This is a genomic window from Salinivibrio sp. SS2, from assembly GCF_001722075.1.
In the GTDB taxonomy this organism is placed as follows: domain Bacteria; phylum Pseudomonadota; class Gammaproteobacteria; order Enterobacterales; family Vibrionaceae; genus Salinivibrio; species Salinivibrio proteolyticus.
The window spans coordinates 1-57,671 of sequence record NZ_MEBP01000096.1; the positions used below are offsets into that span (position 1 = coordinate 1).

At 43.6% G+C, this 57,671-nt stretch carries 49 protein-coding genes and 1 pseudogene (1 of these 50 running past the window's edge); 42 read left to right on the forward strand and 8 right to left on the reverse strand.

The window, feature by feature from the left end; genetic code table 11:
* A pseudogene (locus BGK46_RS17455) lies at nt 1-111 on the reverse strand (IS5/IS1182 family transposase); the annotation flags it as partial.
* 155 nt (nt 112-266) lie between these two features.
* On the opposite strand from BGK46_RS17455, the gene BGK46_RS11530 reads away from it, so the two are divergent.
* The 28 genes from BGK46_RS11530 (at nt 267) to pssE (ending at nt 32,619) form a co-directional block, all read left to right on the forward strand.
* Nucleotides 267-2,189 carry a S8 family serine peptidase gene (locus BGK46_RS11530; protein WP_069589430.1) on the forward strand — a complete coding sequence of 641 codons (1,923 nt, stop codon included), beginning with the start codon at nt 267-269 and terminating at the stop codon, nt 2,187-2,189.
* A gap of 40 nt (nt 2,190-2,229) precedes the next feature.
* Nucleotides 2,230-2,733 (forward strand): hypothetical protein, encoded by a 504-nt coding sequence (locus BGK46_RS11535; protein ID WP_069589432.1) that lies wholly within the window; start codon nt 2,230-2,232, stop codon nt 2,731-2,733.
* Between the two features lie 235 nt (nt 2,734-2,968).
* Nucleotides 2,969-4,432 (forward strand): hypothetical protein, encoded by a 1,464-nt coding sequence (locus BGK46_RS11540; RefSeq protein WP_069589434.1) that lies wholly within the window; start codon nt 2,969-2,971, stop codon nt 4,430-4,432.
* Between the two features lie 154 nt (nt 4,433-4,586).
* Nucleotides 4,587-5,753 carry a nucleotide sugar dehydrogenase gene (locus BGK46_RS11545; protein ID WP_069589435.1) on the forward strand — a complete coding sequence of 389 codons (1,167 nt, stop codon included), beginning with the start codon at nt 4,587-4,589 and terminating at the stop codon, nt 5,751-5,753.
* A 230-nt stretch (nt 5,754-5,983) separates the two neighbouring features.
* Entirely contained in the window at nt 5,984-6,916 is a 933-nt protein-coding gene (locus BGK46_RS11550) for an alpha/beta hydrolase (protein WP_069589437.1), read from the forward strand.
* 110 nt (nt 6,917-7,026) lie between these two features.
* Nucleotides 7,027-8,379, forward strand: a complete 1,353-nt coding sequence (locus BGK46_RS11555; protein WP_084781425.1) for an MBL fold metallo-hydrolase RNA specificity domain-containing protein — start codon at nt 7,027-7,029, stop codon at nt 8,377-8,379.
* 269 nt (nt 8,380-8,648) lie between these two features.
* A complete protein-coding gene (locus BGK46_RS11560) occupies nt 8,649-9,431 on the forward strand; it encodes a glycosyltransferase family 25 protein (protein WP_254659688.1) in 783 nt (260 codons plus the stop codon).
* 20 nt (nt 9,432-9,451) lie between these two features.
* Complete coding sequence (locus tag BGK46_RS11565; protein WP_069589438.1) at nt 9,452-10,756, forward strand: O-antigen ligase family protein; 1,305 nt, start codon at nt 9,452-9,454, stop codon at nt 10,754-10,756.
* Nucleotides 10,757-11,455 (forward strand): glycosyltransferase family 32 protein, encoded by a 699-nt coding sequence (locus BGK46_RS11570; RefSeq protein WP_069589439.1) that lies wholly within the window; start codon nt 10,757-10,759, stop codon nt 11,453-11,455.
* Between the two features lie 685 nt (nt 11,456-12,140).
* A complete protein-coding gene (locus BGK46_RS11575) occupies nt 12,141-13,442 on the forward strand; it encodes a capsule assembly Wzi family protein (RefSeq protein ID WP_175418655.1) in 1,302 nt (433 codons plus the stop codon).
* A gap of 140 nt (nt 13,443-13,582) precedes the next feature.
* Complete coding sequence (locus BGK46_RS11580; protein WP_139130771.1) at nt 13,583-16,297, forward strand: SLBB domain-containing protein; 2,715 nt, start codon at nt 13,583-13,585, stop codon at nt 16,295-16,297.
* A 72-nt stretch (nt 16,298-16,369) separates the two neighbouring features.
* Nucleotides 16,370-16,768 (forward strand): four helix bundle protein, encoded by a 399-nt coding sequence (locus BGK46_RS11585; protein ID WP_069589443.1) that lies wholly within the window; start codon nt 16,370-16,372, stop codon nt 16,766-16,768.
* A 128-nt stretch (nt 16,769-16,896) separates the two neighbouring features.
* Nucleotides 16,897-17,856: a Wzz/FepE/Etk N-terminal domain-containing protein gene (locus BGK46_RS11590; protein WP_069589445.1), complete on the forward strand. Its 960-nt coding sequence runs from the start codon at nt 16,897-16,899 to the stop codon at nt 17,854-17,856.
* Nucleotides 17,857-17,926: 70 nt separating this feature from the next.
* Nucleotides 17,927-19,222, forward strand: coding sequence for a flippase (locus BGK46_RS11595; RefSeq protein ID WP_069589446.1), 1,296 nt, complete (start codon nt 17,927-17,929; stop codon nt 19,220-19,222).
* Entirely contained in the window at nt 19,215-20,231 is a 1,017-nt protein-coding gene (locus BGK46_RS11600; RefSeq protein WP_069589447.1) for a polysaccharide biosynthesis protein, read from the forward strand. Before BGK46_RS11595 ends, BGK46_RS11600 begins: the two co-directional genes overlap by 8 nt.
* Before the next feature lie 44 nt (nt 20,232-20,275).
* Nucleotides 20,276-21,319, forward strand: a complete 1,044-nt coding sequence (locus BGK46_RS11605; protein WP_217492738.1) for a DegT/DnrJ/EryC1/StrS family aminotransferase — start codon at nt 20,276-20,278, stop codon at nt 21,317-21,319.
* Between the two features lie 3 nt (nt 21,320-21,322).
* Nucleotides 21,323-22,411, forward strand: a complete 1,089-nt coding sequence (locus tag BGK46_RS11610) for a DegT/DnrJ/EryC1/StrS family aminotransferase (RefSeq protein WP_069589451.1) — start codon at nt 21,323-21,325, stop codon at nt 22,409-22,411.
* A 59-nt stretch (nt 22,412-22,470) separates the two neighbouring features.
* Entirely contained in the window at nt 22,471-23,664 is a 1,194-nt protein-coding gene (locus BGK46_RS11615) for a glycosyltransferase family 2 protein (RefSeq protein WP_069589453.1), read from the forward strand.
* Nucleotides 23,665-23,711: 47 nt separating this feature from the next.
* On the forward strand, nt 23,712-24,611 hold the full coding sequence (locus BGK46_RS11620) for a hypothetical protein (protein WP_069589455.1): 900 nt from the start codon (nt 23,712-23,714) through the stop codon (nt 24,609-24,611).
* A 63-nt stretch (nt 24,612-24,674) separates the two neighbouring features.
* Nucleotides 24,675-24,920, forward strand: coding sequence for a hypothetical protein (locus tag BGK46_RS11625; RefSeq protein WP_069589457.1), 246 nt, complete (start codon nt 24,675-24,677; stop codon nt 24,918-24,920).
* Nucleotides 24,913-26,256, forward strand: coding sequence for an AMP-binding protein (locus tag BGK46_RS11630; RefSeq protein WP_254659689.1), 1,344 nt, complete (start codon nt 24,913-24,915; stop codon nt 26,254-26,256). Before BGK46_RS11625 ends, BGK46_RS11630 begins: the two co-directional genes overlap by 8 nt.
* The gene (locus BGK46_RS11635; protein ID WP_069589460.1) at nt 26,253-26,975 is read left to right on the forward strand and encodes an SDR family NAD(P)-dependent oxidoreductase; all 723 of its coding nucleotides are present in this window, start codon (nt 26,253-26,255) and stop codon (nt 26,973-26,975) included. Before BGK46_RS11630 ends, BGK46_RS11635 begins: the two co-directional genes overlap by 4 nt.
* A 140-nt stretch (nt 26,976-27,115) precedes the next feature.
* Nucleotides 27,116-28,051, forward strand: coding sequence for an ATP-grasp fold amidoligase family protein (locus BGK46_RS11640; protein WP_175418656.1), 936 nt, complete (start codon nt 27,116-27,118; stop codon nt 28,049-28,051).
* A gap of 508 nt (nt 28,052-28,559) precedes the next feature.
* A complete protein-coding gene (locus BGK46_RS17625) occupies nt 28,560-29,831 on the forward strand; it encodes an O-antigen ligase family protein (RefSeq protein WP_069589461.1) in 1,272 nt (423 codons plus the stop codon).
* Nucleotides 29,764-30,618: a glycosyltransferase family 2 protein gene (locus BGK46_RS11650; protein ID WP_254659691.1), complete on the forward strand. Its 855-nt coding sequence runs from the start codon at nt 29,764-29,766 to the stop codon at nt 30,616-30,618. The genes BGK46_RS17625 and BGK46_RS11650 overlap by 68 nt, the downstream gene beginning before the upstream one ends.
* Complete coding sequence (locus BGK46_RS11655) at nt 30,615-31,703, forward strand: glycosyltransferase family 4 protein (RefSeq protein WP_069589464.1); 1,089 nt, start codon at nt 30,615-30,617, stop codon at nt 31,701-31,703. Before BGK46_RS11650 ends, BGK46_RS11655 begins: the two co-directional genes overlap by 4 nt.
* A complete protein-coding gene (pssD, locus tag BGK46_RS11660) occupies nt 31,696-32,166 on the forward strand; it encodes a PssD/Cps14F family polysaccharide biosynthesis glycosyltransferase (protein WP_069589466.1) in 471 nt (156 codons plus the stop codon). The genes BGK46_RS11655 and pssD overlap by 8 nt, the downstream gene beginning before the upstream one ends.
* Nucleotides 32,167-32,619, forward strand: coding sequence for a PssE/Cps14G family polysaccharide biosynthesis glycosyltransferase (gene pssE, locus BGK46_RS11665; RefSeq protein ID WP_069589468.1), 453 nt, complete (start codon nt 32,167-32,169; stop codon nt 32,617-32,619). It abuts the gene before it with no gap.
* Between the two features lie 15 nt (nt 32,620-32,634).
* Here pssE and wecA read toward each other — a convergent pair whose 3' ends face one another.
* The 7 genes from wecA to BGK46_RS11700 form a co-directional block, all read right to left on the reverse strand.
* A complete protein-coding gene (wecA, locus tag BGK46_RS11670; RefSeq protein ID WP_069589470.1) occupies nt 32,635-33,741 on the reverse strand; it encodes a UDP-N-acetylglucosamine--undecaprenyl-phosphate N-acetylglucosaminephosphotransferase in 1,107 nt (368 codons plus the stop codon).
* Between the two features lie 55 nt (nt 33,742-33,796).
* Nucleotides 33,797-35,980 carry a YjbH domain-containing protein gene (locus tag BGK46_RS11675; protein ID WP_069589472.1) on the reverse strand — a complete coding sequence of 728 codons (2,184 nt, stop codon included), beginning with the start codon at nt 35,978-35,980 and terminating at the stop codon, nt 33,797-33,799.
* A complete protein-coding gene (locus BGK46_RS11680) occupies nt 35,980-36,723 on the reverse strand; it encodes a capsule biosynthesis GfcC family protein (protein WP_069589474.1) in 744 nt (247 codons plus the stop codon). The genes BGK46_RS11675 and BGK46_RS11680 overlap by 1 nt, the downstream gene beginning before the upstream one ends.
* The gene (locus BGK46_RS11685; protein WP_158074977.1) at nt 36,713-37,336 is read right to left on the reverse strand and encodes a YjbF family lipoprotein; all 624 of its coding nucleotides are present in this window, start codon (nt 37,334-37,336) and stop codon (nt 36,713-36,715) included. The genes BGK46_RS11680 and BGK46_RS11685 overlap by 11 nt, the downstream gene beginning before the upstream one ends.
* 148 nt (nt 37,337-37,484) lie before the next feature.
* Nucleotides 37,485-37,799 (reverse strand): hypothetical protein, encoded by a 315-nt coding sequence (locus BGK46_RS11690; protein ID WP_069589478.1) that lies wholly within the window; start codon nt 37,797-37,799, stop codon nt 37,485-37,487.
* Between the two features lie 266 nt (nt 37,800-38,065).
* Nucleotides 38,066-39,079: a UDP-glucose 4-epimerase GalE gene (gene galE / locus BGK46_RS11695; RefSeq protein WP_069589480.1), complete on the reverse strand. Its 1,014-nt coding sequence runs from the start codon at nt 39,077-39,079 to the stop codon at nt 38,066-38,068.
* A gap of 158 nt (nt 39,080-39,237) precedes the next feature.
* Nucleotides 39,238-40,362, reverse strand: coding sequence for an O-antigen ligase family protein (locus BGK46_RS11700; RefSeq protein ID WP_175418657.1), 1,125 nt, complete (start codon nt 40,360-40,362; stop codon nt 39,238-39,240).
* A 382-nt stretch (nt 40,363-40,744) separates the two neighbouring features.
* On the opposite strand from BGK46_RS11700, the gene rbsK reads away from it, so the two are divergent.
* The 14 genes from rbsK to BGK46_RS11770 all read left to right on the forward strand — a co-directional run.
* Entirely contained in the window at nt 40,745-41,674 is a 930-nt protein-coding gene (rbsK, locus tag BGK46_RS11705) for a ribokinase (protein WP_069589485.1), read from the forward strand.
* 185 nt (nt 41,675-41,859) lie between these two features.
* The gene (gene rfbB, locus BGK46_RS11710; protein WP_069589487.1) at nt 41,860-42,930 is read left to right on the forward strand and encodes a dTDP-glucose 4,6-dehydratase; all 1,071 of its coding nucleotides are present in this window, start codon (nt 41,860-41,862) and stop codon (nt 42,928-42,930) included.
* A 76-nt stretch (nt 42,931-43,006) separates the two neighbouring features.
* The gene (rfbA, locus tag BGK46_RS11715; protein ID WP_069589489.1) at nt 43,007-43,915 is read left to right on the forward strand and encodes a glucose-1-phosphate thymidylyltransferase RfbA; all 909 of its coding nucleotides are present in this window, start codon (nt 43,007-43,009) and stop codon (nt 43,913-43,915) included.
* Nucleotides 43,893-44,792 (forward strand): dTDP-4-dehydrorhamnose reductase, encoded by a 900-nt coding sequence (rfbD, locus tag BGK46_RS11720; RefSeq protein WP_069589491.1) that lies wholly within the window; start codon nt 43,893-43,895, stop codon nt 44,790-44,792. Before rfbA ends, rfbD begins: the two co-directional genes overlap by 23 nt.
* Complete coding sequence (rfbC, locus tag BGK46_RS11725; protein ID WP_069589493.1) at nt 44,779-45,336, forward strand: dTDP-4-dehydrorhamnose 3,5-epimerase; 558 nt, start codon at nt 44,779-44,781, stop codon at nt 45,334-45,336. The genes rfbD and rfbC overlap by 14 nt, the downstream gene beginning before the upstream one ends.
* Nucleotides 45,337-46,194: 858 nt before the next feature.
* Entirely contained in the window at nt 46,195-46,560 is a 366-nt protein-coding gene (locus tag BGK46_RS11730; RefSeq protein ID WP_069589494.1) for a hypothetical protein, read from the forward strand.
* A 127-nt stretch (nt 46,561-46,687) separates the two neighbouring features.
* Nucleotides 46,688-48,379: a polysaccharide biosynthesis/export family protein gene (locus tag BGK46_RS11735; RefSeq protein WP_084781431.1), complete on the forward strand. Its 1,692-nt coding sequence runs from the start codon at nt 46,688-46,690 to the stop codon at nt 48,377-48,379.
* A complete protein-coding gene (locus tag BGK46_RS11740) occupies nt 48,379-49,170 on the forward strand; it encodes an ABC transporter permease (RefSeq protein ID WP_069589498.1) in 792 nt (263 codons plus the stop codon). Before BGK46_RS11735 ends, BGK46_RS11740 begins: the two co-directional genes overlap by 1 nt.
* On the forward strand, nt 49,167-49,829 hold the full coding sequence (locus BGK46_RS11745; RefSeq protein ID WP_069589500.1) for an ABC transporter ATP-binding protein: 663 nt from the start codon (nt 49,167-49,169) through the stop codon (nt 49,827-49,829). Before BGK46_RS11740 ends, BGK46_RS11745 begins: the two co-directional genes overlap by 4 nt.
* A complete protein-coding gene (locus tag BGK46_RS11750; protein ID WP_069589502.1) occupies nt 49,826-50,911 on the forward strand; it encodes a chain-length determining protein in 1,086 nt (361 codons plus the stop codon). Before BGK46_RS11745 ends, BGK46_RS11750 begins: the two co-directional genes overlap by 4 nt.
* A 9-nt stretch (nt 50,912-50,920) precedes the next feature.
* Entirely contained in the window at nt 50,921-52,726 is a 1,806-nt protein-coding gene (locus BGK46_RS11755) for a hypothetical protein (protein WP_069589504.1), read from the forward strand.
* Entirely contained in the window at nt 52,723-53,973 is a 1,251-nt protein-coding gene (locus BGK46_RS11760) for a glycosyltransferase family 4 protein (protein WP_069589506.1), read from the forward strand. Before BGK46_RS11755 ends, BGK46_RS11760 begins: the two co-directional genes overlap by 4 nt.
* A 42-nt stretch (nt 53,974-54,015) precedes the next feature.
* A complete protein-coding gene (locus BGK46_RS11765; RefSeq protein WP_069589508.1) occupies nt 54,016-55,806 on the forward strand; it encodes a hypothetical protein in 1,791 nt (596 codons plus the stop codon).
* Between the two features lie 108 nt (nt 55,807-55,914).
* Nucleotides 55,915-57,671: the 5' portion of a glycosyltransferase family 2 protein gene (locus BGK46_RS11770; protein WP_069589510.1), read on the forward strand. 304 nt of this gene lie beyond the right edge of the window; only the first 1,757 of its 2,061 coding nucleotides appear in the window; its start codon is at nt 55,915-55,917; the stop codon falls past the right edge of the window.

The window sequence follows — 57,671 nt, forward strand, 5'->3', positions numbered from 1 at the left end:
TGCCAAGTAGTTGATAGCGGCGTCATCAACCCAAAAGGTAATCGAACCACGATTAATCAGTGCTTGATTGTATTGCTTCCAATTGCTGATTTTATACTTGGCTTTGCTCATCATCTGAGACCGGTTTTGAGGCGTTGATGATCTGATCGCCGCTAGAGTGATAAGTTCAATGATTTAGGAAACAACGCCCCCAAAACCGAACAATCTCTTATGAGCTGACGACGGCAGATCAAATATTACGTGGGTCGGTCACTATTAGCGGTGACTTGAAGTCCGATCCGTTATTTTCCGAACAGTGGCATCTCAATAACACCGGTCAGACCGGTTACGCCATGCAAGCGCAAACGTATCAAGCTTGGATAGATTTACGTACGGCGCAAGGAATGAGTGAAGAGGAAGCGCGTCGCCGTTATCAATACGACCCGAGCATTCTTGTCTCTGGTGAAGACATGAACGTGTTAGCGGCGCATCAAAAAAACATTACCGGCCAACAGGTAACGACTGTTGTGGTGGATTCGGGAATGGCGGTTGCCCATGAGGATCTGGTTGATAATGTATTGCCGAATCGTTCGATTAACTTTTTGGATGACTCTAGTGACCCAACAGCGACCGGTACCGGTGGCGACCATGGCACATCCGTCGCCGGTTTAATTGCGGCAAAAGGCTGGAACGGCTTAGGTGGACGCGGGGTCGCGCCAGACGCCAATCTGATTGGTATGAATTATCTTGAGGAACAGTCCAGCGCAAGCGAAGCGGCAAGCTATGGCATGACAGGTTCAGGGATTAGTGAAAGCGAAAACATCGCCGCGTTCAACCGCAGTTATGGTATTTCAGCGCCAGCGTTTATTCCGACAGAGACGATGGATGAAACCATGTACCGTTACCCCACACAATACCTTCGCCAAGGCTTGGGGGCGTTGAATATTAAATCGGCAGGGAATGCCTTTGAGTCGACGCAAAGCTGGGCTGAAGGCAATCGACTTTGCGACGCTGCTCAAAACGGTATTGTATCTGGACAATCACGTGTTCTTAGTTGCTATGACAGCAACTGGGATCCCGCTAATGCTAGCTTTTACACTGTGACGGTGGGGGCGACGACCACGGCAGGTAAAAAATCGAGCTACTCGACGGCAGGTTCCAGTCTTTGGGTTGCTGCGCCAGGCGGTGAATACGGTACGACAGAGCCCGCCATGGTGACAACTGATCAAATGTCGTGTCAGCGTGGTTATGCCAGTCAAGCGGCGGTCGATGAATTTGAACAATCGAACGGGGCCTTTTTGGCATCGCTTGGCGTTGAGGATTTTCATGCCCGAGTTTGGCCTTTTAATACACCGGGGACCGACCTTAATCGTGACGTGAATCCATCATGTAATTACACCAATACCTTCAATGGTACCTCTTCTGCTGCGCCGAATGTGACTGGTGTGGTTGCGTTGTTAGTGCAGGCCAATCCGCAGCTTACGTGGCGACAAATCCGTTATATTCTCGCGGCAACGTCTGACAAGATTGATGTCAACGATAAGCCTATCTCACTGTTGGTAGGGGGAGAAGACAGTCAGCGTACCGTCCCCGTCCATTTGGGATGGGTCGATAACGCAGCAGGGTTCTCGTTTAATAATAAGTACGGTTTCGGGCGTGTGAATGCCGGAAAAGCGATTGAGATGGCGACCCAGAACCCGATCAAATTACCGCCATTAGTAGAAAGTGAGTGGATTGATGTGTCCCCATCCGTGCCGCTCAGCATCCCTGATGCGGATGCAAAAGGAACCAGCTTACGCTTTACGCTTGATGAAAGCCGTCTCAATAAAAATCTGACCATTGAAGGACTGCAATTTGGCTTTAATATTGAAAATGCCGATTTAACCGCCGTTAGCAACGGCGACCTGACTGGAAGCACAGCCGCGTCAGATATCGCCATTAAAGTGACGTCTCCGTCGGGTACCGAAGCAATCCTCGCTACGTCGCGCACGTCTTTAGGTGCCTATCAAGGGTTAGGTAACAGTGACCATCCAGGATATGCGTATCATATTAGTGGACCTATGTTGGCCAATGCCTTTTTAGGCGAAACCGTATATGGCCAATGGACGGTTGATATTGTCGATACAAATCGCGCCGATTTTGGTGAGATATACAATAATCGCGTACCCAGCCAATTGACTGCAGCGCAAATTCGCGTCTATGGCCACTGATCCCATTGACAGCAACCAGATTGATAGAAAGGAGTTCATCATGAAAACAGCCGTAATGATTGTTATCACTGCAATGGGAATAAGTGGTGCTGCAAACGCAAGTGACATGGGTAGCATTCAGCAACCGGCGCAATCTTCGATTGTGCAACCTATCGAGCGTAAAGCGACCACCGCGGAGCAAGCCATTGCCGAGAAGCTCGGAGAGAATGCCACCTTATCCGATTTACCTGAACTGCAAAGTTACAAAGGGGTAAACCTAAATAACCAACCTCTGCAAGCGGGGAGTACGGTTTATAACGAAGTGACTCGCAGTGTAGGAAAAGTGACAGGTAATATCACCGTTTTGCTGAGCCATGGTTCCATTTATGACTTGGCAGAAACCCTCAAGCTTAACGTCACCTACTTTGATGAGCGTGCGAAGTTAGGGCAGCTCAGTGCTGCGGGCCAGCATGATATCCTCGCCACCTTGGATAAAGTTCGCCAGTCTCCACAAGTTGCCTCGGCGCGCCTTGATATTGCAGAGAGCCGTAATCGTCCTCAGTGATCGGTGTCAATACATTGATAAGAGTAATGCTTTTTCTTCAATGTTCGCCAAAAACCGCCCTAGTGGCGGTTTTTGGCTGTTAGCTTGTGGTAAAACACCACGCCAGATATATCGCTATGACTTGAGTTGATGACAATCGAATAAGTTTGGCGTATTTTTTGCAGTATTTTTCATAATGCATTCAAAGGCAAATGTTTGCCGTCAGATTGGCACCAAGACCCAAAGAGTATCGATTATGTTTAATAAGCAACTTTTAGCAATTCTTATCCCTTTAACCCTTACTGGCTGTGGTGGTGGTAGTGACGACGGTGGCGGTCCACCTCCACCAGCTCCTAAGTATACCTTTGAATTTGCGGCTATTTATGCAAAATCGTCTCCTGATAGTAATTGTGCTGTCTACGGTGAAAAACAAGATGGAAAACAAATTCTCGCAACGAAAGATCGGGTAATAAGTGGCATTAATACGACTGGAACGATTCTCATTCATGACGATCTAGGTAATGTGGTAAATACTTATGATGTCGAAGCGAACAAGCTAACGATCAATCAATCATTGGTTCCAGCAAGGGGTTACGTAACCTTTGTGCTTGCCAAGGGAGCTGAGGTTACAGCCGTTTCCTATCAAAAAAGCGCATTAAGTCAGACTTTACTGTTTGGTTACCCTGTCGACAGCGTCAGCAATGATGATCGATGCATAACCTCAGGCGCAACCGAGCCAAATGAACGCGAGTATACAAACGTCAGGGTTGATGTTTCGAATGGCTCGAACGCGTACAGCGTTGGTATCACAACACAAGATAAGAGAACGCTGTCGTCAAACTTTGGCGCTAAAACAATCAGTCGATCATTTAGTAGCGCATTAGGCGTAGGATATGCAGAAAAAGCTGCTGGTGATCCCTCCAATACTGATATCACTGATATCAATACACCCCGTGAAATTACAGATTACAAGTTTTTTAATCTGTCTGATGACGCTACAGTCGAACTTGAACCTTTATCAGATAGTAATAGTTGGATATCGCCTGCCAATACCTACAACTTAACTTCCGCCGCTCTCTATGTCGACTACCAGCAAACGCCCTATATTTGGCAAAACTTGCCGTACGGTGCAAATGAAACTATCGACTACCGCTACGATCCAGCCAACAATAATCTGTCGTACTTCTTAACCGCAGAAGGAAGCGTGGACGCTTCAAGTGACCAATGGCAACTGTCAACCGCACAGCAATTGTCTGGAACACAACTTAGTGCTGGATTAGATGGTGCCAGTCTGGTAGGTAATATCACCGTTCCCTCACAGACAAATGTAAATATTGATGGTAGCGGAAATTTAACCGCCTATGGCAACGATGCTGACGGCCAAGTGGGGATTCAACGTATTGCTTATCAAGCTACAAATAGTTCAACAACAGTCACACACGTTATCTATGCTGAAGCGAATCACCAGCAAGTTGTCCCCGAGCTACCCGAAAACATTATTACTGGCTCGCTTAATCATTATGATATCAGTGTGATGTACACAGAAAGCGATCAAGCTCTAGCGGCGTTGATGGCAGAACACACCAATCCAAGTATTACTGATAGTAGCGACCTTAGTGTGGACCAATTACCGGTGCTCTTTACTACCTATGAGCGAGAGCAATTGGCACGGCAAAAGAAAATTATCGATCATTATCAAATATCAACGAGTAATCCTTAGGGCCTAGAGCCTTTCTTGCTCTTTCCCGTAATCCATAATCTATTCCCTAGGACCTAGGACCTAGGACCTAGGACCTGGGACCTAGGCCATAGGTCCTTTCCCCTAAAACCCCTACGTGATACCATTTTTTCAGGAATGACTTAAGGAAAGTTCGATGAAAATTGCCGTTGCAGGAACAGGTTACGTCGGGTTGTCGAATGCTATGCTACTGGCGCAACACAACCAAGTGGTTGCCCTTGATATTGTAGAAGAGAAGGTCAACCTGTTGAATAACAAGCAGTCGCCGATCGTAGACGCGGAGATCGAGCGTTTTCTGAAAGAAAAACCGCTCGATTTTGTCGCGACGCTAGATAAAAAACAGGCCTATCAAGACGCTGATTTTGTTGTGATCGCAACACCCACTGATTACGACCCCGAAACCAACTACTTTAACACCAGTTCAGTTGAGGCGGTTATTCAGGATGTGATGGCGATTAACCCGAATGCGTTCATGGTGATCAAATCCACTGTCCCGGTCGGCTACACTGCAAGCATTAAAGCAAAATTTGGTTGCGATAATATCCTCTTTTCGCCGGAGTTCTTACGTGAAGGCAAAGCGCTATACGACAATCTATATCCTTCACGTATCATTGTCGGTGAAGACTCAGATCGTGCGCGCACTTTTGCCAGCCTGCTGCAGCAAGGGGCGATCAAAACAGATATCCCGGTACTATTCACGCACTCCACCGAGGCGGAAGCGGTCAAGCTCTTTTCCAATACCTACTTAGCGATGCGCGTTGCGTACTTTAATGAGTTAGATAGTTATGCGGAGACACATGGTTTAGACGCGCGTCAGATCATCGAAGGTGTCGGGCTTGACCCACGCATTGGCGATCATTACAACAACCCCTCGTTTGGCTACGGCGGTTACTGTCTGCCAAAAGACACCCGACAACTGCTGGCTAACTACCAAGATGTGCCCAACAATATTATTCAAGCGATTGTCGATGCGAACACGACTCGCAAAGACTTTATTGCCAATGCGATCATCAAGCGCGAGCCCAAAGTTGTAGGAGTATACCGCTTGGTGATGAAAGCAGGGTCAGATAACTTCCGCGCTTCAGCCATTCAAGGAATTATGAAGCGCATTAAAGCGAAAGGGATTGAAGTTATCGTTTATGAACCTGTACTTGAAGAGCAAAGCTTTTTTAACTCCGAAGTGATCACTGATCTGGACAGCTTTAAACAGCGCGCGGATGTGATTGTTGCCAACCGGATGGTCGATGAAATTCGAGACGTAGCAAGCAAAGTCTATACGCGCGATCTGTTTGGCGAGGATTGAGGGAAACGCAAAGAAGTTCCTAGGATCCTAGGCCCTAGGGACTTTATCTACCTGAGCTGGCACTTAACGCTGTTAAGTATTCCGTAATCTTTCCCTAGGACCTAGGACCTAGGACCCTAGGATCTTCCTCTCTTTCCGTCTTCTCCCTCGCAAAACTCTCTTAACACCATACAACTTAACCATCGACCTTACGTATCCTCACTGCACATTCATAATCCGTCGATGATGCTATGTTATTTATCACCAGCCGTATTCCTGAACAGGGACCGAAAAGTGAGGCCAGCCGTTGGTTGAGTTTTGATCATCAAAACACCGATATATCGAAATGGGTGTATTTTTGCCAGCGCGCGGGACAGGGTGAATATCAAGAGCTGACAGCGGCGCCGTTTATGGCGAGATTAAAAGCCTTACCCATCCAAACCCAGATCCTCTTTTTACTTCATGGCTATAACAATCACATGGAGCGTCATGTTTTTCCGATGGCCCACACGCTTCAGGTTCAATTTGACAGAATTGCACCCAACGCCATTATGGTCGTACCGATCATCTGGCCCTGTGATGACGATGGTCGGCTCGGCATGATTGATGATTACTGGGACGATCAACTGGCGGCCACGGCGTCTGGTCTGGCTTTCAGTCGCTTACTGGCGATGTTTGATGAATGGCGTCGCGCTCCAGAACAACAAGCGAGCCCCTGCAAGCGACGTATGAATATACTGGCGCATTCTATGGGAAACCGAACCTTAATCAGTACCTTTCACCATTGGCATCAACACGCGGGGCTGGATACCATGCCACAATGGTTCCGACATATTTTTATGGTGGCGGCGGATGTTGATAATCAAGCCTTAGAACCTCAGCAGCCGGGCAGATCTGTGCTGGATGCGGCTAAACAAGTCCACATTTATTATGCTGCAGATGATTTAGCCATGGCTGCCTCCAAAGTGGTCAATATGCGTCATCGCACCATCACTCGGCGCCTAGGGATGACAGGGCCAGAAAACCTTGATGTGTTGCCTGCTCACAAGGTGACGGTAACCGACTGCGATGCCTTTAACGACCAATTCGACCCAAGCTGGGGACACACTTACTTTCTTACCGACGACAATGGCCACCCAAGCCCATTGATAGAACAAATGATGAATAAGATGATAAAAGATTGAATACGGGAAGGAGCAGACCGCACGCGCAGTGTTTCTTTTGCTCTTTCCGTAATCCGTACTCTTTTCCCTAGGCTCTAGGAGCCTAGGATCTTCCGCCCAAGGACATCACTATGCCCAATACTTCCATCGATAACGATATGCTCACCGTCACCCACCATGGCGGTTATCATACAGTGACGGGCTCATGCCATCAGCTAGATATTAAACCGAGTGGTTTACGCTTGCTGATTGATTGCGGCCAATACCAAGGTGACGAAGCGCGAGAGGCGAGAGGGCACCTCAATGGCAAGGGTATCGATGCGCTTATTCTTACCCATGCGCATATTGACCACTGCGGCTTGCTGCCTTGGTTACTGGCGGCAGGGTTTTCTGGACCCATTTACTGCACCGAAGCGACGGCGGCACTGGTGCCGCTGTTGATTGATGATACATTAAAACTGCAATTGAACATGCGCCATGGCGATCGCCAGCGGATACTAGAGCGTATTAGCCAGTTGATGGTTTACCTACCTTATAATACTTGGCACCGACTAAAACCAAAGCAAAAAGGGCAGTCAGCGACCTATTTGCGCCTTCAACCCGCCGGGCACATTTTGGGTTCAGCGTATGTGGAGTTAAAACTGCCTGATGAGCGGCGCGTGGTGTTCTCAGGAGATTTAGGCCCAAGCAATACACCGCTATTACCCGATCCTAAACCGCCTGCGCGCGCAGACATTCTCTATCTCGAATCCACTTATGGAGATAAAACACATCAATCCGTCGCGACGCGTTCACAGCGGCTCGAGGCAATTATTCAGCATTCATTGCAAGATGGAGGCGCGATACTGATCCCCGCGTTCAGTGTCGGCCGTACCCAAGAATTGCTCTTTGATATCGAACAGCTGATTTATCAAAAGCAGCTAGATAATGCGATTCCTATCATTCTCGACTCCCCCATGGCCCAACACGTCACGCGCCAATATCGCCACTTCAAAAAATTGTGGAGTAAAGAAGCCAACGCTAAACTGAATCAACACCGCCATCCGTTAGCGTTTGACCAATGCATTACCATTGATGCACACAGCCAACACCAAGCGCTAGTGAATCGCCTCAAACAGACCGGAGAACCCGCTATTGTGGTGGCCGCTTCTGGTATGTGCCAAGGCGGGCGGATCATGAACTATTTGAATGCATTACTCCCTGACCCGCGCACGGACGTTATTCTGGCCGGCTACCAAGCCCAACACACCGTAGGGCGTGAGCTTCAACAAGGAAAAAAGCAAGTTTGGATAGACAACGAAGCGATACACGTTCAAGCCCAAATTCATACCCTATCGGGCTACTCAGCCCATGCTGACCAAGCCGACTTAGTCAACTTTGTGCACGGCATTCAGCCTCCCCCCGATCAAATCCACCTGATTCATGGTGAGCCAGACAGTCAGGGCGCACTGGGCGTAATGTTGAAAAGAGAGTGCAGTCGCTGATTCTTGTAGGTCGTCTAGAGTCTCAAGAGTTGATAAGACTTCGGCGTCATGCCTGTTGTAGTGACTAAGCACGCTACGTTAGATACTTTTGGTTGCCAGCTATACAGAATTGGCTATTCTACGAGATATTATCTACTGTTAATCACACAGATAAACACGAAATCACGGACATTTCGATGAGCCAAAGTGGTAGTTATGTTATTCTCCCTGTTTTTTAGAGCAGCTATGTAGGGACGCGTTTAGCTGACGAGTTATGTGAGAGCAAATAAATGTGTCTGAATAAAGAACCTGATCAAGCAATACAGGTTTTTGTGATTAGTTTGCAAGAGTCAACTGAGCGTAGAGAGAGAATAAAAAAGCAACTAGATCAACGAGGAATAGCGTTCCAGTTTTTTGATGCGATTAATTCTCATTACCATGTGTGTGTCTTAGAACAGTTTGAAAATGCACAAAAAACAAAGAGAATTAAAGGTTATCGACTAAAGACACCTGAACTAGCATGTTTCGCAAGTCATCGTCAGTTGTGGAAGAAATGCGTTGATAATAAAAAACCTATTGTGATTCTCGAAGATAATGTCGATCTAAATGACTTTTCGATATTGGATTTTATTAAAATATGTGAACAGGTAAGAAATTATCCTTATATTAAACTTGCAGCGACACGAAAGAAAAAATTTCTGAAAATAAAAAAAGTATGTGCTAATTACCATTTAGGACAATACATAGGAAATACATGTGGAACCACAGCTTATATCGTTGGCCCTATTGCCGCTCAAGCATTCTTAGACGGTTCAAAACAGTTTATTGAGCCTGTAGACGACTATATGGAAAAAAGCTGGAAGCATAGTGTGAAAACCTACAGTATATCGCCTAGCCTTTTTGAGCGTGCAAAAATAACGTCCACAATAAGTTCTGCATCGAGTCGAAAGCTAAAAGAAAATATCGGTCTTATGAGTTGGATATATATTGAGTCATACAGAGTTTTTGAGTTTTTCTTACGGCTTTTCCATTTTTTGGATTGGTCTAAAATAATAAAGAATAAAATAGTGTAGAAGTTAATTTTGGAGCAGATATGCTAAGGTTTACAAATAGAGGTAGCTGGCAGTTAAAAATGCTTGTAGATAATCATGCATTTGTGTTATCTATGTTCTTCTGCTGTTTGGGGTACGCTATTTTTAAAACATCGTATCGCTGGATTGGTGATATTTTCCAGTCAATAGTGATCCTTGGTGTTCTGCTCTCACTCTATAGTTATCGACAAACAAGAATAAAAGAGCCACTTGTTTTTTTGATGGCTTTATCTATCTTAGTACCTATTCTTAGCTGGCTGAATGCATTATTTAAATACCCTGATGTGGCGAGCGCTAGCCCAGATCTAGGTGCTATTTTAAATTTTTACTTTTTTCTTTTTCTTACCTATTGGATTAAGCGTGATAAAGTGTTTATTTATGGCTTTATGTTCGCATTCTGCCTTGGTGTATTATTAACGATATATTCCCATTCACCAAACGTAATTGATGAGTTTTTGCGTGGTATGAATGGGGAGCGTATTGATTTTTCTTACGTTAACGCAAATCATCCTGCGGCACTTTTGGGTGCCGCTATTATTGTGGCGATGACTCTCTATATAGGGAAATCAGATAAAATCTTATATCCTCGTGGATTGTATAATACAACATTAGTCGGGTTTATTTGTGTCGCTTTACTCGCACTCGTATTCACCCAATCTCGACAATCTTGGCTTGCACTCGTTGTCAGTTCAGGGCTCATGATGTGGATTGTGGTGTACCGCAAGTACGCACTGAACCCGTGGAGAACCCTACTAGAAGTACTAGGGGTTACTGTACTTTCTGCTCTCCTGGTTGCTCATGTACCAATGATTCATGAGCGATTAATGACTGAAAAAAATGTGATACAGTCGATATTGTCATTAGATTTGGAGAGGATACCGTTCTCTAGTATAGGGACCCGTATTCATCTTTGGGCTGAATCATTAAAGTGGATTGCAGAAAACCCCTTGCTAGGAGTAGGTCAGAATGGTCGTGCCTTCGTTATTTCGATGTCTGAAGGGATGCCAGAACATATTGTCAATCACTTTACTCACTTACATAATGGCTATATCGACACATTGGTAAATTACGGAGTCGTAGGGCTCAGCGTTTTTATTTTTAGCATATGGTCGTTACTCCATAGAGGGGTGGATAAAACGCAAAAAACACAGTGTGCCTGCTTAACCATAGGCTTTATTGTTTTTTTTCTTATTATTAATATGTTTGAGTCATTCCTAACATTCAAATCAGGCGAGTTTATTTTTAACTCGGTAGCGGCAATGGTTTTAGCTATGATTTATAATGAAAATGAGAGAGATTGTATTTGAATGATTAAGAAAATACATGCTATTTGGCTGGGAAATAAAATGTCACCGTTTTCGCTTGCTTGTATAGATGATTGGCGAAAGCAAGGCTATGATGTAAATGTTTGGACAGAAAAAGACTCACAAATCATCTCATGGATAAATAATTGTGAGTTTGCAAAGGCGTGTTTTGACCGAAAACTGTATGCATTTGTGACTGATTATCTTCGACTAAAGGTCCTCGCTGAATATGGTGGATTGTATTTAGACACTGATGTCACTATACGACGTGATCCATTCAGCTTATTTAATCAGTGTGAGTTTGGGGTTGGCTATGAAGATAGTCAAAATATCGGAACCGCAGTTATCTATGCGTTACCTCACTCTACTATACTTAAAGAGCTCATTGAATTTTATGAAAATGAAATTATGCGCTCTCCCTTTTTTATGGGTCCCAAAATTATGACCGAAATGGTCAGTCGACATCAAAGCAGCCTAGGTTCTGAGCATCCAGTGAAGGTCTTTGAAAAAGATATATTCTATTTTTATGATGGAGACGGTGTGTTACCCGCCTTCCCAGAAACGGCATACTTGGTGCATTGGTTTCAGCATAGTTGGAAAGATCCTAGAAAAGAGGTGTTTCTCAAGTCTAAACATCTAGGATTTTGGGGAAGGATATATGTTTACCAAAAATATCTATTTCGCTTTAAATTAAAAAAGTAAATCACAGGCGGTTTAATTCGAACAATACACAGCGCTTCGTATCTAAGAAGCTGATCATCGATAATGGAAAGTCGAAGCGCTCTGTTTGGCGAGTTCTACTATAATCTGTACCAGCTAAGCCCTCTATCAGCTATGTCCTTTACCAGCGGACATAGACGCAATAAATCGCAAAAAGACTGTAGGCTGATAGCCGGCTCTGTTGGGTGGACCATTATCCTTTTCTGGTAGTTAAAGCTGCGAGTTCCTCTCTTCTCCTTCATTTCGTGATCTATCCCTTCTTTTCAATAGATAACACGCTAAAAAACACACAGATAGCGCGTAGCACGTTATCTTTAAAGCAGTTTTTCGAAAACGGCGGTCTTTATCTGGTGACCAAAATGTGTAAACTGCAAATGCTATAGTCTCATATCGTTGCTCTGCCTAAGTAGCTGTGATCAGCTGCCTAGCAACCTTCGGTGCCACCCGTAATGTGTGGACTGCAGAGTGTAATTCAGTGCAAAACTTGCAACTGCGCACAGAGGAGCGAAACCTTCGGGCGGTAGCGTGTCTAAATAGTGCGTGTTTAGGTTTTTTTCGTTTATTTTTCAGCCTTTTAAAGGATTTGTTTTTGCGTTTTTATATAAAACCATTGGAAGGTTTAAAAAAGATGCATCGCGTCATGTTCATGTATCATGTTGGGCGGATAATGGCGGTGTTATGGCTGGTGGTTGGTACACAAGTAAAGGCATCGCCTTGGTTGGAGTCAGGCGATCCTTTTCTGCGTGCCGATCTCACTGTGTTATCTGATGCGGGAGAGCTCAACGCACCTATCAATCACTATCCTTTACGTTGGTCGAGCTTTTACGATGACACGGATCCTCGGCACCAACAAACTATTGGAAATCGAACAGTAAATGACGCGCGTTATCAAATGATAAACACCGCCCGCAGTCACGTTCGTTACCAAGCTCAAGCAGCAAAATTAAATCGTGCACCGATAGCATTTGACGCCTACTGGGCCAACGACCCAGCAGTATCACTCGACTATGGTGATGTGCCGCGTCATGAGTGGTCGGTCGGAGCAGCATATCAATACATGAGTAATCGATTTGCGTTTAAGGTCGCGAATCAATATCGACGCGACGCTAAGGGTGACGATGAATATACATGGCAAGGCACATATTTAGCACTCAATGATGGGAGATGGCTATTTACGCTAGGTCAGATTGAGCGTTGGTGGGGACAAGGCTGGCAGCATAATCTTATTTGGGGAAATCGGTCAGAAGCCGCCCCGAGCGCATCTCTGAGCTATTTAGGTGACGAAAAACCTTTAATCGGTTATTGGTCGTTTGAAGCTGTCTATCAATTGCCAGAGAAAACGGGATACGATAGCCACTGGGCGATGCGTTTGGTGAGTCAACCCTTCCGCGCGTTTCAACATGGATTAAGTTATCAAAAGTGGCAAGATCCAAATGGCTCGCGTCAAACGAGTGAGCAGTGGGCGTGGGATGCCAAACTGGCTCTTCCTGTATTTAATCTTCCATTAGCGCACGCCTTATACACGGAAGTCGCGAGTGATTATCAAGGCCAAGAGCGAGCAGCCAGCATTGTCGGTTGGAGTGGACAAACCACGATTGCGCGACAAAGTATACGCGTGGTGCTTGAACAACAAATGACCCATCATGGTTTCGAATCGTCGTTAGATAACACGCCAGCCGTTGATCAATCTCTCTCATCTGACCAATTAGGAGGTAACAGCACAACTTATGGACTGAACGAAAGCCGTTCGATCGCCGTGTATGCTCAACTCAGCAACGATCATGCCATCAAGTTGATGAGTGCTGAGCGCGAACAAGGTAATCATTCTTGGCGAGATTTAGAAGCCAGCTACCGGCTGCCAATAGCAACGGCGATGCTCACTCTAGGTGCTAGCCAAACGGACGATGGTGCACCGCACGTAGCAGATTCAAATGTACGTGTTTGGCTTAATTACCAAATGCGATTTTAACTGTTGCCTTTATTGACATTAAAAGTACGGAACACGCTCATATGTTAATGCTCTTATCATCTCTAGGACGGCTTCTTAGCGCCTCCTTTGCCAGTCATTCCACGCGATATCTACCGCCACTTTTCATGGGTTTATGGCTAATGGCCTCTGCTGCTCATGCGGCAACACCTACGGCCAGCCAGATACAACAGCTAAAACAGTTACCCCGCGCGCAACAAGAACAGCTGGCACGAAAATATGGCGTGGACCTTGAGCGTTTAACAGCGAATACTGCGAATAAGAATCTACAAACACCCCCCTCCACGACGCCTTTACCTGAACGTATTGGCGGTTCGCAAGCTCTTTTAGAAAGTGCTCCGCAGGAAAAAACACCTTCAAATACGCTGGAACCCTTTGGCTACGCATTCTTTGATGGACAGCCAACGCCTATGGTTGCGGTGCATGATCTGCCGTTGCCGAATGACTATCGAGTCGGGCCCGGCGATGTACTCGATATTCAAGTGTTTGGTAAAGAGAATCAAGTTTATCAATTAACGGTAAAACGTGACGGATATATCCATTTTCCCGAATACGGGCCGATGCAAGTTGCTGATGAGACGTTTGGTCGGGTACGAGAGCAAATTCGTACTATGTTTGCCGAGCGGGTTATCGGGGTAGATGTAACGGTAGATATTAGTGCGATGCGCACGATGCAAATCTATCTAGCGGGTGATGTAAAGCAGCCCGGTGCCTTTACTGTGAGCGGGTTGACCACTATTACGCAAGCATTGATCGCGAGCGGTGGCGTAAAAACGACGGGCTCACTACGCAATATCCAGCTAAAACGCGATGGCAAAGTAATTAACACCTTCGACTTATATTCGCTCTTGCTCAATGGCGATGCGAGTAATGATGTTCGTCTCCTCAAAGGCGATACCTTGTTTGTGCCTGCTCGAGGACCTCAAGTTAAGGTTGATGGAGAAATATTGCGTCCGGCGTTATACGAGTTAAAAGATAATACGACACTACTCGACGTGATGACCATGGCGGGAGGAGCGCTACCTGAAGGCTATTTATCAAGTATCAGTGTCAAGCGAGTGACGGAGTCTGGTGTTCGGCCTTTTAGCGTGGATATGAGTACAACTAAAGGCCAGAACTTTGCTGTAAAAAACGGTGATAGTGTTCACGTTGCAAAGAGCAACAATGCACTTGATAACGCCGTTGTGCTCCGTGGTGAGGTTGTTCGCCAAGGCGCTTATCATTTTGAGTCTGGTATGGCGATAGCGGATTTGATTCAAAATACACGTGATCTAAAGCCAACTGCTGACCTTAATTACGCACTAGTCGTACGTGAGGTTGACGCGGAACGTAATATCAACGTCTTACAGTTTAACCTGGGTAAAGCGATTAATCAGCCAAACTCCTCCGAAAACATACGCTTACATAAGGGCGATCAGATCTTTGTGTTCAATAATGGCATTGATAGTCAATTTTGGGACGAAACAGACATTGATGAATACGAAAAAAAGGATGCCCAGGATACGTTATTGAGGCAACGGTTTTCACAAGAATCCCACAATACGAATGCCTCTTTGTTAGGGGGTTATACGACGAATACCGTCACTCAGCGTGACGACACCAATGCCCAACAAATGGGGTATTCACAAAATATCGAAAATCAGTCTCCCCGTGTATTTATCGACCCTGCAACGGGGGCTGAGGTACGATTACAAAACGTTCAAAATCAAACTCAACTTGTTAAGGCGCTGACCCAAAATGACGAAGACGGTCAGCCGTCGCGTCGGGAGAAAGAGCTAGAACCTATTATTGAGCGCTTGAAGGATCAAGCAAATATTGAATCAAACGCAGCTATTGTGGAGGTAAGCGGTGCCGTCAAATATCCGGGTCTCTACCCGCTGCCGGTCGATGCTACGTTCCAACAATTACTTGATGCAGCCGGAGGGCTGACGGAAGCTGCCTATTTAGGCCAAGCTGAAATTACACGTCGCCAAGTTATCGATGGTCGGCTCACGGTGCGTCATTATCCAATCGACGTTAAGAAAGCTATTCGAGGTGAAGGGCAACAGTTAACCATTCATCGCCAAGATCGAATTAATATTAAAACGAAGCCCAACTGGCACAAAGATAACGTCATTGAACTTCAGGGCGAAGTCCGTTTCCCTGGCGTTTATGCGTTTGAGCGCGGTGAGACTCTTCAAGATGTGATTGAGCGAGCAGGGGGACTAACCGAGTTTGCCTACCCGAAAGGCGCAGTGTTCAGCCGTGAACGTCTCAAACGCCAAGAAGAAGAGCGGCTCAAAATGCTTAATCGGCAGCTTAAACAAGAAATTAGCAGTCTTGCTTTACGCCGCCAAACCAGCAGTGCGCAGTATACAACCAGTCCGTCGGAAGCCCTGTCGATTGCAGAAGAGCTTCAAAATGCGGAGGCAGTAGGTCGCATGGTGATCTCTTTGCCGCGCGCGCTTCAGGGCGATGACGTCGCTAATATCATGGTAGAAAGTGGCGACAAACTTTACGTTCCCCCGAAAAACCCCGTGGTCAGCATTATGGGCGAGGTACAATTTGCATCAAACCAACTGTTTGAACCAGGCATGACCGTAAGCGATTATATTGAATCTGCAGGTGGCACGAAACAACAAGCAGATACCGATCGTATTTATGTTGTCCGTGCTGACGGCTCAGTGATGATGCCCAACAACAGCTTTTGGTTTAGTCGTAACCAAAAGCAGCTTGAACCGGGCGACACCATTATAGTGCCAATCGATACCGATTACCTCGACGGCCTGAGCACCGCCTCTACCGCGACACAAATTCTCTATCAAATGGGAATCGCGTGGAAAGCGGTGAATGACTAAAGCGGCAGAGGATCCTAGGGCCTAGATCCTAGGTCCTAGGGTGATAAAGCATAGGTAATGGAATAGGATTAGATGCGCCAACTTGATTTTGAAAGGCTTGAAGTTTGGAAGCGTAGCTGTCGACTTTCTTCATCGGTATATAAAACGTTCGACGCATGCAAAAATTACGGTTACAAAGACCAAATAATGCGAAGTGCATTATCCGTTGCCTCTAATATTGCAGAAGGTGAAGAACGTGAAACGCCTGCCGAATCAGCAAGATTTTTTTATATTGCCAAAGGGTCTGCTGGTGAGCTTATCACCCAAATATATATCGGTATCGAAGCTGGGTTTATAGACAAGCAAACTGGGATGGGCTTCGTCCAAGAAGCGAAAGAAATTGCTGCGATGCTAGCCGCGCTCATTAAACGCCGTAAAGGGATGGTACGTGAGGAAGCGGGCGGATATAACTATCAAGCAGTGAGCGATTAATAGCCATCTCAGCAGAAAAGCGGCGCGTTTTCTTAAAAAATTTTTAATATTTTGAAGATAATCCTACAACCTAGACCTAGGCGCTCTTCCTAGGATCTAGGACCTAGGATCCTAGGACCTTTTAACGAATGGAAAATACACCACAACACTACCAATCCCCCCCAATCTCCCCAATGGCGGCCGATGATGAAATCGACCTCCGTGAATTATTTGCTGCTTTATGGCAAGGCAAATGGTTAATCATCGCGGTGACGTTTGTGTTTGCCTTGGGCGGAGTGGGGTACTCGCTTCATCTTCCGAATATCTACAAATCTGAAGCCTTGCTTGCGCCGGCTAATGAAAAAAGTGGTGGCGGATTGGCCAGTATGGCAAGCCAGCTTGGCGGATTAGCCTCTCTCGCTGGTGTAAACCTTGGCAGCGGAGGCGGCAGTGAAACCGAGATTGCACTCGCGACGTTGCAATCTCGCCAGTTTATTAGTGAATTCATTCACACGCATAAATTAGCGGTACCATTGGCTGCCACTGAAGGCTGGGATGATGAAACGAATCAATGGATCATTAACAAAGAGCGCTATAACCCAGAGACACAAACTTGGCTAAAATCAGACGATACGCCAGTAGAGCAGCCAGCGATGCCTACGGATTGGCAATTATACAAAATATTTTCCGAGCAACTCATAGTGAGTGAAAAAAAGGATAACGGCTTAATTACCATTAGTTTTGAATCACAGTCCCCAGTGTTTGCCCAGCAAGTGGTTAAATTAATGGTCAACGATATCAATGCTCATGTAAAAGAAGAAAAACTGGCTGAAACTAAAACCAATATTGGCTACTTACGTCAACAGCTAGACAATACCAACCTGACTCAAATGCAGAATGTGTTTTACCAGTTGATTGAGGAGCAGACTAAGAACCTGATGCTCGCTAAAGTGCAAGATGAATTTGTATTCAAAACTATCGACCCTCCCATTGTACCAGAGGAAAAAGCCGCCCCAAACAGAGCATTAATTTGTATACTCACAACACTGTTAGGTTGCATGTTAGCAATCTCTGTGGTTTTGGGTAGATTCTCGTTAAAAAATAAATAATATAGAAAGTGCTATTGAAATAAGTCTATAAATCTATTCAACCCCTTTAAAAATAACGAATGTTAACTAAATGCTTCTGTTAAGAAAAATTAATGAATTACGAAATAACAAAATATTTTTTAAGTATGCAAAAAATACCGTCTGGCTAATAGCAGATAATGCTACAAAACTAATTGTTGGGCTTTTTGTTGGTGTTTGGGTTGCTCGTCATTTAGGTCCAGAAGACTTTGGAATCTACTCGTATGCGATAAGCTTTGTAGCAATTTTTTCGGGGGTAGCAACACTTGGCCTTGATAACATTGTTGTTCGCGAATTAGTTGATAAGGAAGAATGTAGAGAGAAAATAATAGCCACGACATATATTTTAAAATGCCTCGGTGCCGCCTTTTCATTACTATTACTATTCTCCATCCTGTTTTATTTTGACTTCTCCGCCAATACTAGAGAAATTTCGATTATCATGGCTTTCTCGATAGCATTCCAAACTTTAAATGTTATTAAGTTATATTTCCAAAGTGTTGTTAAAATAAAATATTTTGTAATATCAAGTGTTCTTTCTATTGTTATAAGCGGATGTGTTAAAATTTACCTAATACTTTCTAATGCTCCTTTGGAATCATTTGCAAAAGCGTTTCTTTTGGAATCCTTTCTACTTTCTGGATTTCTAGTCGTTCTGTATAGACTAAAATCTGAAACTAAGACTAAAAACTATTTATTTGATTTAAATTTAGCAAAAGCACTCATGAGTGATAGCTGGCCGCTTATTTTCGCCGCTATAGCGTCAGTGGTTAAGTTAAAATTAGGCCATGTCATGTTGGGCAACTTGGGAACGTACGAAGAAGTTGGCTACTACTCTGCAGCACTTCGTATATCAGAACTATGGTTTCTCATACCTGTTCTTCTCGGTACTTCTATTTATCCTGCTTTAATAAAAGCAAATAAAAACGGAGTGGATAATCTCAGGGATAAAGTTATTTTAATAACAAGAACAATGCTTTTTTTTGCTGTTCCTTTTGCGATCATTGTCTCATTTTTATCTAAATTTATTATAGTATTGCTCTATGGGAAGAGTTTTGAAATAGCGGGGAAATATTTATCCATACAAATATGGTCAGGTCTACCATATATAGTACTATTTGCGTATTCGCAGGTTACATACATCATTGGCAAGACAAAAATACACCTGTATTTATCACTTTTGTCCATTTTTTCAATAGCGATTTTTAACTATTTGTTGATACCTCTCATGGGTGGGATTGGTGCCGTATATGCATCTTTGATTACTAATACACTCGGGAGTTGTCTTATGATATTTTTACTCGAGAGAGAAATAAATATTTTCACTAAAGGTATAAGAAATGTTTAAAAATAAAGTTCTGATGATTACTGGAGGAACAGGTTCGTTTGGAAATGCAGTTTTGGAGCGTTTTCTTGATTCCGATCTTGAAGAGATAAGAATATTCAGTCGGGATGAGAAAAAGCAAGAAGATATGCGAATTAAGTATAAGAATGAAAAACTTAACTTTCTCATTGGTGATATTAGAGATTTTGATAGTATAAATAGCGCTATGCGAGGCGTTGACTATCTTTTTCATGCAGCTGCTCTAAAACAAGTTCCATCTTGCGAGTTCTATCCTCTTGAAGCAATCAAGACTAATCTATTGGGCGCGGAAAATGTTCTGGAAGCTGCGGCCGTCAACGATGTAGAACGAGTCGTTGTATTAAGTACAGACAAAGCTGTATATCCGATTAATAGTATGGGTATGACAAAGGCTCTTATGGAGAAATTAGCCATATCTAAAGCCCGTGATCATAGAGTGAGAGCTAACCAAGGAACTATTTGTACCACGAGATATGGCAATGTTATGGCGTCAAGAGGGTCGATAATTCCACTCTTTATTCAACAAATAAAGAGTGGACTACCATTGACAGTAACTAATCCAGAAATGACTAGATTTATGATGTCTCTGGAAGACTCTGTAAATTTAGTTCTGTTTGCGTTCGAGAATGCGAATCCGGGCGATATTTTTGTTCAGAAAGCGCCAGCTGCCACCGTTGGAGACCTCGCGATTGCGCTAAAAGAAATTTTTGAAGCGAATAATAAAATCGAAATTATTGGCGAGAGGCACGGTGAAAAGCTATTTGAGTCACTGTGCGGAAGAGAAGAAATGGCGAAAGCGAAAGATATGGGGGGATTTTATCAAGTACCAGCGGATTATCGAGATTTAAATTATACGAAGTTCGTATCGAGAGAGGCTAATAAACTAGATTACGACGAATATAACTCTCATAATACTAGAAGGCTGAGTGTAAATGAAATAAAAGAGCTTCTTTTAAATCTTGACTATATTAAAAATGAATTGAGGTCGCTCTAATGATACCATTGATAAAAACTTTCTTACCTCGAAAAGAAGTCTTAATGCCTGAATTGGAAAAAACATTATATTCAGGATATATAGCTCAAGGGAATACTGTAGATAGGTTTGAGAAAGAGCTGTCTAGTTTTATAGGTTGTCAAAATTGTGTGAGTGTAAATAGTGGTTCGTCTGCTTTACATATAGCATTACTTTTAGCTGGAGTTGAACAAGGAGATGAAGTGATTTCTACTCCTTTAACAGCTGAGCCCACAAATACTGTAATCAAGCAAACTGGAGCGAATATTGTTTGGGCTGATATCGATGTCAATACTGGAAATATTTGTCCAGATGATGTTGAAAGAAAAATTACGAACAAGACCAAAGCCATAGTTGTAGTTGATTATGCTGGCGTTCCAGCGGATATTAAAAGATTTAAAGAAATTGAGAATAAATATGATATTCCAATTATCGAAGATGCAGCACATGCCTTGGGTGCTTCTTTCAATGGGGAAAAACTAGGGAATCACTTTAACTTTACCATTTTTTCATTTCAAGCTATCAAGCATTTAACGACTGTCGATGGGGGGGCATTATGTATAAAAAATAATGAATTATTCGAGAAAGCAAAGTTAGTCCGTTGGTTCGGTATAGATAAGTCTCTAACTAGAAAAGAAAACAATATCGAGGTGCAAGGCTACAAATATCACATGAATAATGTAAATGCGACTATTGGACTGGTGCAATTACGATACATAGAAGAAGTTATAAGTAAATATATAGAAAATGGAAAATATTATGACCAATGGTTAGCAGATATTCCTCGATTAGAATTGCTCGATTACTACGAAAAAACAGAGCCATCGTATTGGTTATACACAGTCAAAGTAGAGGATAAACCATCCTTTATTCGAGTGTTAAACGAAAAAGGCATTGCTGTATCTGATTTACACAAACGAAATGATATGCATACTATATTTCGTGATAGCAAATCGCATTTACCGAACCTTGATGAATATGAGAAATCATGGGTTCATATTCCTTGCGGATGGTGGGTAGAACAAGAGCATAGGGAGTATATTGTTAATACGATTAAACAAGGCTGGTAAGCTATGATTCCTATATTTAAAGTTTTTATGCCAGATATGGTATCGGATTATATTAGTGACTTACTATATTCCGGTAAACTAAGCTATGGTGAATACACCAAAGAATTCGAACGTAGATTAAGCTCTTTTATTGGTAACGAAAGAGTTCTAGCTATTTCGGGTAACTCTATTCTTTTTGCTTTGAAGTTGATTGATATAAAGCCCAATGATGAAGTTATCGTATCTCCAATGAGCTGCCTAATGACGACACAGCCTATTGTCTATTCTGGAGCGAAAGTGGTATGGGCTGATATCGATCCTCTTACCGGCTCTCTTGACCCTGATGATGTTAAAAATAAGATTACAAATAAAACCAGAGCCATTATTCATTATCATTGGTCCGGAAATCCAGGTTATATAGATGAAATAAATTCAATTGCTCATAAAAATAATATACCAGTTATAGAGGATGCAACTGAATCCTTTGGTGCTGAATATAAAGGAAAAAAGATAGGAAATACAGATACAGATATCGTATGTTATTCTTTTACACCTGTGCGCTTACCCAACGCGATAGATGGGGCCGGTTTGTCTTTAAACTGTGAAAAGTTATATCAAAAATCTATTCTCATGAGAGACCTAGGCGTTAATAGAAGTAAATTCAGAGACAAAATGGGAGAGATTTCGGCTGACTGTGATATTGACATTGTTGGTGATTCAGCGACATTAAATAATATTTCTGGATATGTTGGTTCTTCTCAAATGCCATTTGTTTTTGATTTGATAGAAAAACAAAGAAAGAATGCGTTATTATGGGAAGATTTTTTTAAAAACCTGCCATGCACAAAAGTTGTAAGTAAAAGAGAAGGGGTAAATCCTTCGTATTGGGCATTTACCATACTTAGTGAAAGAAGAGATGAGCTTCTTAATAGTTTTCGAAACCAAGGGGTATATGCCTCTAAAATCCATTTAAGGAATGATCTTTACTCCATTTTTGGTCCGCCAAGCCATCCTCTAAGAGGGGTGGATGAATTTTCAAAGAGACAGTTAAATCTTCCTTGTGGTTGGTGGATGGATGAGAATGACTTTAATCGTATTGTGCGTGACGTGTAAACGATAGATAAGCAACTATATCTATCTCATTCAAATCTATCTAAGCGTACCTATTAATAATGAAAAAAGAAATTGTAAAGTATAGCGTAATACTTCCTGTCTATAACGGGATAGACTACATAGAAAACTGCATCAATACCATTATAAACCAAGATTATGATGATTATGAGCTAATTATTGTAGATGATTGCTCAAATGATGGTACAAGGGAATATCTAAAAGAAATCGAACACCCGAATATAAATATTGTTTTTCAAAAAGAAAATTTAGGTGCTATCGGTAACTTTTCAAGTGCGATATCGTTCGCTACTGGCAATTGGGTTATATTTTTAGGTGTAGATGATGGGTTACAAAGCTACTTCTTTGACTTGGCAGATAGACTTACAAATATATGCGAAAGAAAAGGCTTAAGGATAATAGCATCTAGCAGGGCACACTATTTTTGGGAAGGTGCGTCAAAGCTTCATGGAAATAAAGCTGTACAGTATACGGCAAGAGAAGAGTTCTCTGTTTTAGATTCCAATAAAGAAATCTTCTTATCACTTCTCGGTGCTCAAGCCTATTTTGAACTACCACAGATGTATTCAAATTCATTGTTTCATAGGTCTCTTCTTGTCGAAGCTAAAGAAAAACAAGATGGTCATCTTTTTTTGACTGTTCCTCCAGATGTTAATCTCGCCGCTATTGGTCTTACTCTCGAAAAAAAATATTTAAAGTCATTTATTCCATTGGGCTGGGTGGGAACATCTTCCTCTGCAACCAAGTATCGTGGTAAAGATAGTGATGATAACGGAGTGATATTTGATCAGATTAGATATGATATCCTCGCAGGTAAGCCATCATTAGGTTCCTTGGTTATCTATTTATGGAATGCACTTTTATGTACTAAAAACTTACGAAACGAATCGAAAAACAGGTTGTATAAAACACAATTTTTTAAAATTTTTGTTTTTTCTTCTGCGATGGCAGAGTTAAGGAAACGACGAGTCCTGAGAGAAAGAAAACCACTTTTTGATATGTTGTTATCTCGCAATGAACTTAGAGAGTTTCCTATATTTTCTTTGTCGTTTTTAATTGGTGTTTTTTCCTTTATGATTTTTAATTATAGAAGGGTGAAAAATAAAATTAAAAACGTATTTAAGCCTTCTTTTCATATTAAGTTAGAAAGAAAAGATAGCATGTGTATGCTGAAAGAATCTCAACGAATAGCTAAGAACTTAGAAAGTGTTATTAAAAAAGATAACACTAAATAAAATACTTTCTATCATTCTACATAAATATCAATTGAAAGGGCAACTTGATGGCTTATAGAAATATCACTTTAAAAGAGATATCTACTATTTTGGGAGTACCTATTTTAGGTAATGATCACATTATTAACTCCTTGAATTTAATAAACAGAGAATTGCTTGGCTCTAACCTAACATACGTTGGCCATGAAAACTACATACCTTATATCAATCGAGAAGAAGTTACAGCAGTTTTATTAACCAAAGAAACTTATGATGTTATTGACTCTGATATAAAAAGTAAAAAATCATTTTTTATTGTTGATAACCCAGAAGACGAATTTTATAGTCTTCACAAGTATCTATTAGAGAAGACTGAATTTTATAACGATTCCCAAGAAACCGTATATGGTGATAATCTTAATATTCATCCTACTGCGGTTGTAGAAGAAGGAGTTATCATAAAAAATAATGTGACTATCGGGCCTCACGCAGTTATTCATAAAGGTTCTATTATAGGAAATAATGTTGTCATCCACTCTGGTGCCAGAATAGGAAACCAAGGGTTCCAGGTTATATATTGTGGTGCTGTCCCCCATCTTATACAACATGTTGGCGGTGTAAAAATCCATGATGACGTCTCTATTGGCGCAAATTCTTGTATAGCAAACAGTTTATTCGATGGATACACTGAAATTGGTAAGTCAACAAAAATCGATGCATTAGTTTTTATTGCACACAATTGTAAAGTAGGAAAAAATTGTGTAATAACTCCCGGCGTCGTTATGGCGGGGAGTTCGCTAGTCGACGATGGCGTATGGTTGGCTCCTAACTCGGTTGTTCTTAACGGCGTAGAAGTAGGCGATAACTCGTTGGTATGTTCACATTCGTTGGTAATGAAAGACGTACCTTCAAATACCAAGGTAATTGGTATGCCAGCTAGGAAAGTCGGTAAAATAGAAAGTAAATAGTTTCATTAGTCAGATTGTATAACAATGTAGACATACAGGTATTTGGAAAAACAGGAGTACAAAGTGAGAAAAATTATATTAGATAAGTTCAATGAGGCCTTGGAACAAACAGATAGTGAACAGTTTTATTCGACTATAGCCGATGAGCAAGTTTTGTTAGATTCGGGGTTAGACTCTCTTGGGTTTGCTATTTTGGTAGCCTTGCTTGAAGAGGAGTTGGACTTCGACCCATTCCAGGAAATGGACGAAGCTGTATATCCTACAACATTTGGTGAGTTTGTGGCTATTTATGAGAAGCGACGTGCATAAAAAAATTTGTGATTTTTTTAAAAACGTTCCTTGTGAAAGAGTGTTTTTAAAACTAGAAGATATTAGTTATACGTATAGAGATATATTAAGTCTATGTTCGGATTTTAAACTCAAATATTCTGATTTGAGCGATAAAAATTGCGTAGTGATTGCAGATGATAGGGAATCGCTCGCAATCTATCTGCCAGTGGTGGATAGTGTTTGCAATAGCGTCTTACTACAGCCTAGAGATTCTATTAATCAAACCGATTGGTACGATCGGGCTGCAATTGAATATATCGTTAGAGTAGGAAATCGAAAAATAGTATCTGTAGAAAAGATAGAACAACCCGTTGTCGCGAAAAAATCAAATAAACATGATACGAGTTTTATATTAGCGACTTCTGGAACAACAGGCCAACCTAAGCTGGCGTCTTATTCTTTAGAATCATTAACTGTAAAATGTCAAAAAAATATAGAACGCGGTTGTAATTTTATCTGGGGACTCACGTATGACATTACTAGATTTGCAGGCTTGCAAGTATACTTACAAGCCGCTGTAGCGGGTTCAACGATAGTCCTTCCCCAAGATAGCGGTAATACTGACTCAATAGTCCTGTCTTTTATCAATAATAGTGTCAACTGCCTATCGGCTACTCCCTCTTTTTGGCGGAAGATATTAATGAACAGTTCTCATAGAGAAATGTCTTTAGAAAGGATTACTCTGGGAGGAGAGATCGTTAGCCAAAACATATTAAATGCATTATGTAAGAGTTTTCCTAGTGCGAAAGTTGTTCATATCTATGCCTCTACAGAAGCTGGGGTCGGCTTTTCCGTCAAAGATAAAATGGAAGGATTTCCTGCTGAGTATTTATTAAAAGGAATTGACGGAACCCGATTAAGGGTTAAAGATGGGTCTTTATGGATTAATAACTTAAATAGATGTACCCACTTTTTGAAAGGAAATGTAGAAATCGATGAACACGGCTATATTAACACTGGAGATTTAGTCGAGGTAAAAGAGGATAGAGTGTTTTTTCTTGGGCGTGCGAACGGCTCAATAAATGTTGGCGGTAATAAAGTTATGCCCGAAAAAGTTGAGGCAGTACTTGAAGAGTGCCCTATAGTTTCAATGGCAAAAGTATTTGCTAAGAAAAGCTCAGTTTTAGGCGATTTAGTCAGCGCTGATTTAGTGCTCACTCCAGAGGGAAAAAGCATTTCAAAGAAAGACTTAAAATCTCGTGTTATAACGTTCTGTCGAGATAAATTAGAACCTTTCGAGGTGCCAGCTATTGTAAAACGAGTTGACTTTATTGAGACTAACTCCACTGGGAAAAAAATTAGGAACGGAAAATGAAAAATGTTGTTGTTACTGGATCTGCTAAAGGACTAGGTCTTGAAGTATCTAAGCAACTTACTGATTGTGGTTATCGTGTAATAGGTATTAGTAGGAAGTTAACGAAAGATTACGAGAAATTAATGGAAGAATTTCCTAATCAAGTTTACTTTTACGAGTTCGATTTCTCCGATATCTCTTCTATTGCAAATATAGTTAAAGAAATAACTCAAAATCATGGTCGCATTTATGGATTAGTAAATAATGCAGCACTAGGGAATGATGGTGTTCTTGCTACGATGCACGAAAGTGATATTTCAGAGTTAATAAGAGTTAATCTAGAAGCTCCAATTCTAATGACGAAATATGTTACTAGATCCATGCTTCTGAATAGAGAAGGTCGAGTTATCAATATTGGTTCAATAATTGGTTCGACTGGCTTTAATGGCCTAAGTGTTTACGGCGCGACTAAATCAGCAATGAATGGTTTTACTAAGTCGCTAGCTAGGGAGTTAGGTAAAGCTCAGATTACAGTAAATACACTGGCTCCTGGTTATATGGAAACTAATATGACGCATGGCTTAGAAGGTGACAAGTTAGAAAAAATTAAAAGGCGTAGTTGTTTGGGTAGATTAGCGAACGTATCCGATGCTGCCAGTATGGTTGTGTATCTTTTGTCTGATAACGCTTCAGGTGTAACGGGTGCTACGTTTACCGTTGATGCGGGTAGTACAGCGTAGAACTAAGTAATATTCTAGTTATAGGTGTTAGTCTAGAGTTATCTTGATCAAGGAATAGAACCTGAATTAAAGAGAGTGGTCTCTTTACCTATCTCTCTTTTTATTTGTATCTCATGTCGCTTAGGCCAGGCATCATTAGAATGGTCAAGATTGGAAAATTACTTGATAATATGCGTATAAAAAAAATAGTTGCCAGAATAGTCCCAGAGACAGTAGTCACTTTGATTAAAAGATGTAAGTATCGAATTAATAGGGATAGAGACTTCTATAAAAATCATGGCTATCCTTTAAACCTTAAGGATCCTAAGTCTTTTAATGAAAAGCTTTATTATAGGAAGTATTACGGTAACTTCGACAATATGGCTTTATTTGCAGATAAATATAAAGTGAGAGATTACGTTGAAAAAAAAGTAGGAAGTAAATATTTAATCCCTCTTCTAGGTTTATACGAGGAATTTACACAAGAAGATTGGCGAGCTCTTCCAAATAAGTTTGTTTTAAAGACCAATCATGGCAGTGGAGCGAGGCATATACACATAGTGACTAACAAAGAGTCAGAAAATGTAAGTGATATAGTTAAAAAATTCAGGAAAGCACTAAAAGAGTCATTTGGTATAATTAAGCAAGAACCCTTTTATGCTCGAATAGATAGAAAAGTAATCGCCGAAAAATATCTGGAGTCTGAAGGGAAAACCCCTAATGACTATAAGTTCCACTGCTTTGGCGAAAAAATATTTATTCAAGTTGATAGTGATAGGTACGACAATCATAAAAGAAGTTTTTTTGATGCTGATTGGAATCGGCTAAACATTCGATTAGATTCGAAGTTTCCGGAAATAGAGGAATGCCTTCCTCCTAGTAACCTTAAGGAAATGATTGAAGTTGCCACCAAATTATCATCCGATTTCGATTATGTGCGGGTCGATTTATATAACGTTAACGGTAGAGTCTACTTTGGAGAGTTAACTTTAACCCATGGTAATGGAACCGAAGATTTTAAGCCGGGTCATATCGATATGGAATGGGGAAGTTACTGGCAATTAGATAAAAAGAATAGACTGCTCTATAAGAATTAGGAGTGTTCTGTTAGTAGTTGTGATTTGTTTAAAGTAAAAGCATTAATGTGATAGATGCTTTTTTTTAAATTCTATTGATATAGAAATTTTGTTTTAAGTGAGTACAAAGTCAAGTGATTTGGTGTAACGCTATAAATCCGTAGTCTGAAATAAATTTACTGAAAATGTTGATTAAAGAAAATCAAGTGTAATCGAGAACTAAGCAGTTTATACAAGAATGAAGCCTGGTCTGAAGTGTTATAAAATTGATAGCTTTATTGTATTCCTAAATCGATGTATATATGAAGTATTTAATATTAAATAAGGTTTGTTAATAAGGAAAGTTATTAAACATAAGGAAGTTAGTTTTGGGGTTATTACAACAAGATAGGACGATGAAATTCAGTGCTAAAAACAAAAAAATGATTGCCACGTTCAGCCAGAAGTGCTTGGTAAACATGCAAGGAATTTTTCAAAACGAAAATATCCAAATGTTGTCCATGGCTTCACTTTATATTAGGTATCATTAATGTCTTACGTTATGTACTTGATATCAATACTTTTAATTTCATCTGACTATTTTAGATTTGCGCTTAATATTCCATTTATGGATAGAATTTCTGTAGGAATTAGTTTGGTCGTTTTTCTTTACTGTGTGTTAATTAAAAGACGAAAGTTCAAAGTGTTATCATTTGGTTTTTTGTCTTTGCTAATAGCCTACTATTCTTTCATTGTGTTTTATAGCTTAGTTAAAGGGAATTCTATACCTGCTGTTGTCTATGGTACTGTTAAAATATCAACTTTTTTGTTTTTTATGCCTTTGTTTTCAGTTTTAACTTCTAGTGAATTAAAAAGCGCTGTTAGGATTTTTGTTAACGTTTCTATTGTTTACCTCAGCTTTAATCTCTTTGTAATGTGCCTGCAGATAATATTTGGAGACAGCATTGTGTCTTTATTTGGCATGCCAGCTGAAATGTACAATAGCACCATGAAGTCGGGGAGGCCAATGGGGCTGTATGGTAATCTGCCCGCGCTATCTTTATCCGCAGTATGTTTATATGTTCTTATTGATGGATTTTTTCCTGAGTTATGTCAATATAAGCTCAAAAAAATTATTTTATTAACGACTATTATTCTATCAACATCAAAGATTGCGATTCTTATTTTGGCAATGTATTTTCTTTTCAAATATTTAAAAATAAAAGGTGTGTTAAAATTAGTATATATTGTTGTTTTGTTTTCTAGCTTAGTCGCGTATGCTCTAAATAATGAACTCTTCGTCGATAAATTTGTTCAACTTGGTAGGATAATTAGTTTAGGGGACAACTTTTACGCGGCAGATTTAACACTAGTTGATTGGAGGTTCTATTGTTACGTATTAGCGATCCAAATTTTTTTTGACAATCCATTAGGCTTGGGACTAGCAACATGGGGTGATTTCTCTTCAACGTTGAACTCAAATATCACACACAACTATACTCTTGTTAATATGTCTGACAGTGCGTACTCTCATTTGTTTGTAGAGCAAGGGGTTTTCGTATTTCTATATTTATTTGTCATAATGTATCCGTGCCTGAAAAAAAAGGATAGAAGAGTGCTTTTTTTTCCGGCGATCGCTTTTGTTTCATTTATTTCGACAATGGGTTTCTCCGATACAACATGGCCGGCAATATATGCGTTCTGTTTATCCTCTATATTATTTTCTCATCAATTAAGGTTTCGCTCCCGTGAAGGTGTCCATAATAGTCCCAGTACACAACAGGTCAAGCATCATTACAAGCACGTTAGACAGTGTCGCTAATCAGACATATCAAGACTTTGAACTGATCATTATTGATGATTGCTCCGATGACAGTGAGCAATTACAAGTGATACTGAAAAACTATAAACTAAATATTAAGTACATTCGACATAAAACAAATCAACATGGAGCTGCAGCGAGAAATACGGGGATAGACGCAGCGCAAGGAGACTATGTAGCGTTTCTTGATTCGGATGATGTTTGGTTGGAAGACAAACTCGAAAAATGCATTAATAAAAAGATAGGTGAGAGAGATATACTTTACTCCAGAATAGAAGACCGGGGAACGGTTAAGCCAACAGCTGCATTTGATAACAACAAACAGGTCGATGAATATTTGTTGGTCGAGCGCCAAGCAATGCAAACATCATCGCTATTTATGCACAAAAATCTCGCAAGGGAGATACGTTTCGATTCGAGACTGAAGCGCTTTCAAGACACTGACTTTGTTATTCGCGCTCAGAAAATACACAATGCTAGGTTCGTATATATGGACGTTGTGCTTGTGAAAATGGGAGAAGAGGATGTGACTGGCCGAATTTCTGCGTCTGTTGATCCAAGGCCGGCAATTGATTGGCTAGGTAAAATAGGCCCGTTGCTTACAGATAAGTCAAAGGCAGTGTTTATATTTAACCGTATAATCAATTATGCGTCCAATTCATACTCAAGGAAATCTTTGATAAATTTATTTGTGCAAGGAAAATGTTACCGTTATTTTAACTACCTAGATTATAAAGTTTTTATTAAGTGTGTGTTGGGAAGTAACCAGAGTATGTTTAGAAAATGAGAATAACATTTATAACTAATCTCTATCCATGCAAACGTAAGCCATTTAAAGGTACCTTTGTCAGGAACGTTTTTGAGGGCTTTAGAAAAAATGGCTGCGATGTCAAGTTGATTGCGTTGCGAGATGGAGGTTCATGGCATGTCTATAAACTTCTTCGTTACATCCTTTTTTTTTGGCGAAGCTTTTGGTTTGCGATGAAAGCTAGCAAGAGTGATATCCTGTATATTCATTATACTTCTCATTCGTCAATTGGTGTTATTGTTGCTTCTTGGTTGAGAGGGCGTCGTTATCTAAACATTGTTTCGAACGTCCATGGTAGTGATATTCTTCCAGAGAAAAAAAACATATTCTCTTGGCTTAAAATTAACTTTTCTAAGAAAATAATTAACTTATCCAACGTTGTGGTTTCACCGTCTAACTATTTTAAGGATATTCTGGTTAGTCAATATAAAGTACCTAGAGATAAAATTGTAGTGAGCCCATCGGGAGGGGTTGATTCAGGGGTATTTCAGCCTCAAGCAGATAGTGTTAAAAGTTACACTTTTGGCTATGTTGGAAGGATAGAAAAAAACAAAGGAATTGATGAGTTAATTGAAGCATTTAAGTTAGTAAAGGGTATCAATAGCAACTATTCTCTTTTGATTGTTGGTAGTGGGAGTCATGTACCTGAGTTGAGAGAAAAGATTAATTCGATAGCTGGAATTACGTTTATCGAAGGGATGAGTCAGCGTGAGCTAGTAGAGATATATAATACAATACGCTTTCTTGTGTTCCCCTCCAAATTAAGAGAAAGTTTAGGTTTAATTCCTATTGAGGCTATGATGTGCGGTACACCTGTTTTATCATCATGCATTGGTGCTACTCACGACTATATTGTGTCAAATATGCGAGAGTATTCCTTTAAGCCTGGAAGTGTTGATGAGCTAAAAGCATCATTACTTCAAGCAGCGGCTATTAGCAAGAATGAATATGATTCTCTATGCCAACTGGCGTTAAAGGTAGCAGGAAATTATGATTCAGAAAGGGTAATTAGAGAGCTTTATAGGCAGTTAAAAGATCGGTTAGGTAGCGGTAATAATGCATAAAAACATTGCTATTGTATTCGGCTGTGGTGGACACAGAGCACAAGCGACACGATTTTATAGAGAGTTCTGTGTAGAATCCGACATTAATTTTTTTGCCATGACGGATGAAGGGAAGGCGCCAAGTTGGAGTGAACGCTGTTTAGTTCTCGAACCGTTGAGGAATAAATATACTGGTAGATTAGTATCTCCATTCAAATTTGCGTTAAATGTGTCTAAGTCTTATCATTTCCTGAAAGAAAACCGTATTTCTACCTTAGTCTCTTTTGGACCTGGAGTTGCAATTTTTGCGGGGGTTGCGGCAAAACTGACGGGATGTTCGATTATTCATTTTGAAACATGGTCAAAATTTCATTCACCGTCTTGGACAACGCGGGTAATGAGACATCTAACAAAACATATCTTCATACAAAATATAGAACTTAAAGATAAAATTCCTTACGGAAAATATGTGGGTCGCTTGTAAATGAAAATACTAGTAACTGTCGGAACTACGGCTTTTGATGAGCTTATTATCGAAATAGATCGCGCATTCAAGCATGACACCAATGTTAGTATTATGGCACAGGTTTCAGAAAAATCTTGCTGCGAAACACACAATATTCGAACGTTTGATTTCTGTGATAATTTACAGCCTTATATAGAGCAAGCGGACGTTGTAGTAACACACGCAGGCGCTGGCTCGGTATACTCGATGTTAGAGAGTGGTAAGAAGCTGGTTGTTGTTCCAAACTTGCAGAGGGCTGATAAGCACCAATTAGAGTTGGCTAAGTACGTACATGATAATAAATTTGCCATCGCATGTCTTGATTTGAAAACACTCAAACCCTGTATTTTACAGGCCGTATCTACGGATTTTTCCCCCTACCAGCGTGAAAAGTTTTTTGGGCATAGTATCATACGTGATTTGCTTATCTAAATAATTGATATTTCACTACGATCTCGGTCCTAGGATACGAGGATCCTCCGCTGTCTCAAGTTCACCTTTTCCCAATTTTTCACGGATATAGCAAGTTACTCGCCATACATGTCTAAGCATCAGGCAATAAAGTACGAAGCATGCTAAAAATCCGACGAACATAATGGTTTCATGCACTTTCAATAATTCGCCTATGATGCCGATACACGCGAGTAGCGTGGCGAGTAAGCAAATAGCGCTCAACGTTTGACGTGATGAGAGGCCAACGCGTTGAAAAATATGATGCAGGTGTTCACGATCAGGCTTAAATGGAGAGTCGCCTCGTTTGATACGCCTGAACATAATAGCGGTCATATCCATGAGGGGAAGGGCAATTAACCAAAGCCCAGTTACAGGGCGTATTGCGGCGCTGGTCGGGTGTTGGCTGGCAAGCAGCAAAAACCAAATGACGGTAAAGCCAATCAGCATGCTTCCTGCATCACCCATAAACACTTTTCTTTCTCGACCAAGTAATCCTAAATTAAACATTAAATAGGGTGCCATAATCACCGTGAGCACCAAACATAAATAGGCCAGTGAAGTATGGCCATTTAAGTAAAGTAAAATGCCTAAGCTAACAAAGGTTACCGTCGCTAATCCACCCAGCAAGCCATCAATACCATCTACCATATTGAATGCATTAATGGCTCCAATCACAGCCATTACGGTCAGTACATAGCCAAGTGTGTCTAGGCGAACATCGCCAGTCGCGAAGATATTGCCAAGGCGGTTCAGCTCAATACCGCCCAACACCATCATGGCGATTGCGAGTGCGGCTTGAATAGCAAACCGAAGTTTAAAGTCGATATCGAACTTGTCGTCCAAGACACCGATAGTGACGAGGATCAGAATACATGTGGCATATAGACCACTATGAGGTATGACTTCTGGATTGTTGAGCAAAAAATAAACCAGAGATAGACACATTGCCAATCCGCCAACAAGTGGGACGGCACCTGCATGGTGTTTCCTTTTATCTGGCTTATCAACAAGATCGATGCGTCTTGCCACTTTTCGTAGCACAAATAAAGAAGCTGCTGAGAAAAACAAGAGTAAAGCCAAATCGACAAATGAGATAATCACTGTGTCTTCCTTGCTATGAGTGAGCAGGTGTTTTTGTTATGTCCTGCATCAAACTCTAGTCGTTAGTCGCGGGACGTGCAAACCAAGGCGCACGATCATCAGTTAATTGATAAAGCGTATATTTTCTGCCTAATTTTTGTCCGCCATCCCGTTGAAGCGGCTGCCACGCGATAATACCACGGGATGTTGTCGGTTTGACTGAGAGCAGATCAAACGGGATAGAAACATAAAATCCTTTGGTAAAACTCCCCTCACCAAACTCTTCTGCTGATAAATCGGTTTTGCTAGCATAAGCGCCAACAAGGATCCCACTATCAAACTGTTTTGCAACATCAAGCGTTACGCCGACATCCTCGGTTAGATAGCGCCCTGCGCTGATTTTAGCCAATGTACCATCGAACAGCCCTAGTGGGTTTTGCCAGTAAAGTGTCGCATGCCCTGTGGTTGTGCCGGTTTGAACTCTGAAGGGGCGTTCTTCGTTTTTGCTAGGTTGATATTCGTTTTTAAATAGGCCAAAGGCCGATCCCGGCTCTCTTTGCTTAACATAATTGATGTCTACACCCAGAGCAAATGCGCTATTCATGGGTCGGTACAGCACTTCGCCGCCTACGCCCGCGAACATAGTTTCCAAATAACCGCCATAAGCTTGGCTGTACCAATTATCTCCCCAATGGTCGAGGTAGGTTAGCTGCGCATTAGTGACTCGTACTGGATCCTCAAGATATTGACGATTAAGTGTGCGTACCCGTTTCAAGTCTGTGCCGTCGGGCGGCACTGTGTATTTAAATTTATCGTAGGTATCAGCTATGTTGACGTACACGCTCGACGAGGCGATAAAATGATCGCCAAGGCGAGCAGCGGCGCGACCTGATACACCTAACGAATACATATAAAAGCCTTCTGAGCCGCCAAAAGATTGGATAAACACTGGGGCGAGCCCCATATCAAAATCATCTTGGTGGGCCGCTTTTAATTCTCCGGAGATGGCGCGAGGCAGCGTGTGCGTGCGTGCATCATCAGGTTTTGCCTCGACATAAGTATGAGTAGCGACAGCCGCGTAAGTCTCTGCATCGATGACGGTTTCAGTCATCGGTTGGCGTTGGGCCTGTTGAATAATGCGGTACTGACTCGCTTGAATCCCGGTGTTCGCGATCAATGTGGCTGCACGTGTTTGTGCAATATCTTGGTCGCGATACTTTGTTTGTTCACCGGTAACCGTGACTGTATCACCGTCAAAATGCACGCGATTGTCTTTATACCCCGCCACATTGGCAAGTTGCGTGCTTAATCGTTGCCATTGGTCTGCCGTTAAATCCTCTGTTGCGCTAGCAGGTCGGTAGGCTGGGTCATCATTATCTATCCAAAAAGTGTCCACCTGATTGAAGTTGGTGTTCAAGCTGAACCCGGCAGTGAATACTTCACCCCGCTCATAGGACAGGCGTGCAGCACCCCAATCACCGAAGCGGTATACGGCACCAAGGTTCCACGGACTATCAACTTGCATGGGGATGCCGGTTTGGGTACTAATGAAGTCAGCTTGGTAATCATTACCGTCGTACTCCAGCTTTAGGCTCAATGGCGCGTAAGGTGTTTGATATTCGATACCGCCGAACAGTGCCGTACAGCCAGTAAACATACGATCAATATCTACACTGCCGCCTCTACCAGAAAATGCCGTGTCACGGCCGCAGTCAACGGACTTCTGTTTATCGCCCGTTAAATTTGCACGGTTTCCTAAATAGCCCCAACCAATACCGAGTGAGAAATCAAATGGGCCGACACGTTTAGAACCCACGAGATACTCGCCGTCAAATAACCCAGTGCCCCCGATGTCTCTCAGACCGACTGCAAGCTCTGGCAACCAATAACTTTCTTGCCACAGGCGCAATTTAGCATCGATACTTTTATCAGTATATTTAGTGTCGCCGCTAAAACTGGGGTCATCGCTGTAAAGTAAGTCGTGCACCTGGGTATATCGGATAGTCGTTTCTAACCAAGGAAAGAGCTGGAGGGATGTATTAAAGTGCACATAGTCTTCGTTGTAAGTACTGCCTAAAGTGAATTCACCTTCTGGCGCCGAGCGTGCGGTGGGCATTTGTATGAGTCCCACCCCTCCAAAATCGGTTTGTGAATGGACAAGCGCTGGATAATCGAAATTATCCGCTGAAACGGTGCAACTTGTTGTTAGTAAAATCGTGCTAAGCCACAAACGGTGTGATGAAGTCTTTTTCAGTCGCATTATCGAATTAACCTATGTTGCAGGTACGTAAGCACGTGTTCATTTGTATCAACCGCAAAGCCATGAATCGCTTTTTCGGGGAGGGGAAGATAAATGATCGAACCGGGTAACAGATCTTGATGCCGTTCATTCCAGTAGGCAATAGGAACATGGCTGCGCTCTCCGGATGGCATGATAATCAGCGCCTGAGAAATGCCGATTGTTTCCGCACCGGCTTGCTCAAGATAGCGACGTACTGATTGTCGTTCAGTAAAGGCATACTCTCCGGGCTGCTTTACATCGCCCAATACCATAATGGTTGTCGGACGATGAGGTAATTGTAGGTGCCATGTGCCGTTTAATAGCGGGTTCGCGGCGGGTGTAATGCGCGTAAAATCGGGATCAATATTCCGGTTGATTCGCTCAGCAACCGTTAACTGTGTGAGCGTACGATATAGGCGTTTCCACTGCTGTTGAGTCTTACCTGTATTCACAGTGATTTGATGACGCACGGGTTGCAAATCAGCAATACGATCCGCGTTTTGGCTATCTTTGCGATAAAGCCCTGCAGCAGGCCAATACACGTCGTCCAATACCCGCTGCTGGCTTTGGGCCACGGCTAATACTGCCTCTGAAAGGCGGGGAGGCTGAGAAAACGAGAGATGTGTATCTTGGTTAGCTGTTATCGTCGCGGCTTTTAAAGGCATCGCTATTAGTAGTAAAACAGCCACGAGCCCATGTGTTAGCAAGCAGTTACTCTTCATGGTCGCTCCCTTGGTAGGGCTTTAAATGGGTCAAGGTTACAGCGGGCAAATGTGGTGCGAGATGCTGATAGGATTTAATCACGTTACCATTGCTATTATTCACCCAATAGTCATTGGTCCATTGAACATCAAGTGAGGGAAGGGACACTAGCTCTCGATAATGCGCTGTCTCAACTCGCGTACCATTCACCAAAATTGTTTGTGCACCAACATGATTAAATGTCGACTTGGCAAGGTAGCCACTGTGGTTGCCCGGCTGCCAATCAATCTTTCGTGACCATGTATGCGGCATAGTAATGGTTGTAAGGCCAACACTAAGCGGGTCAGGCGTGTCCGTTTGGGTTGCCGTTAAGTTACCATCGGCGAAGTTTACTGTTTTTACAATTCGGCCACTGCGGGTCACGATCATTTCGTGTTTGGCTGATAACCATTTGAGGTTAGGACTGGTATGTTGGCTTGGCTCAGCGAATGCTAACACCATAAATCCTTGCGGCCCGTTGTCGAGCTGAGCGTAAAGACTTGCGTAGGGGAGAGCGTTAATTTCTTCCCAACTTTTCTCGGCATCGGGGAAGCCATTATAGGCAAATTTAAACGAATCACCGAGATCTTGCATTCGTTGTGTGCATCCAGCAGAAAGCAGAACGATGCAGCCTATCAAGAGTACATGGTTGGATTTGGTCATAAGTGGTGGTTGGGCGGCGTGGCGGTGATAGAAAAATGGCTATAGGTTTACCTATAGCCACCGTTTCGAACCTCAGCGATTACTGTCCAGCGCTTAATGAGGTAGAGTTTGACGCATCGTTGTCATCATTACTCGCAGCAGCGACAGTCGCACCTACGGCAGCAGCAACCGCAACACCAGCTGCAACGGTACCCGCAGCAACACCGCCAGCCGCGGCGGCACCCGCAGCACCCGCACCTGCTGCGCCAGCACCTGCGCTCGCACCGGCACCCGCGCTCGCACCGGCACCTGCGCTCGCACCACTACCGCTTGCAGCACCCGGTGCCGCCTCGGTTGCGGCCATTGTGCTTGCAGCGAACAGCATAGCAATCAAGCCTGTTGCAATTTTTTTCATTTGTCTCTCCATGATTTTTGCATTAATACAAAAACGTCTGCAAACGCAGACACTAGTAAACTCTAATAGCTAAACACCGAGAAGTAAAATAAATACCGTATACATCACAGATATTTCATCCTAAATGTGCGGTAAAGCAGGGAGAAGCAGCCTCGCACTCGCATCGGCGCTCTTGCTCTTTCTGTACTCTGTATTCAGTCATCGGTATTCTGTTCCCTAGAACCCTAGAACCCTAGAACCCTAGAACCCTAGGACCTCTCAACTTTCTAGCCCCCATAGCCATTTGGGTTCTTCGACTGCCAGCGCCAGGTGTCTTCGACCATAGTTTGTAGGTCTTTCTTTGCTGACCAGCCTAGTGTTGCTTTGGCACAAGCAGGGTCAGCGTAGCATTCGGCAATATCCCCCGCGCGACGGGGTTTTATTTCGTATGGAATGGGCCGTTTTGCCACGGCTTCGAAGGCATGTAGCATGTCGAGCACACTGTGGCCTTGGCCGGTACCGAGATTAAAAACATGGATGCCAGCTTGGTAAGCCAATTTATCTAATGCGGCTAAATGGCCATCAGCAAGATCAACGACATGAATATAGTCGCGGACACCGGTGCCATCCGGCGTAGGATAATCATTGCCAAATACGCCTAATTTTTCGCGTCGACCGACTGCCACTTGAGCTACAAAGGGCAGCAGGTTATTCGGCGTGCCTTGAGGGTCTTCCCCCAATAACCCCGAATCGTGCGCACCAACTGGGTTAAAGTAACGTAGAAGGGTAATGCTCCAATCTGGGTTTGCGTGCTGAAAGTCTCGCAGGCATTCCTCCGCCATTAATTTACTTCGCCCATAGGGGTTGGTAGCGGCAGTGGGAAAGTCTTCTTGTATCGGCACAGATGCAGGCTCGCCGTAAACGGTGGCCGATGAACTAAAAATCAGCGAGTTTATATTAGCCGCTTGCATCTCACGCACTAAGTTTAACGTGCCTGAGACATTGGTATCGTAGTATTTCAGCGGTTTTTCTACCGATTCACCCACCGCTTTTAACCCAGCAAAGTGGATGACGCTATCAACTGCATGTGTCGCAAATACTCGTTTTAAAAAACTACTATCGCGAACATCCCCCTGCATAAACGCAGGACGCGTGCCGGTGACGCACTCAATCCTATCGAGCACGACTGCTTTGCTATTACAAAGGTTATCGATCACAACAGGTGTATGGCCGTGTTTGATCAGTTGAATGCAAGTGTGGCTGCCAATATATCCGGCGCCACCCGTAACGAGTACCTTCATGGTGAGACTGCCTAATTTTTTATCGGTAGTGAGTCAGTAATATTTACAGAGTACGGAACACGGGAGCAAATGGGAAGAGCCGGTAAAGCGCAGCCTCGCACTCGCATCGGCGCTCTTGCTCTTTCTGTACTCTGTATTCCGTATTATTCTCTAGGACTCTAAGACCTTTCTAGTCTCAACGCCATGCTTGCAAAGATCACCACGCCGAGTGTGAAAAATAGAATCCCCGAATGGTGATTAATATAGTGCTGGGTGAGCATATATCCGGCAATTAGCACAATGTGGCAACGTAAAACAACGCTGGCAAAACCTTGATCAGAATGAGGTTTAGACTGTATTTTTTTCGTAGCCACCCAAGGGGCTAAGAGTAAAAACACTAGGGCTAAACCGCCAATTATCCCTTTTACTTGCAACTCTTCTAGTAATTGGTTGTGCGCGCGGCTAAATAGCATAACGACTGGGTCAACAATATGTTGGTCAACCAAATCCTGTTTTTTCTCGGTAAATCGATCATAACCGGTTCCTGTCAATGGGTTATCTGCCCACAACAGTAATGCCGTTCGCCACAATTCAACACGTGTTCCCGAAGATGTCTTTATTTTGGGTTGCTGCTCGGCGGCCGGTTCGGCGGCGATCTCGACACTTTTTACATGTTGATATCGGTCGAGATCGGAAACTACCAAGCTCGCTCGATGCAATGCGGGTACGACTGCAGTAACAATAACCAGGGCAGCGCTTACCGTTACCGCAATAACATCGCGGCGCTTAAGTGCATGCCGATAATAAATGATCGCCCAGATCGCGACGAAAGGTGTGACAACCCAAGAACCGCGACCACCGCTGAGTAAAGTTGCCACAAAACCTAAAGTGACGCCAACAAAGGCGATTTTTTTTAACGTTGGTAAAGAGCGTTGGCAACTAAAAATATAAGCAAAAATGCTAAACACACTCAAGCTTGCCGCCATGCCAGCGACTTGAATGGACATAAATCCACCGCTAGAAAGTGCTCGGATCCCCAGTCCATAGTGTTGATAGAGTGCAATCAGCCCGACAATCGAGGCACCGATACTACAGCCGTATAACACAGCTTTGAGCGAAGGCGGATACTTGAGTAGACAGGCAAAAATGACTACCGCTAATAGCACACGACTGGGCATGTCAATCTGTTCGTAATGGCCAGCAGGTACAGCGAATGCGAGAGTAACAAGAAAATACAGCACAAAGGATGCCGTAATGAGCATCGCTGGCGGCTTTAGAAGTGATTGATAGGTGCTCGGCAGCATGAGCAATGCGGCTAAAGCCAACAAAACAGCCGAGTACTTATAGGAGTCAGGTGTCACGAGTAATGTTGCGAAATAAGCGAAACATAAAAGATTGATAAGTGCCGAGCGATAAGAGTGCAGCAATGCTTTTCCCCTACGGTGTACGTGATACATGGATTTCAGCTATCACGTAGCGTGATCCATAAACGAGCCTGACGATGGATGTAAGTGTTGCATTCAATGGTGACGATGAAAAGTGTTTCTCTCACGGTTTTGGTACCATACAACACGCACTGCAAGTGTGGTTAGACATCCTGTCTATATAGCACTAATGTACAAATAATGACGCCATGAAGGTCGTCGAATAGAGCACATGCTTGATTAAAAACGGTAAGGAATAGTAATGAGCCGATTGGTTGTTCTTGGCAGCGTCAATGCTGATCATGTTTTACGTGTCCCTCACTTTCCGCGTCCGGGCGAGACATTACACGGCCACGATTATGCCGTAATTGCCGGCGGGAAAGGGGCCAATCAAGCGGTTGCGGCGGTGCGTTGCGGTGCCGATGTCGCGTTTATCGCCAGCGTCGGTGATGACGCATATGGACAAAATATTCGTCAATCTTACGCGCAAGAGGGGATGGATGTCAGTGCGGTGAAGGTGCAGGCGAATACACCGACTGGGATTGCGATGATCCAAGTCACTGAGCAGGGCGAGAACAGTATTGCGCTCTCGGCAGAAGCCAATGCGGCTTTGACAGCAGAGGCCATCACTACCGATCTTGCCAAGATAGCCGAAGCTGACTATTTACTGATGCAGTTAGAAACGCCGATGTGTGGTATCGAAAAGGCGGCGTTTCATGCCAAAGCGGCAAAAACTCACGTGGTGCTTAATCCCGCTCCAGCCGCACCGCTGAGCGACGCGCTTCTTGCTGCAGTCGATATTATTACCCCGAATGAAACAGAAGCCCAAATCCTGACCGGTATCGCGGTAACTGACACTGCCAGTGCGCAAGCGGCTTCAGACGTGCTCCACAAAAAAGGGGTAGGGATTGTACTGATCACTCTTGGCAAACAAGGCGTGTGGCTGAGCGAGCAAGGCCGGCAAGAAGGCCAGCTTATTCCTGGGTTCAGGGTCGATGCCGTCGATACCACTGCCGCTGGCGATACCTTTAATGGGGCATTGGTGACAGGACTGATAGAGGGACAGACACTTTATCAGGCGATTCGCTTTGCGCATGCCGCGGCGGCATTATCCGTGACCCAGCGTGGCGCACAAACCTCGATTCCTTCTCGTGCAAATGTTGAGGCGTTTTTGGCCTTAGCAAGTCAGTGATACCGGTAGTCCTATAGGGTTGAGAATCTTGCCGTCCGTCTCTTAGCTTTTTGTGATGATACGCTCCGCCAGTTTGATCCCGACTTTTTGTACTGTGCCTTGCACGGACCTTATTCCCTGTAAGATAATTGAATTATCTTTAAAATTGCGTGGTTGTGGCGCGAAAACATCAACAAAGGAAAAACATGAAGATTTTAGTGACAGGAGGGGCTGGCTTTATTGGGTCTGCGGTAATTCGACATATCATAAAACAGACGACTGACTCAGTTATTAATGTCGATAAATTAACCTATGCGGGGAATTTAGAGTCGTTGGCGGATGTTGATAGCAGTGACCGCTACACATTCGCGCAAGTTGATGTGTGTGACCAAGCATCACTGGAACGACTCTTTCATGAACACCAGCCTGATGCCGTGATGCATTTAGCGGCTGAATCACACGTTGACCGCTCGATTGATGGCCCTGCGGCGTTTATTGAAACCAACATTGTTGGCACCTATACCTTATTAGAGGTCAGCCGTCGCTATTGGAAAGCGCTGAGTGATGAAAGAAAATCAGCGTTTCGTTTTCATCATATTTCAACGGATGAAGTGTACGGCGATTTACATGATACCGATGCATTATTTACTGAATCGACGCCTTATGCACCATCTAGCCCGTATTCTGCTTCAAAAGCCTCGAGCGATCACTTAGTACGTGCTTGGCAGAGAACGTACGGCCTCCCCACTATTGTGACCAATTGCTCTAACAATTATGGCCCCTATCATTTCCCTGAAAAACTGATCCCATTAATGATCTTAAATGCGTTAGAGGGAAAACCTTTGCCTGTTTACGGTGATGGTACGCAAATCCGAGACTGGTTATTTGTAGATGATCATGCTCGTGCGCTGTATCAAGTCGTGACTAAAGGAACAGTAGGCGAAACCTATAACATTGGTGGACATAACGAAAAGCAAAATATTGACGTCGTAAAAACGATTTGCGCGATCATGGATGAACTTACTCCCATGCATGAGCGAGGTTATCCAGAAGGGACGCAACATGCATCGCTGATTACATATGTGCAAGACCGTCCCGGACATGACATTCGCTATGCCATTGACGCCTCTAAGATTGAAGAAAAGCTAGGTTGGGTGCCGGACGAGACCTTTGAATCCGGTATCCGAAAAACTGTGGAATGGTATCTGGAAAACCGTGAATGGTGGCAGCGCGTGCTTGATGGCTCCTACTCGCGTGAGCGTCTAGGCGCAAATTAGCTTTTACTCTCTGTCACACTCTGATCCTATGCGCTGTCTATTACTCGGCTTAGGGTCAAGATATAGGAAGGATTCAATGAAAGGTATTATTCTTGCTGGTGGTTCGGGTACACGTTTGTATCCGCTTACACGCGGCGTCTCTAAGCAACTTTTGCCGATTTATGATAAGCCAATGGTTTTCTATCCGCTTTCAACACTCATGTTGGCAGGGATCAGAGACATTCTCATCATTACTACACCTGAAGATAACGATAGCTTTAAGCGCCTTCTAGGGGATGGCTCAGACTTTGGCATTCGCCTTGAGTACGCCGTTCAGCCAAGCCCTGATGGGTTGGCGCAGGCCTTTATCATTGGTGAACAGTTTATCGGTGATGACAGTGTCTGCTTGGTATTAGGCGATAACATTTTTTACGGACAGTCGTTTTCAAGCACGCTTAAACGTGCAGCGGCGCGAGAATTCGGCGCGACCGTGTTTGGTTATCAAGTCAAAGATCCTGAGCGGTTTGGGGTGGTGGAATTTGATGATGAAATGAATGCGATTTCAATTGAAGAAAAGCCAACTCAGCCGAAATCCCAGTATGCGGTAACCGGCTTGTATTTTTATGACAACCGTGTAGTTGAGATGGCAAAGCGAGTCAAACCGTCAGCTCGCGGTGAGCTTGAGATCACTTCGATTAACGAAATGTATCTGCATGACGAAACGTTAAAAGTCGAGCTGCTGGGGCGCGGATTCGCATGGTTAGACACGGGCACCCATGAAAGCTTGCATGAGGCATCTTCGTTTGTACAAACCATTGAGAATGTCCAAGGGCTTAAAGTCGCTTGCTTAGAGGAAATTGCATGGCGACAGGGATGGTTGACAGACGAACAGCTCATGGCGTTGGCAGCGCCCATGATGAAGAATGACTATGGGCAGTATCTTGCAAAACTTGTTAAGGAATCGACAGTAAAAGGGCATTCTGATGCGCATCTTAATCACCGGTAGTCAAGGGCAAGTAGGCCATTGTCTTGTCAAACAGCTTTCCGCGAAAAAACAAATCATCATGCTAGCCTGTACAAAAGACGACCTAGACATTACGGATCGTCAAGCGGTAATTAATAAGGTGAACGCCTTTAAGCCGAGTGTGATCATTAATGCGGCAGCTTACACGGCCGTTGATGGAGCTGAAAGCGATGTTGAAAGCGCCTATGCGGTCAACCGAGATGGGCCCAAATATTTGGCAGAAGCAGCTGAGCAGCACCGTGCCGCATTACTTCATGTATCGACCGATTATGTTTTCTCTGGTACCCATGACGAGCCATATCGCGAAACCGACCAAACGGATCCACACAGTGTTTATGGTGCGAGTAAATTGGCTGGAGAGTTAGCCGTTCAGCAAGCGTGCGCCAAGCATATTATTTTGCGAACCGCTTGGGTATTTGGTGAACATGGTGGAAACTTTGTAAAAACCATGCTGCGACTGGCTTCGCAAAAAGACGAGCTGAATGTCGTCGATGATCAAGTGGGCGGACCGACTTACGCAGGGGATATTGCAAGCGCCTTGATTAGCATCGCGCAACGCCTTGAAGAAGAGGAAAATCCTCACTATGGCACATATCATTTTTCTGGTACGCCGCATGTGAGCTGGTGTGCATTTGCGTCAGCGATTTTTTCTGGTGCATATCAACAAGGCCTCGTAAAGAAAGTACCGAAGGTGATACCGATTACAACGGCTGAGTATCCAACGCCCGCCAAGCGACCAGCAAACTCACGTTTAGATACGACAAAAATAATGACGCAATTCTCTATTTCACCGAGTAATTGGCAACGCGCACTTAGAAACCTTAGCGATTATCAGGACAAATGTGATGCAAATAATTAATACTGCGATCCCGGATATCAAAATCATCGAGCCGTCTGTCTTTGGCGACGAGCGAGGCTTTTTTATGGAAACGTGGAACCAAACACGCTTTGATGAACAAGTCACAGGTAAAGCGACCGCATTTGTGCAGGATAATCATTCCAAATCGGCTCAGGGAATTTTACGAGGCTTGCATTATCAAACGCAGAATACACAAGGAAAATTAGTGCGGGTTGTTAGTGGTGAAGTGTTTGATGTAGCGGTTGATTTGCGCCAAGATTCCCCCTCATTTGGGCAGTGGGTGGGCGTATACTTATCTGCTGAAAATAAACGCCAGCTATGGATCCCCGAAGGCTTTGCGCATGGCTTCTATGTAACCAGCAAGGAAGCCGAGTTTGTTTATAAATGTACGGATTTCTATAATCCAGCAGCGGAAGTAACCTTGCACTGGGACGATCCGGCGCTCGCGATTCAATGGCCATTAACGGTCGAACCTCTCCTTTCAGAGAAAGACAAGGCAGGGAGAACCCTCGCCGAACTGCGTAACCAGAGCTTACTTTTTTAGTCATCGGAATTCGGGACTTTGAATACGGGAAAGAGCAGATTCGTGCACGCATCGGCGCTCTTGCTTTTTCTGTACTCTGTATTCAGTCAGCTGTATTCGGGATCTTGAATACAGAGCGCTTCGCTTACGGAGTACGGAGAAGAGCAGAAAGCAGTTCCTAGGACCTAGGAACTTTATCGACAGAGCCGGGCACGATACGCTTTTTCCGTATTCCGTATTCCGTATTCCGTATTCCGTATTCCGTATTCCGTATTCCGTATTCCGTATTCCGTATTCCGTATTCCCCATCATCTTCCCTAGGACCTAGGACCTAGGCCCCTAGGCTCTCTCTCCCCACCTAATCAACACACTGTTCTGTAACCGATTTTTAGACTTATATCACAGTAAGTTCGTATCTGTCTGTTTTATCAGTATCTTTTCTTTTTGCACTGTTTTAGACGTTTTTCATGCAAAATTCATTCTTTGTCCAAAAAAACAGCAAACAACTGAGTTTTGACAAGAAAAACATTCAATCAATATTGATGATCTATTCAGTTTGCGTAGTATGACAGCCTGCAAAATTTAACACCGCAAACGATAAAGTAGACCAAATTATAAATGTTGCCAAATCGTTGCGGTGTTTTTGTGGGTTTAACCTTGTGAATAAGCTGGTTTTTGTCTGCGCAGTGTGATCAAGCGCTAACATCAATGGGCGGTAGCGTGTCTATTTTGCCAGTAATAACATGATTATTTATGCAGTTTATAGCGCTGCTTAATAACTTAGACGGCGTCTAAAAATCCGCATTTTCACTATAATGCGAATAAAAATTAAAAAGGATATCAACAACTTGCAAGGTGTTGATTAGTAAGGTTTTGGCTATGAATGTTCTATGTAAACTTATTTTACCGTGTGGGCTTTTACTGCTCGCAGGGTGCTCGTCTTACCCCACATCGCAAGCGGATAGCTACAGTGTGGTGTCAGGAATGCCCAATCACACCATTCACTACCTTCAAAGCAATGATATCGATTACGGTCAGCGTCTCCATGTTGGCGATACCGTAACACTTCCGCTCCAAACCGGTGAGCAATCGGTCGTTGTCGAGCAACGTTACTTTTCTGCTATTGGCACCACGTGTTTTGCGCTGCGTCAGGTGCCCTCGTCTCTGAAATCCCCTCAAACCTCGCAGTACAACCTGTGTGAGTATCCCAAAGGCTGGGGAGTCGTTCGAGCGTTTCGTAACTAGCTAGCACCATCTAGCGGGTCCAGTCACTCCTCGTAACACTGCGTCACCCAGCATGCGCGTTTGTCATGAACAAGCCAGAGCATGTGGGGCGTGTCACCTAATGTTGATTTCCAGAGAACAAATACGAATGAAAAGATTAATAATTACACTTTTGATTGCGTTGTCTATCAGCACAAGCGCACAAAGTGCCTCACGCAGTGAGCTTATGGCTGCTGCGAAGCAAGCACAGAGCGCGTCTGAGGGGGGAAGTGCCTCGGACGATACGGTAAAAGCGAACTGGCAGTCATCCAACTATGGTCCGGTTCAGAATCAACAAACCACCCGTGATGACGCGGATATTCATCCTTTTGGTTACTCCTTATTCCAAGGTGGCTTTCGTGGTTTACGCTCTGATGGCCTCAACCCAAACTACCGTATTCTCCCCGGTGATCAGGTCACAATTAAAACTTGGGGTGCATTTGAAATGGAGCGCACCTTGCCGGTTGATGCTCAAGGTAATATTTTCCTTCCTTCAATTGGACCAGTGAATGTTAAAGGGATTCCGAATAGTCGTTTAAACACGGTCGTGTCAGCCGCTATTCGAAAAACCTACTCGGATAAAGTTCGTGTCTATACCAATCTACAAGGTGTGCAGCCTATCTCCGTGTTTGTAGCGGGCTTTGTGGAAAACCCTGGCCGGTATTCTGGTGTACCAAGCGATTCAGCACTGATGTTTCTTGACCAGGCTGGCGGCATTGATGATCAGTTAGGTAGCTATCGAGAAATCTCCTTATTGCGCGATGGTAAAGTCATCAGTCAATTGGATCTGTATCAATACATGCTGGAAGGCGAGCTCAAACATCCTCAATTGCAGCAGGGCGATACATTATTAGTGACAAAGCGAAAGCCGACCGTCGTTGTAAAAGGCGACATTGGCCGCACGTTCCGTTTTGAACTCAAAGATAGTAAAACCCAGGGCGAAGAGATCCTAGCGCTCACACAATTGGATCCCGCTGTCACCCATGTATTGCAGCGAGGTACGCGTAACAAAGAATGGATTGCCCACTATTTGTCATTGCAAGACTTCACGACTGCAGATATTGCGGATGGCGATGAGCTTGTTTTTGTTGGTGACAGCAAAGATCAGCAAATTGTCGTTAAACTGGAAGGCGCGTTTACCGGCCAATCCAATTTCGTTTTACCCAAAAATACGACCTTAGCTGAGCTTTTGACCAGTGTCGCCGTTGAGCCACAGGAAACGAACTATCAACAAATTTCACTATCTCGAGTCAGTGTTGCTGAGCGGCAGAAAAAGGCGTTGGATGAGAGTTTACGTCGTCTAGAAGCAACCTATCTAGGCGCATCTTCTTCAACCGCAGAAGAATCGGCTATTCGTGTGCGAGAAGCAGAGTTGATTAGCCAGTTTGTCCAAAAAGCCTCTCAAATTGAACCAGATGGCACCATGGTAGTAACTAACCAAGGCGAGCTGACAGATATTCGCTTGCAAGATGGTGATGTTATCCGTTTACCGGAGCGCAGCAGCACAGTACTTATCACCGGTGAAGTCTTTGTACCGCAATCGATCGTCTTCACGCCGGGTAAAACCGCGCTTGATTATATCGATGCGTCCGGTGGTTTTAGCCAACACGCCAACGAAGACAACATTTTAATTGTGCGTCAAAATGGTGAAGTGGTTTCCGCCAAAGACTTTGCGGTGCAAGCCGGTGATCAAATCCTGGTGCTGCCCAAAGCCGCCACTAAAAACCTGCAATTGGCGTCGACGTTGACCCAAATCCTTTATCAAATTGCGGTATCAGCCAAAGTGATCATGGACTTGTAATGAGTTATCAACCACGACATCCATTAAAAGTCTGTAAACATGTTTGGCATGCGCTGTTTATGCGAGAAGCGATGGCGCGTATGAGCGCTGATCGGTTTGGATGGAGCTGGATATTGCTCGAGCCCATCCTTCACCTCATGATCTTTATAGGGGTGCGACAGCTTATGGGACGAATTAAGTACATTCAAGGCGCGGAATTTATCCCTTGGTTAATCATCGGCATTATCACTTTTATGATTTTCCGCGATGCCATGATGCGCTCTATGGGAGCGATACGCGCCAATAGCTCGTTATTTGCTTATCGTCAGGTGCACCCACTCGATCCTGTGCTTGTTCGCGCTTTTCTGGAATTTACCATTCGCAGTGTGGTACTCACCCTTATTGTGGTGTCGTTGATGTTTTTTGGTGGCTATCGTGGCCCGGATGAGCCCCTGATTGTTATCGCTATGTGGCTGTTGGCATGGTGGCTCGGGCTTAGTTTTGGCTTGGTGCTCTCTGTGGTAGCGACCATTGCCGAAGAGGTGGAAAAAATCGTTAAGTTATTGATGTTTCCTCTTTATATGCTGTCAGGAGCCATGTTTCCTCTTAAAGCGTTACCACACGAATTGCGGGATGTCCTGATGTATAACCCACTGGTGCATGTGTTGGAATTGCTCCGCCATGCCTACTTCCATGGCTATTACATGCTTAGTGGCGTCAGCTTGCTTTACCCCGTGCAATGCGCGCTGGTGGCGAGCCTATTAGGACTAATGCTGCATGTGCGGTTTAAATCAAGATTAATGTCAGCATGATAGAAGTAAAAAATATGTCCAAGCGCTACCACGGCCCTTTTGGTAGTAACTGGGTATTAAAAGACGTGAATTTTACCATTCCACAGGGTGTGAGTGTGGGGGTGGTAGGCAAGAACGGTGCTGGGAAGTCCACCTTGTTGCGATTACTCTCCGGGATGGATATGCCAGACCACGGCACCATCGAACGAAAATGCAGTGTCTCTTGGCCAATTGGTTTAAGTGGCGGTTTTCAGCGCAACATGACGGGGCGTCAAAACGTAAAGTTTGTCGCGCGTATTCATGGTGACGAAAGCAAAATTGAGCGCATTATTCAATTTGTTCAAGACTTCTCCGAAATTGGTGCAGCATTTGATAAACCTATTCGCACTTATTCAAGCGGGATGAAAAGCCGCTTGTCTTTTGGCTTATCGCTCGCCTTTGATTTTGATGTGTATTTGTCAGATGAAGCCACAGCCGTCGGTGATAAAAGCTTTCGGCAAAAAGCGACCAAAGCCTTTAAGGATCGAATCGGTCAAGCCAGCATTATTATGGTGTCGCACAGCGAAGGTATTTTAAGAGACTTGTGTCAGGCAGGGCTATGGATACACAAGGGTAAAGCGATTTGGTATGACGACCTCGAAGATGCCATACACGATTATCATAAGAGTATTAAAAAATGAAAGTAGTTATTCGTAAGCATTTACAGTGGTTTTTATGCTTGGGCATTATTGTTGCTGCGGGCATTTATTACGGCCTTGTTGCGACTGATCGCTACGTTTCGCAAGCCAATGTGGTTTTAAAAAGCCCTGAAATTATCCCGACGGGGCTGAGCGTATCATCACTGCTGTCCGGCACATCCGGCGCGGGCGACTTGTTGCTGCTGAAAGAGCACCTTGAATCTGTGGATATGACCATCAAACTCCAAAAGGATCTTGATCTTCGTCACCACTACGCGCAAGACAATATTGACTTTATCTCTCGTTTATCCAGTGCCGATGTGCCGTTAGAAATGTTCCACCAGTACTTACGCAAACGCATTAATATTGAGTTTGACGACTACACCAAAGTCTTGCGTATTCGTGTCGAAGCGTATACACCCGAAATGGCACAGCGAGTTGCTAAAACCTTGCTCGATGAAGGTGAAAAGCATATGAATGCGATGGGGCGTCGTCTCGCGCAAGAACAGCTCAACTTTATTGAAAAACAAGTCAACACCATGTCGGAGCGCTTACACCAAGCGCGTGAAAAGCTATTGGCTTACCAAAACCAACATAACCTGATTTCGCCCAAAGCCACCGTTGAAGAAACGCTGAAGATCATTGCCGAGCTAAAAGGACAGCTGGCAGTGACCCAATCAAAGCGCCAAGCGTTAAGCAGCTTCCAAACGGCGCGCTCGCCGGAGATGCAACGACTAAAAAGCGAAATTGAGGCCCTAGAAGCACAAGTGAAGCAAGAAAAACGGTTGCTGACGCAAAACAAAGATAATGCGCTTAACCGTGTAACGGCCGAATATCAAACGTTAGAAATGCAGGCTAAGTTTGCGCTTGAACTCTATTCAAACGCCTTAACAGCGCTTGAGACTACGCGCGTTGAAACGGCGCGTAAACTCAAGCAAGTATCTGTGCTGCAATACCCAAGTTTGCCTGAATATTCGACCGAGCCCCGTCGTTTTCACAACTGGGTGGTCTGGAGTTTGATGAGCCTGTTCTTCTTCGCGGTTGTTCACCTTGGCCGCAGTATTATCCGTGACCACCGAGATTAATCACGGATCATGGAGAGTGTTGATAAGGGACAACTGTATTGGCCGCTTCCTGCTGCGCCGTTTAAGCCTCGATTCAGTAGAAATAGGGCGGGATCGTCGCCTTCACTGTTTCGTCTCGCGCTAAACAACATCAGTGCGGTGCAGGATCAGGAATGGACGCCTACCCATCAACAGTGGCTGGAGGGTGTCAAGCAACATCAGCTCAGTGTGTTAGGGCTGGATCATGCCTACGCGGATCAACCTAAAAGCGATCCGCGCGCCTATGTGCTGATGGTGATCACCGCACAAGATGTTAATCAAGACGCGGTCGATAAAACGGCACAATATGCCCGCCAACACAATGCCTATGTTTGGTATGTATTAGTCGACCACCAATTACGTATTCAAACGCGCGTCCCCCGACGGGTAGCGGATATTTTGGCGAAAGCACGGCAGAATCATCCTCAGTTTTTGTGGCAGCAACTGAATAACGAGAGTCGTCCGGTTCACTGGATTGCTAACGCGAAATGCGTCATCAGCGCGCGAGGTGAGCCAATGGTCGAAAGTGCTATGTATGGGGTGCCTTTTGTTGCTTTACCCGGCGTCGCACAAACATTGCTTGAGCCTATTACGCACTCAACGACATACGCACTCGGGTATGTAAAACATTGGTCGCCCACGCAAACTCAACAGCTAGTATTAGCGACTTGGCTGCATCCAGAAACCAAGGCTTATCACCCAGAAACTGGGCAAAGCATAACACCCTTTGCAGCAACTGCTTGGTTAGCCGTGCAAGTTGCAGGGCGCCAGCGAACCCCAAAAAACTTGGTTACGTTTGATGTCAATCCCTACTGGCGCCCTTGTTTTCGCGCATTTTTTCAAGGTAGCCGTCTGCGTTTTCTGCGTCATGATGCGGCAATGTCTGTTGTGGCCCGTCACGAAACACAGCTGATTTGGGGAAGCCGCAACCGCCTTTATGCAGAGCGACCAATACTGCGCGTTGAAGATGGTTTTATACGCTCGGTAGGGTTGGGGGCGTTATTTGCCAAACCTATATCATGGATTGTAGATAAAAGAGGGATCTACTTTGATGCCACGCGGCCCTCAGATCTTGAACATTATCTCACAACGCACGTGTTTACAGAGCAGGAGCGTCAACAAGGGCGTGCTCTCAAGCAGCAATTGGTGGCCCAATCGCTCACTAAATATAACACCGGTAAAACCACATGGCGTCGACCTGTAACAGATAGACCCATCTACTTGGTGGTAGGCCAAGTCGAATCGGATGCATCGCTCCAATACGGCTCGCCCCATGTGCGTACCAATATCGCGCTGCTAAAGCAAGTTCGCCAGCAACATCCCGATGCGCACATTATCTATAAGCCGCACCCAGATGTGATTGCGGGCGCGCGAAAAGCGGGCGAAAACGAGCAACAGGCGCAACAGTGGTGTGATCAAATCGAAGCGCATGTGGGCATTGAGCACCTTTATCCGCATGTAGATGCTGTGCATGTGATGTGCTCCTTAGCAGGGTTTGAGGCATTAATTCGAGGTAAGCGAGTGGTGTGTCACGGCATCCCCTTTTATGCGGGATGGGGGGTAACCGACGATCAGTATTCGGTAGCGCGTCGTGGCGTACAACGCACGATCGACGAACTGATTTATGCTGCCTATATTTGGTATCCCTTGTACATCCATCCTTACTCTGGGTATTACACCACCGTTTTTGATGCCGTGAAGTTGTTGGCAAAACAGAAACAAGCAGGTCAACGCTTTAATCGAAAAATAACCGCGTTGGTCGCGAAAACGGTTCGCCAACTCGCAGGGGTGAAATGAAACACAAGACCATTGCTATTGTTGGGACCTTAGCGGAAAGTTTGGTTGGCTTTCGAGGTGAGCTAATAAAAGACATGGTGGCGGCGGGCCATACTGTATATGCCTTTGTGAGTGAGATAACCTTTACCCAGCAGCTACGTATTCTAGAGCTGGGCGCGACGCCAATTCGCTACTCGCTAAGTCGTTTGGGCATTAATCCTTACCAAGACATTAAAACAGTTTATCAACTGTATAAACTGTTTAAGCAGTTTAATGTTGACGTCTCGTTTTGTTATTTTGCTAAACCCGTCATTTACGGCACCGTCGCGGCAAAATTAGCCGGAGTCCCGCTGCGTGTCACCAAAATTGAAGGGTTAGGCCGGCCCTTTACGCCACCTCCCTCGGGGTTCAGTAAAAAGCAAAAACTACTGCAGAAAGTGCAAGTGTTTCTCTATCGCTGTGCGTTGCGGTTCAGCCATCACCTTTTTCTGTTAAACCCAGACGACAAGCGCGACCTGATAGACAAAAACCACATCCGTACCGGCCAAGTGCATTTAATTAATGGTATTGGCTTAAACCTGCATCATTACCAATTTCAACCGCCAGTGACGGCCCCAGTGCGTTTTGTTTTTATTGGCCGTTTACTTAATGAAAAAGGCATTTGGTATTACCTACAAGCCGCACAAGCTTTAAAAGAAGCAGGCTATCGCGCCGAGTGTTGGGTGGTGGGTGCGCCCGATCAAGGGCGAGATGCGGTATCTCCTGCGCTATTAAAACAAAAAGTCCACGAAGGGATCATTCACTATACGGGGAAAGTGGACGATGTGCGGATCCCGCTTAAAAAATCATCGGTGTTTGTTCTGCCGTCTTATTACCGTGAAGGGGTACCCCGAAGCACTCAAGAAGCGATGGCAATGGGTCGTGCGGTGATCACCACATCAGGCCCAGGGTGCAAAGAAACTGTGGTGCATCAAAAAAACGGCTTATTAATTCCCCCGCATGATCCACATGCGTTATTAAACGCGATGAAAGCGTATATCGACCATCCCGAGTGGATTATTCGACATGGTGCCGCAGGCTATCAATTGGCATTGCAGCGCTACGATGTCAAAAAAATCAATCAAAATATCATGCAGCGAATGGGCTTGCATAGTGTACCAGAGCTTGGTGCTAAGCAGAGTGTAGCGCAGACCGAGCGAGATAACGGTGTGTCTAAAACCGCGAGAGATGCGGCCAAAGAAGCAAGTGCCGAATATATCGATGAATAAATCGTAATTTTGAACCAGTGGTTAGGTGAAATGGAGAGAAAAATGAAAGTCATTGCTAGCACCATAAAGAGTGCCCAATGGCAGGCGTGGCTCAGTCAGCAAACGAGTCCGTTTCCAATTGTGCAAAGTGGCACCAGTGATCACCCTAGCGACAGTGAGGCGTTGATTATTGCTAACCCGTGTACATTAGCGGATATTGAACAGGATCTACTATCGTTTGATGAAGTGGTCCTTCATGTATGGGATGCAAAGTCGACGCTGGCCGATGCGCTGCGTAATGGTGCAGACGACAACGCAATTGAGGAAACACTCGCCGAGTGGATGCGCTTTACGAAAGCGCTGCTTGCATGGTTGCCGAATCATCAGCACAAGGTGAATCTTATTAGCCATACCCATGCCACGTTTTATATTGAGGCTTGGCAAGGCTGGCTAACGTCTCTTGGCATCGAGTGGCCAGACGCAATGAGCATGGCGCCGCGTACACAACAAGACGAATACGACATATTCGCGGCTTATTATATCTCGCAGCGCCCCGAGTTTGCTCATTTGGAACAACTTTTGTTCAGCGTGACCTTACCAATGGGTGACAGTTATCCCACTCTGCCGTTCAACATGACGAGTTTGGCCCAGCAAAGCCAACAAGTGGTTGAGCAACTGCGGTATGCGCACAAGCAACAGCGTGACTCCCAAGAAAAATTAGAAGCCTTAAAGCAAGCCCATGATGCTGAACGCGCACAATACGAAGAAAAATTGGCGCAGGTTGAGCAACAAAAGCAAAAATGGGAGTCACGTTTTCAAGACAATGACCGACATAGTCAAAGTCTCACCCAAGAGAACAATTTGCTTCTCACTGAGCTGCACCGCATGCAAGAGGCGCTAGAATCTGCACTGATAGATAATCAGCGATCCGAAGGGCAATACCAAGAAAGCGTTAGACGCACAGAAGATGCGGAGAAAAAACAAACCGCACTAAAACACGAAAACCAAGCACTGATCACTGAGCTACATAATACGAAACAATCTTTAGATGAGGCATTGGCGCAGCAGCAACGCTTAACTAAACGCTCCGCCGAGCTTGAGCAAACTATTGCGCAACACAACAAGCAATACGCGCAACTCAACGCGGACTATACCGCAAGCCAAAACAAACTCACGGCATTAGAGCAGAAAAAACACCATAAGATTGATGAGCTAACACAACATAACCACACGCTTACAGAAGAAAACAGCATGATTATTGCTGAGCTTCATCGTGTTCAAGAAACCTTAGAAGCACTCTACAACGAAAAAAGCGCTCTTGATGAGCAAGTAAGTCAGCAGCAAGAGCAGTTAACCGAGCAAGCACAACAGCTAAAAGCAAACAATGCCAAAATAGCGAGCCTATCGAAACGCGTGCGCTTAACGAAATTAGAGCTTGCTCAAGCGCTGGCCAGCAAAACACTGCTTGAAAAAGAGCTTACGGCTCACCACAACTCGGCATTGTGGAAAGTCACTGTACCGGTACGTAAATTCCGCCAAACACCAAAACGTAAACGGGCCGAAAAACTCGCGCAACAAAAGCTATTAATCGAACTCTCAAGCTTTTTTGATAAAGAGTGGTATCTAAATCAATACCCTGATGTTGAACAGCAAGGCTTAGATCCCATTGATCACTACCTGCGCTTTGGTGCGCAAGAGGGGCGCAACCCTAGTCCTGACTTTGATACACGTTGGTATTTAAAAACCTATCCCGATGTGGCAGAGAGTGGATTAAATCCGCTTATACACTTTATTAAATTTGGTAATAGAGAAGAGCGCCAAACTGCTGCGAAGCTACTCGAAAACAAGATGTAACTACTACTTAATTACTTACCTATTTTAAATAAAAGAACACAATGATTGAGTGATAAATAAATCGATCACTAGAATCACTAATATTATTTTATACATGGCGATTTAAAAATGGAAACAACGTCCTTATCAAAAGCTAACCAGTTGCTTAGAAATAAACTTTATGATGATGCATTCGATGAATATTTACAGTGTATTCGTCAATGTCAGGAGTTGGATTTTGTATTTTTTAATTTAGCATACTTGATGAAGAAGTCCCATTTCAATAAAGATCTGGTGAACAAAAAAACAAAATCTATTTATAAGCTGATGGGTCTAAACGAAAAAGACTACAAGGCGGTTAAGCGTTCCAAATATGTTAATGGGAAATGGTATTTAGAAGAGTATAAAGGGTTAGTTCCAAACAACGTAGATCCTATTTTGCATTATATGTCTATAGGGTGGAGACTTGGGTTTAACCCTTGTAAGCGTTTCGATACCAATTTCTATATATATAATTACAATGATCAAATAGGTAAAGAAGAACTGCCACTATTACATTATTTATATAAGGGAAAATCGAGAGGGTATCAGATAAAATCTAAAGAGGAGAGTGGCACATCAATGCTGGGTGCGAAGCTTTGGAATGGTCACTCGGAGTCCGCTCTTAAAGAACTAGAGTTGATTTATAACGATGAATCAGCCACAGATAAGACTCGCTGGTGGTCAATGTGGCATACCGCCCGCTGGTTATATTTTATCGGAAATATTGCGGGGGCATTGGATCTATCATACAAAATGAGTTCTCTAGAGAGCGGATATCCAGTTCGTAAAGAGTCAATATATCTTAGATACTTCTGTTTGTTGAGTCTAGGCCGCGTTAATGATGCTTACAACAGCTTAAAGCCATTTGTGGAGCATAATCTAGATGATACTGATGGATATTTTGCTTTTTCGAACTCGCAAGAAAATGACGAAAAGCGTATTGAGATGATTAACAGAGCCTATTCAATTAAGGGCTTTTCGGGGATTCGTCGTAAAGATAGAAACAGGCCATTGAATCTTGATAATGTTGTTGGCTTGCCTGTGTCAAAAATAACGGACAAGCTAAAAGTTTCTATCATAATGCCTATTTACAATGCCGGAAATCAGATAAGAGTTGCAATTGATTCATTATTGCAACAGTCATATAAAAATATAGAAATTATTGCAGTTGATGACTGTTCACCTGATAATACATTTGACATATTAAAAGAGCTTGAAAAGAAAGACCCAAGAATAAAGGCTATTCAACCTCCTGAAAATGGGGGAGCCTATGCCGCGCGCAACTATGGTCTTACATTTGCTACAGGAGATTTACTTACAACACATGATAGTGACGACTGGTCTCACCCTCAAAAAATTGCCACGCAAGTCCAGTATTTAAAAGACAATCCATCAGTGATGGGATGTTCTGCGCATTGGATTAGAGCTCGAGAAAACCTATCATTTACTCAAAATTGGCGTCCGAACAATCGTCTAATCCATTGGAGCCAATCTTCATTTATGTTTAGGAGAAAAGTATTGGAGTCTATTGGGGAGTGGGATCATGTGCGCATAGGCGGTGATACGGAATATATTTGGCGTATGCAAGCTAAATTTGGAAAAGACTCCTTTGCAAAAATATGTCCCGATACACCTTTGGCGTTCGCTCTTGATGAGGAATCCTCTCTTACTCGAACCAAATCTACTCACGTACGAACCGTTTATTATGGTTTACGCCACATATATAGGGAGATTTGCGCATGGTGGCATTCATCTAATGATGATCTACTAGTAAAAAAAGCAAAATTTAATCGCGTATTTCCTGCGCCTAGAAGTATGTACGAACGATCAGATGAGATATTGCA

Bases quoted from the DNA above. Each gene is read 5' to 3' on its own strand.
- BGK46_RS11535 (WP_069589432.1), top strand. From the start codon at position 2,230: ATGAAAACAGCCGTAATGATTGTTATCACTGCAATGGGAATAAGTGGT.
- BGK46_RS11540 (WP_069589434.1), top strand. From the start codon at position 2,969: ATGTTTAATAAGCAACTTTTAGCAATTCTTATCCCTTTAACCCTTACT.
- BGK46_RS11545 (WP_069589435.1), top strand. From the start codon at position 4,587: ATGAAAATTGCCGTTGCAGGAACAGGTTACGTCGGGTTGTCGAATGCT.
- BGK46_RS11550 (WP_069589437.1), top strand. From the start codon at position 5,984: ATGTTATTTATCACCAGCCGTATTCCTGAACAGGGACCGAAAAGTGAG.
- BGK46_RS11555 (WP_084781425.1), top strand. From the start codon at position 7,027: ATGCCCAATACTTCCATCGATAACGATATGCTCACCGTCACCCACCAT.
- BGK46_RS11560 (WP_254659688.1), top strand. From the start codon at position 8,649: ATGTGTCTGAATAAAGAACCTGATCAAGCAATACAGGTTTTTGTGATT.
- BGK46_RS11565 (WP_069589438.1), top strand. From the start codon at position 9,452: ATGCTAAGGTTTACAAATAGAGGTAGCTGGCAGTTAAAAATGCTTGTA.
- BGK46_RS11570 (WP_069589439.1), top strand. From the start codon at position 10,757: ATGATTAAGAAAATACATGCTATTTGGCTGGGAAATAAAATGTCACCG.
- BGK46_RS11575 (WP_175418655.1), top strand. From the start codon at position 12,141: ATGGCGGTGTTATGGCTGGTGGTTGGTACACAAGTAAAGGCATCGCCT.
- BGK46_RS11580 (WP_139130771.1), top strand. From the start codon at position 13,583: ATGGCCTCTGCTGCTCATGCGGCAACACCTACGGCCAGCCAGATACAA.
- BGK46_RS11585 (WP_069589443.1), top strand. From the start codon at position 16,370: ATGCGCCAACTTGATTTTGAAAGGCTTGAAGTTTGGAAGCGTAGCTGT.
- BGK46_RS11590 (WP_069589445.1), top strand. From the start codon at position 16,897: ATGGAAAATACACCACAACACTACCAATCCCCCCCAATCTCCCCAATG.
- BGK46_RS11595 (WP_069589446.1), top strand. From the start codon at position 17,927: ATGCTTCTGTTAAGAAAAATTAATGAATTACGAAATAACAAAATATTT.
- BGK46_RS11600 (WP_069589447.1), top strand. From the start codon at position 19,215: ATGTTTAAAAATAAAGTTCTGATGATTACTGGAGGAACAGGTTCGTTT.
- BGK46_RS11605 (WP_217492738.1), top strand. From the start codon at position 20,276: ATGCCTGAATTGGAAAAAACATTATATTCAGGATATATAGCTCAAGGG.
- BGK46_RS11610 (WP_069589451.1), top strand. From the start codon at position 21,323: ATGATTCCTATATTTAAAGTTTTTATGCCAGATATGGTATCGGATTAT.
- BGK46_RS11615 (WP_069589453.1), top strand. From the start codon at position 22,471: ATGAAAAAAGAAATTGTAAAGTATAGCGTAATACTTCCTGTCTATAAC.
- BGK46_RS11620 (WP_069589455.1), top strand. From the start codon at position 23,712: ATGGCTTATAGAAATATCACTTTAAAAGAGATATCTACTATTTTGGGA.
- BGK46_RS11635 (WP_069589460.1), top strand. From the start codon at position 26,253: ATGAAAAATGTTGTTGTTACTGGATCTGCTAAAGGACTAGGTCTTGAA.
- BGK46_RS11640 (WP_175418656.1), top strand. From the start codon at position 27,116: ATGGTCAAGATTGGAAAATTACTTGATAATATGCGTATAAAAAAAATA.
- BGK46_RS17625 (WP_069589461.1), top strand. From the start codon at position 28,560: ATGTCTTACGTTATGTACTTGATATCAATACTTTTAATTTCATCTGAC.
- BGK46_RS11655 (WP_069589464.1), top strand. From the start codon at position 30,615: ATGAGAATAACATTTATAACTAATCTCTATCCATGCAAACGTAAGCCA.
- pssD (WP_069589466.1), top strand. From the start codon at position 31,696: ATGCATAAAAACATTGCTATTGTATTCGGCTGTGGTGGACACAGAGCA.
- pssE (WP_069589468.1), top strand. From the start codon at position 32,167: ATGAAAATACTAGTAACTGTCGGAACTACGGCTTTTGATGAGCTTATT.
- BGK46_RS11675 (WP_069589472.1), bottom strand. From the start codon at position 35,980: ATGCGACTGAAAAAGACTTCATCACACCGTTTGTGGCTTAGCACGATT.
- BGK46_RS11680 (WP_069589474.1), bottom strand. From the start codon at position 36,723: ATGAAGAGTAACTGCTTGCTAACACATGGGCTCGTGGCTGTTTTACTA.
- BGK46_RS11685 (WP_158074977.1), bottom strand. From the start codon at position 37,336: ATGCAAGATCTCGGTGATTCGTTTAAATTTGCCTATAATGGCTTCCCC.
- BGK46_RS11690 (WP_069589478.1), bottom strand. From the start codon at position 37,799: ATGAAAAAAATTGCAACAGGCTTGATTGCTATGCTGTTCGCTGCAAGC.
- galE (WP_069589480.1), bottom strand. From the start codon at position 39,079: ATGAAGGTACTCGTTACGGGTGGCGCCGGATATATTGGCAGCCACACT.
- BGK46_RS11700 (WP_175418657.1), bottom strand. From the start codon at position 40,362: ATGCTGCCGAGCACCTATCAATCACTTCTAAAGCCGCCAGCGATGCTC.
- rbsK (WP_069589485.1), top strand. From the start codon at position 40,745: ATGAGCCGATTGGTTGTTCTTGGCAGCGTCAATGCTGATCATGTTTTA.
- rfbB (WP_069589487.1), top strand. From the start codon at position 41,860: ATGAAGATTTTAGTGACAGGAGGGGCTGGCTTTATTGGGTCTGCGGTA.
- rfbA (WP_069589489.1), top strand. From the start codon at position 43,007: ATGAAAGGTATTATTCTTGCTGGTGGTTCGGGTACACGTTTGTATCCG.
- rfbD (WP_069589491.1), top strand. From the start codon at position 43,893: ATGCGCATCTTAATCACCGGTAGTCAAGGGCAAGTAGGCCATTGTCTT.
- rfbC (WP_069589493.1), top strand. From the start codon at position 44,779: ATGCAAATAATTAATACTGCGATCCCGGATATCAAAATCATCGAGCCG.
- BGK46_RS11730 (WP_069589494.1), top strand. From the start codon at position 46,195: ATGAATGTTCTATGTAAACTTATTTTACCGTGTGGGCTTTTACTGCTC.
- BGK46_RS11735 (WP_084781431.1), top strand. From the start codon at position 46,688: ATGAAAAGATTAATAATTACACTTTTGATTGCGTTGTCTATCAGCACA.
- BGK46_RS11740 (WP_069589498.1), top strand. From the start codon at position 48,379: ATGAGTTATCAACCACGACATCCATTAAAAGTCTGTAAACATGTTTGG.
- BGK46_RS11745 (WP_069589500.1), top strand. From the start codon at position 49,167: ATGATAGAAGTAAAAAATATGTCCAAGCGCTACCACGGCCCTTTTGGT.
- BGK46_RS11750 (WP_069589502.1), top strand. From the start codon at position 49,826: ATGAAAGTAGTTATTCGTAAGCATTTACAGTGGTTTTTATGCTTGGGC.
- BGK46_RS11755 (WP_069589504.1), top strand. From the start codon at position 50,921: ATGGAGAGTGTTGATAAGGGACAACTGTATTGGCCGCTTCCTGCTGCG.
- BGK46_RS11760 (WP_069589506.1), top strand. From the start codon at position 52,723: ATGAAACACAAGACCATTGCTATTGTTGGGACCTTAGCGGAAAGTTTG.
- BGK46_RS11765 (WP_069589508.1), top strand. From the start codon at position 54,016: ATGAAAGTCATTGCTAGCACCATAAAGAGTGCCCAATGGCAGGCGTGG.